This is a genomic window from Streptosporangium sp. G12, from assembly GCF_052983175.1.
The window spans coordinates 173,014-228,628 of the sequence record NZ_JBRIQO010000001.1 but is presented as its reverse complement, the minus strand read 5'-3'; the positions used below and the strand labels follow the sequence as shown (position 1 = coordinate 228,628).

At 70.0% G+C, this 55,615-nt stretch carries 56 protein-coding genes and 1 tRNA gene (2 of these 57 running past the window's edge); 30 read left to right on the top strand and 27 right to left on the bottom strand.

The features are described 5' to 3' along the window. Together ACVCAG_RS00980 and ACVCAG_RS00975 are read left to right on the top strand one after the other, a co-directional pair. Positions 1-475, top strand: the 3' portion of a protein-coding gene (locus ACVCAG_RS00980) for a SigB/SigF/SigG family RNA polymerase sigma factor (RefSeq protein WP_362675953.1). 302 nt of this gene lie to the left of the window's left edge; the window shows 475 of its 777 coding nt (coding positions 303-777); the start codon falls outside the window, past its left edge; it ends in the stop codon at positions 473-475. 74 nt (positions 476-549) lie between these two features. Further along, positions 550-1,050: an ATP-binding protein gene (locus tag ACVCAG_RS00975; protein ID WP_362675950.1), complete on the top strand. Its 501-nt coding sequence runs from the start codon at positions 550-552 to the stop codon at positions 1,048-1,050. Positions 1,051-1,498: 448 nt separating this feature from the next. Here ACVCAG_RS00975 and ACVCAG_RS00970 read toward each other — a convergent pair whose 3' ends face one another. The 4 genes from ACVCAG_RS00970 to ACVCAG_RS00955 all read right to left on the bottom strand — a co-directional run bounded on the left by ACVCAG_RS00970 (position 1,499) and on the right by ACVCAG_RS00955 (position 3,895). After that, positions 1,499-1,696, bottom strand: a complete 198-nt coding sequence (locus tag ACVCAG_RS00970; RefSeq protein ID WP_350967358.1) for a hypothetical protein — start codon at positions 1,694-1,696, stop codon at positions 1,499-1,501. 2 nt (positions 1,697-1,698) lie between these two features. Further along, positions 1,699-2,541 carry a hypothetical protein gene (locus ACVCAG_RS00965; protein ID WP_440082162.1) on the bottom strand — a complete coding sequence of 281 codons (843 nt, stop codon included), beginning with the start codon at positions 2,539-2,541 and terminating at the stop codon, positions 1,699-1,701. A 6-nt stretch (positions 2,542-2,547) separates the two neighbouring features. Beyond that, positions 2,548-3,255 (bottom strand): hypothetical protein, encoded by a 708-nt coding sequence (locus tag ACVCAG_RS00960; RefSeq protein WP_440082163.1) that lies wholly within the window; start codon positions 3,253-3,255, stop codon positions 2,548-2,550. A 178-nt stretch (positions 3,256-3,433) separates the two neighbouring features. Beyond that, positions 3,434-3,895 (bottom strand): hypothetical protein, encoded by a 462-nt coding sequence (locus tag ACVCAG_RS00955; RefSeq protein WP_440082164.1) that lies wholly within the window; start codon positions 3,893-3,895, stop codon positions 3,434-3,436. 110 nt (positions 3,896-4,005) lie between these two features. Here ACVCAG_RS00955 and ACVCAG_RS00950 point away from each other — a divergent pair. Beyond that, positions 4,006-4,082: transfer RNA gene (locus tag ACVCAG_RS00950), tRNA-Pro, on the top strand. 83 nt (positions 4,083-4,165) lie between these two features. Here the strand turns inward: ACVCAG_RS00950 and ACVCAG_RS00945 are convergent. Continuing rightward, positions 4,166-4,708, bottom strand: coding sequence for a tyrosine-type recombinase/integrase (locus tag ACVCAG_RS00945; protein ID WP_447189315.1), 543 nt, complete (start codon positions 4,706-4,708; stop codon positions 4,166-4,168). A gap of 319 nt (positions 4,709-5,027) precedes the next feature. Further along, a complete protein-coding gene (locus tag ACVCAG_RS00940; RefSeq protein WP_447189314.1) occupies positions 5,028-5,834 on the bottom strand; it encodes an endonuclease/exonuclease/phosphatase family protein in 807 nt (268 codons plus the stop codon). A gap of 463 nt (positions 5,835-6,297) precedes the next feature. On the opposite strand from ACVCAG_RS00940, the gene ACVCAG_RS00935 reads away from it, so the two are divergent. From ACVCAG_RS00935 to ACVCAG_RS00925, 3 genes are all read left to right on the top strand, one after another. After that, positions 6,298-6,777 carry a hypothetical protein gene (locus tag ACVCAG_RS00935; RefSeq protein WP_440086289.1) on the top strand — a complete coding sequence of 160 codons (480 nt, stop codon included), beginning with the start codon at positions 6,298-6,300 and terminating at the stop codon, positions 6,775-6,777. Positions 6,778-7,261: 484 nt separating this feature from the next. Beyond that, on the top strand, positions 7,262-7,708 hold the full coding sequence (locus ACVCAG_RS00930; protein ID WP_440086291.1) for a hypothetical protein: 447 nt from the start codon (positions 7,262-7,264) through the stop codon (positions 7,706-7,708). 2 nt (positions 7,709-7,710) lie between these two features. Further along, positions 7,711-8,580: a hypothetical protein gene (locus ACVCAG_RS00925; protein ID WP_440086292.1), complete on the top strand. Its 870-nt coding sequence runs from the start codon at positions 7,711-7,713 to the stop codon at positions 8,578-8,580. 191 nt (positions 8,581-8,771) lie between these two features. Here ACVCAG_RS00925 and ACVCAG_RS00920 read toward each other — a convergent pair whose 3' ends face one another. From ACVCAG_RS00920 to ACVCAG_RS00900, 5 genes are read right to left on the bottom strand one after another with little or no spacing between them, the layout of a single operon-like run. Further along, positions 8,772-9,227 carry a hypothetical protein gene (locus ACVCAG_RS00920; protein WP_440086293.1) on the bottom strand — a complete coding sequence of 152 codons (456 nt, stop codon included), beginning with the start codon at positions 9,225-9,227 and terminating at the stop codon, positions 8,772-8,774. Next, positions 9,224-10,270 (bottom strand): hypothetical protein, encoded by a 1,047-nt coding sequence (locus ACVCAG_RS00915; RefSeq protein WP_447189313.1) that lies wholly within the window; start codon positions 10,268-10,270, stop codon positions 9,224-9,226. Before ACVCAG_RS00915 ends, ACVCAG_RS00920 begins: the two co-directional genes overlap by 4 nt. Then, positions 10,260-11,936, bottom strand: a complete 1,677-nt coding sequence (locus ACVCAG_RS00910) for a hypothetical protein (protein ID WP_440086295.1) — start codon at positions 11,934-11,936, stop codon at positions 10,260-10,262. The genes ACVCAG_RS00915 and ACVCAG_RS00910 overlap by 11 nt, the downstream gene beginning before the upstream one ends. Beyond that, positions 11,933-13,009, bottom strand: coding sequence for a hypothetical protein (locus ACVCAG_RS00905; RefSeq protein WP_440086296.1), 1,077 nt, complete (start codon positions 13,007-13,009; stop codon positions 11,933-11,935). Before ACVCAG_RS00905 ends, ACVCAG_RS00910 begins: the two co-directional genes overlap by 4 nt. Further along, complete coding sequence (locus tag ACVCAG_RS00900) at positions 13,006-14,052, bottom strand: hypothetical protein (protein ID WP_440086297.1); 1,047 nt, start codon at positions 14,050-14,052, stop codon at positions 13,006-13,008. The genes ACVCAG_RS00905 and ACVCAG_RS00900 overlap by 4 nt, the downstream gene beginning before the upstream one ends. Before the next feature lie 100 nt (positions 14,053-14,152). Between ACVCAG_RS00900 and ACVCAG_RS00895 the strand changes: the two genes are divergently transcribed. From ACVCAG_RS00895 to ACVCAG_RS00835, 13 genes are read left to right on the top strand one after another with little or no spacing between them, the layout of a single operon-like run. Beyond that, a complete protein-coding gene (locus ACVCAG_RS00895; RefSeq protein ID WP_447189312.1) occupies positions 14,153-14,986 on the top strand; it encodes a CHAT domain-containing protein in 834 nt (277 codons plus the stop codon). Beyond that, positions 14,983-15,561: a hypothetical protein gene (locus ACVCAG_RS00890; protein ID WP_447189311.1), complete on the top strand. Its 579-nt coding sequence runs from the start codon at positions 14,983-14,985 to the stop codon at positions 15,559-15,561. The genes ACVCAG_RS00895 and ACVCAG_RS00890 overlap by 4 nt, the downstream gene beginning before the upstream one ends. Then, a complete protein-coding gene (locus ACVCAG_RS00885) occupies positions 15,554-16,546 on the top strand; it encodes a HesA/MoeB/ThiF family protein (protein WP_447189310.1) in 993 nt (330 codons plus the stop codon). The genes ACVCAG_RS00890 and ACVCAG_RS00885 overlap by 8 nt, the downstream gene beginning before the upstream one ends. Then, positions 16,546-18,045, top strand: coding sequence for a hypothetical protein (locus tag ACVCAG_RS00880; RefSeq protein WP_440086301.1), 1,500 nt, complete (start codon positions 16,546-16,548; stop codon positions 18,043-18,045). The genes ACVCAG_RS00885 and ACVCAG_RS00880 overlap by 1 nt, the downstream gene beginning before the upstream one ends. Before the next feature lie 41 nt (positions 18,046-18,086). Further along, a complete protein-coding gene (locus ACVCAG_RS00875; protein WP_440086302.1) occupies positions 18,087-19,145 on the top strand; it encodes a JAB N-terminal domain-containing protein in 1,059 nt (352 codons plus the stop codon). Beyond that, on the top strand, positions 19,096-19,923 hold the full coding sequence (locus tag ACVCAG_RS00870; RefSeq protein WP_440086303.1) for a hypothetical protein: 828 nt from the start codon (positions 19,096-19,098) through the stop codon (positions 19,921-19,923). Before ACVCAG_RS00875 ends, ACVCAG_RS00870 begins: the two co-directional genes overlap by 50 nt. Then, positions 19,920-21,773, top strand: coding sequence for an AAA family ATPase (locus ACVCAG_RS00865; protein ID WP_440086304.1), 1,854 nt, complete (start codon positions 19,920-19,922; stop codon positions 21,771-21,773). The genes ACVCAG_RS00870 and ACVCAG_RS00865 overlap by 4 nt, the downstream gene beginning before the upstream one ends. Continuing rightward, positions 21,770-22,921, top strand: coding sequence for an AAA family ATPase (locus ACVCAG_RS00860; protein WP_447189309.1), 1,152 nt, complete (start codon positions 21,770-21,772; stop codon positions 22,919-22,921). The genes ACVCAG_RS00865 and ACVCAG_RS00860 overlap by 4 nt, the downstream gene beginning before the upstream one ends. A gap of 36 nt (positions 22,922-22,957) precedes the next feature. Next, the gene (locus ACVCAG_RS00855) at positions 22,958-23,749 is read left to right on the top strand and encodes a hypothetical protein (RefSeq protein WP_440086306.1); all 792 of its coding nucleotides are present in this window, start codon (positions 22,958-22,960) and stop codon (positions 23,747-23,749) included. Between the two features lie 2 nt (positions 23,750-23,751). Beyond that, positions 23,752-24,015 carry a hypothetical protein gene (locus ACVCAG_RS00850; RefSeq protein ID WP_447189308.1) on the top strand — a complete coding sequence of 88 codons (264 nt, stop codon included), beginning with the start codon at positions 23,752-23,754 and terminating at the stop codon, positions 24,013-24,015. Then, positions 24,012-24,665, top strand: a complete 654-nt coding sequence (locus ACVCAG_RS00845) for a hypothetical protein (protein ID WP_447189307.1) — start codon at positions 24,012-24,014, stop codon at positions 24,663-24,665. The genes ACVCAG_RS00850 and ACVCAG_RS00845 overlap by 4 nt, the downstream gene beginning before the upstream one ends. Next, complete coding sequence (locus ACVCAG_RS00840) at positions 24,665-26,188, top strand: hypothetical protein (RefSeq protein ID WP_447189306.1); 1,524 nt, start codon at positions 24,665-24,667, stop codon at positions 26,186-26,188. The genes ACVCAG_RS00845 and ACVCAG_RS00840 overlap by 1 nt, the downstream gene beginning before the upstream one ends. Then, complete coding sequence (locus ACVCAG_RS00835; RefSeq protein ID WP_440086310.1) at positions 26,185-29,232, top strand: WD40 repeat domain-containing protein; 3,048 nt, start codon at positions 26,185-26,187, stop codon at positions 29,230-29,232. The genes ACVCAG_RS00840 and ACVCAG_RS00835 overlap by 4 nt, the downstream gene beginning before the upstream one ends. Before the next feature lie 11 nt (positions 29,233-29,243). On the opposite strand, the gene ACVCAG_RS00830 is transcribed toward ACVCAG_RS00835, so the two are convergent. The 5 genes from ACVCAG_RS00830 to ACVCAG_RS00810 form a co-directional block, all read right to left on the bottom strand. Then, the gene (locus ACVCAG_RS00830; protein WP_440086311.1) at positions 29,244-29,453 is read right to left on the bottom strand and encodes a radical SAM-modified peptide, FtsH ternary system-associated; all 210 of its coding nucleotides are present in this window, start codon (positions 29,451-29,453) and stop codon (positions 29,244-29,246) included. A gap of 3 nt (positions 29,454-29,456) precedes the next feature. Next, positions 29,457-30,500 (bottom strand): radical SAM protein, encoded by a 1,044-nt coding sequence (locus ACVCAG_RS00825; RefSeq protein ID WP_447189305.1) that lies wholly within the window; start codon positions 30,498-30,500, stop codon positions 29,457-29,459. Next, positions 30,497-30,706, bottom strand: a complete 210-nt coding sequence (locus ACVCAG_RS00820; RefSeq protein ID WP_440086313.1) for a hypothetical protein — start codon at positions 30,704-30,706, stop codon at positions 30,497-30,499. The genes ACVCAG_RS00825 and ACVCAG_RS00820 overlap by 4 nt, the downstream gene beginning before the upstream one ends. Positions 30,707-31,443: 737 nt before the next feature. Then, entirely contained in the window at positions 31,444-31,788 is a 345-nt protein-coding gene (locus ACVCAG_RS00815) for an IS3 family transposase (protein ID WP_447189304.1), read from the bottom strand. Continuing rightward, positions 31,716-32,117, bottom strand: coding sequence for a transposase (locus ACVCAG_RS00810; RefSeq protein ID WP_440086315.1), 402 nt, complete (start codon positions 32,115-32,117; stop codon positions 31,716-31,718). Before ACVCAG_RS00810 ends, ACVCAG_RS00815 begins: the two co-directional genes overlap by 73 nt. Before the next feature lie 162 nt (positions 32,118-32,279). Here ACVCAG_RS00810 and ACVCAG_RS00805 point away from each other — a divergent pair, with 162 nt between their 5' ends. From ACVCAG_RS00805 to ACVCAG_RS00795, 3 genes are all read left to right on the top strand, one after another. Then, on the top strand, positions 32,280-32,951 hold the full coding sequence (locus ACVCAG_RS00805) for a hypothetical protein (protein WP_447189303.1): 672 nt from the start codon (positions 32,280-32,282) through the stop codon (positions 32,949-32,951). Between the two features lie 131 nt (positions 32,952-33,082). After that, complete coding sequence (locus tag ACVCAG_RS00800) at positions 33,083-33,262, top strand: hypothetical protein (protein WP_440086318.1); 180 nt, start codon at positions 33,083-33,085, stop codon at positions 33,260-33,262. 59 nt (positions 33,263-33,321) lie between these two features. After that, a complete protein-coding gene (locus ACVCAG_RS00795; protein ID WP_447189302.1) occupies positions 33,322-33,945 on the top strand; it encodes a DUF305 domain-containing protein in 624 nt (207 codons plus the stop codon). 9 nt (positions 33,946-33,954) lie between these two features. Here the strand turns inward: ACVCAG_RS00795 and ACVCAG_RS00790 are convergent, their stop codons facing one another. The 7 genes from ACVCAG_RS00790 to ACVCAG_RS00760 form a co-directional block, all read right to left on the bottom strand. Then, positions 33,955-34,995 (bottom strand): thiopeptide maturation pyridine synthase, encoded by a 1,041-nt coding sequence (locus ACVCAG_RS00790; RefSeq protein WP_447189301.1) that lies wholly within the window; start codon positions 34,993-34,995, stop codon positions 33,955-33,957. A 5-nt stretch (positions 34,996-35,000) separates the two neighbouring features. Beyond that, positions 35,001-35,831, bottom strand: a complete 831-nt coding sequence (locus tag ACVCAG_RS00785) for a lantibiotic dehydratase C-terminal domain-containing protein (protein ID WP_447189300.1) — start codon at positions 35,829-35,831, stop codon at positions 35,001-35,003. Beyond that, on the bottom strand, positions 35,828-38,014 hold the full coding sequence (locus tag ACVCAG_RS00780) for a hypothetical protein (protein ID WP_440086322.1): 2,187 nt from the start codon (positions 38,012-38,014) through the stop codon (positions 35,828-35,830). Before ACVCAG_RS00780 ends, ACVCAG_RS00785 begins: the two co-directional genes overlap by 4 nt. Before the next feature lie 69 nt (positions 38,015-38,083). Continuing rightward, complete coding sequence (locus ACVCAG_RS00775; RefSeq protein WP_156046007.1) at positions 38,084-38,257, bottom strand: hypothetical protein; 174 nt, start codon at positions 38,255-38,257, stop codon at positions 38,084-38,086. A gap of 18 nt (positions 38,258-38,275) precedes the next feature. Continuing rightward, on the bottom strand, positions 38,276-39,613 hold the full coding sequence (locus ACVCAG_RS00770) for a hypothetical protein (protein WP_447189299.1): 1,338 nt from the start codon (positions 39,611-39,613) through the stop codon (positions 38,276-38,278). Between the two features lie 7 nt (positions 39,614-39,620). Continuing rightward, positions 39,621-41,432 carry a TOMM precursor leader peptide-binding protein gene (locus tag ACVCAG_RS00765; protein ID WP_447189298.1) on the bottom strand — a complete coding sequence of 604 codons (1,812 nt, stop codon included), beginning with the start codon at positions 41,430-41,432 and terminating at the stop codon, positions 39,621-39,623. Next, a complete protein-coding gene (locus ACVCAG_RS00760; protein WP_447189297.1) occupies positions 41,429-42,958 on the bottom strand; it encodes a hypothetical protein in 1,530 nt (509 codons plus the stop codon). The genes ACVCAG_RS00765 and ACVCAG_RS00760 overlap by 4 nt, the downstream gene beginning before the upstream one ends. An 850-nt stretch (positions 42,959-43,808) precedes the next feature. Between ACVCAG_RS00760 and ACVCAG_RS00755 the strand changes: the two genes are divergently transcribed. Continuing rightward, complete coding sequence (locus ACVCAG_RS00755; protein WP_440086327.1) at positions 43,809-44,249, top strand: PASTA domain-containing protein; 441 nt, start codon at positions 43,809-43,811, stop codon at positions 44,247-44,249. Between the two features lie 205 nt (positions 44,250-44,454). On the opposite strand, the gene ACVCAG_RS00750 is transcribed toward ACVCAG_RS00755, so the two are convergent. After that, positions 44,455-45,414, bottom strand: coding sequence for a hypothetical protein (locus ACVCAG_RS00750; protein ID WP_447189296.1), 960 nt, complete (start codon positions 45,412-45,414; stop codon positions 44,455-44,457). A 616-nt stretch (positions 45,415-46,030) separates the two neighbouring features. Between ACVCAG_RS00750 and ACVCAG_RS00745 the strand changes: the two genes are divergently transcribed. Further along, positions 46,031-46,582, top strand: coding sequence for a hypothetical protein (locus ACVCAG_RS00745; RefSeq protein ID WP_447189295.1), 552 nt, complete (start codon positions 46,031-46,033; stop codon positions 46,580-46,582). Between the two features lie 1,192 nt (positions 46,583-47,774). Further along, the gene (locus ACVCAG_RS00740; RefSeq protein ID WP_440086330.1) at positions 47,775-48,212 is read left to right on the top strand and encodes a hypothetical protein; all 438 of its coding nucleotides are present in this window, start codon (positions 47,775-47,777) and stop codon (positions 48,210-48,212) included. Here the strand turns inward: ACVCAG_RS00740 and ACVCAG_RS00735 are convergent. Both ACVCAG_RS00735 and ACVCAG_RS00730 read right to left on the bottom strand, forming a co-directional pair. Continuing rightward, complete coding sequence (locus ACVCAG_RS00735; protein WP_440086331.1) at positions 48,200-48,337, bottom strand: hypothetical protein; 138 nt, start codon at positions 48,335-48,337, stop codon at positions 48,200-48,202. The genes ACVCAG_RS00740 and ACVCAG_RS00735 overlap by 13 nt on opposite strands. A 185-nt stretch (positions 48,338-48,522) precedes the next feature. Next, positions 48,523-49,266 (bottom strand): MBL fold metallo-hydrolase, encoded by a 744-nt coding sequence (locus tag ACVCAG_RS00730; protein ID WP_447189294.1) that lies wholly within the window; start codon positions 49,264-49,266, stop codon positions 48,523-48,525. Positions 49,267-49,727: 461 nt separating this feature from the next. Here ACVCAG_RS00730 and ACVCAG_RS00725 point away from each other — a divergent pair, with 461 nt between their 5' ends. From ACVCAG_RS00725 to ACVCAG_RS00705, 5 genes are all read left to right on the top strand, one after another. Then, positions 49,728-50,021 carry a metalloregulator ArsR/SmtB family transcription factor gene (locus tag ACVCAG_RS00725; RefSeq protein WP_440086333.1) on the top strand — a complete coding sequence of 98 codons (294 nt, stop codon included), beginning with the start codon at positions 49,728-49,730 and terminating at the stop codon, positions 50,019-50,021. Continuing rightward, positions 50,018-50,404 carry a VOC family protein gene (locus ACVCAG_RS00720; protein ID WP_440086334.1) on the top strand — a complete coding sequence of 129 codons (387 nt, stop codon included), beginning with the start codon at positions 50,018-50,020 and terminating at the stop codon, positions 50,402-50,404. Before ACVCAG_RS00725 ends, ACVCAG_RS00720 begins: the two co-directional genes overlap by 4 nt. A 179-nt stretch (positions 50,405-50,583) precedes the next feature. Then, positions 50,584-51,927, top strand: coding sequence for an alpha/beta hydrolase (locus ACVCAG_RS00715; RefSeq protein WP_447189293.1), 1,344 nt, complete (start codon positions 50,584-50,586; stop codon positions 51,925-51,927). A gap of 54 nt (positions 51,928-51,981) precedes the next feature. Then, positions 51,982-53,235, top strand: coding sequence for a sensor histidine kinase (locus ACVCAG_RS00710; RefSeq protein ID WP_447189292.1), 1,254 nt, complete (start codon positions 51,982-51,984; stop codon positions 53,233-53,235). A 61-nt stretch (positions 53,236-53,296) separates the two neighbouring features. Beyond that, positions 53,297-53,914 (top strand): response regulator, encoded by a 618-nt coding sequence (locus ACVCAG_RS00705; protein WP_440086337.1) that lies wholly within the window; start codon positions 53,297-53,299, stop codon positions 53,912-53,914. Between the two features lie 91 nt (positions 53,915-54,005). Here ACVCAG_RS00705 and ACVCAG_RS00700 read toward each other — a convergent pair whose 3' ends face one another. After that, positions 54,006-55,615 carry the 3' portion of a PQQ-dependent sugar dehydrogenase gene (locus tag ACVCAG_RS00700; RefSeq protein ID WP_447189291.1) on the bottom strand. 76 nt of this gene lie beyond the right edge of the window, so the window shows 1,610 of its 1,686 coding nt (coding positions 77-1,686); the start codon falls outside the window, past its right edge; it ends in the stop codon at positions 54,006-54,008.

Genomic DNA, 55,615 nt, shown 5'->3' with positions numbered 1-55,615 from the left:
CCGCGACCGCACCTGGGCCATCCGCGTCCCCCGCGTCTACCAGGAGCGCAGGGCCGAGCTGAACCGCCTGGTCTCCGACCTCAGCCAGGACCTCGGCCGAGCCCCCACGGTCGCCGAGCTGGCCAAGAAGATGCACATCTCCGAAGAGGACGTCCTGCTCACCCTCGACGCCTCCGCCGCCTACAGCGCCCTCTCGCTGGACGCCCCGCTCGGCGCCGACGACGACGCCGCCGCGCTGGGCGACGTCATCCCCGACGAGGACGACGCGCTGGGCACGCTCGTGGATCGAGAGGCGGTCAAGCCGCTGATCGACAAGCTGCCGGATCGGGAGAAGAACATCCTCCTGCTGCGTTTCTTCGGCAACATGACCCAGGCCGAGATAGCGGCGGAATTCGGGATCTCCCAGATGCACGTCTCCCGTATCCTGCGGAAGGTGCTTGACCAGCTCCGCGAGGAACTTGTCGCCGAATGCTGAATACACCGCTCGTTACAGGGCACCCAAGTCGGCGACAACGGACGTGGCGTAAGGTGCGTTTGAATGGATCCCGGATGCTGAGGACAACGGCGGACTGGGACAGGGGAGGCGGATCTCGGGTGAACGAGGACGGTGTTCGTCCCGCTCGCTTCACGGCGAGCGGCGGCCGTTCCCCGATGATCCCGGCCGGAGCCGCTGTCGCCGAGCTCGCCTTCTGCCTTCCTGACCTTCCCGACGTGCGCGACTTCGCCTCCGCCCAGGCCGTGCGGAGCGGCATGTCCCAGGAGGGCCTCGCCGACTTCCTGGTGGCGCTGAACGAGGTGGCCACCAACGCGGTCACCCACGGTCACACCACCGCCAAGGCCGTGCTGCGGATGTGGACGGTCGGCCGGACCCTCGTCGTGGAGATCCACGACGAGGGTCAGTGGGACCCCGGACCCAACCCGGGGGAGACACCCCCCGGGCCGCACGCGACCAGCGGCATGGGCCTGTGGGTGGCCCGGATGGTCAGCTCCGACATCAAGTTCGAGACCGGGGCCTCGGGAACGTTCATCACCATGTCGTTCAAGGTCTGAATGTCGTTCGAGGTCTGAACCCGCCGCTCCGGGACACGCCCGGACCCGTGCGGGGATCGTGGGCGGCGCCACGTGGCCACGTGGCGCCGCCCACGATCTTCGCCTTCCTTCCTCCCCTTCGCCGGCGCGAGGCGCGCACATCGCCATCGACGCCGGTTTTCTCATGCCCTGCGCGGGTCCCCGCCGGAAACGCCGGACGGCACCGCCGGGGCTCCGTGCGCCCTCACGTGTCCTTCGCCCGCACCGCCCGCACCGCTCGGCCTGCCCGGCTCCCGGCCTCCCAAGGAACGGGAGGCCGGGCGGACGGACGAACGGGGCGCAGGCGGACGGGCGAATGGGAGGCGGGCGGACGAACGGGAAGGGCCCCGTCCGCGTGGACGAGGCCCTTCCCGTTTCGACAGCCATCCTTGAGGCGGACCTCCCCGGTGCGGGGCCGCCTCCGGAAGGCCTAGCGCCTACGGCGCCAGCCGCCCCCGCCACCGGTGGTGGTCCGCGGGCCGGCCGAGCCGATCCCGGCCTGGTGCAGTGCGAGCAGCAGAAGTCCGAGAAGCAGGAAGCCGGTCCCGGTGAGCGGGCCGAGCCTGGTGTTGATCAGGTCAAGCAGGAATCCAAGGCCGAACACGACGGCGGCGGCGATTGCGAGCATGGTTACCTCGTTCCAGCGGAGACGTTCAGGAGCTGTTCCAGAGTCGCCCGGTAGTCGCGCAGAGCGGTCCGGAGGTCTTCGGTGTCGTTCTTCTCGGTGTTCTTCCAGCGCCCCTGGAGCTCGGTGGCCCGGGTCTCCAGCGCGTTCCGCAGGGAACTCGTGACCTCGTCGAGCAGGGAGTCGGCCCGTTCCACCGCGTCACGCGGGTCGTCCACGAAACCGGCCTGAACCTCCTGCCAGCGCCGCCGTACGTCGTCGGCGTCCTGATCGAACAGGGCCCCGGCAGTGGCGGGCGCGGTGGCGGCGGGCGTCTGCTCGGTCTCCGTGGGGGTGAAGCCCGTACCCTCGTCGAGCACGTCGTCCGGCCGGTCCGCGGTGTTCTCGGGGAAACCGGGGGTCACCGGGGAGCCCGTGCCGGGCACCGTGGCGTCGTGCGCGGCGGTGCCGGCCACCGGCGTGCCCGGGGTCGCGGCGGAGGACTGGGCGTGGGCGAACGGGCTGTCGTTCCTGCCGTCGTCGTTGAGATCACCCGGCACGCCGCGCCGGTCGTCGTCGAGCGGGGCGTCCGAACCGGTGGTGACGCGCCGGTCGTCGCTCGATTCGACGACGAGGACGTCGTCGCGGTCACCGATCAGGGGGTCGCGCGTACCGGTGTCCGGGTCGACGGGCGCGGTGTCCGTGCGGCCGGCGTCGCCGTGGCGCGGCTCCTGGAACTCGGGGGTCACGTCCTGCCCGTGCCGCGGCGCGTTCAGATCGTCCTCGTCGAACTTGCGGACCGCCCGGTCGTCGTTCTCGTCCGCCTTGTGGACCAGCTGGTCCTTATCGGGATTGAATCGGTCGTTCATCTCGGTTCACCGTCCTTGGGTGTCGCGTCGGGAGGCTCGCCCGGCGTCGTCGGTGGTCTCGGGCTCGGGGGAATTCGCCCCTGGGACGTCCCGATCGGTGGGAACCGTGGAACCCGTCCGCCCTGAGTCCCCGCCGACGGCCTCGGCCCGCCGGGAACCCCGGTCGCCGTCGGCCGAACTGCCGGGGGCATCGAGCAGTTCCTCGAACAGGGCGCGGTAGTGAACCATGGCCTGCCGGAGTTCCTCGGTGGAGGCCTCCTTGTGCGCGGCCCGGGTGCTGATCTCGTGAGCCTGCCGGTAGTGGTCGAGAGTGCGGCCGTGCGCGACCGACAGGTCGGAGAGCCGCTGCTCGAAGTCCTCGGTCGGGTAGCCGCGCTCCGCCATCACGGAGGTGACCAGGTGGTCGGCCTCCGTCACCGCGAAGCCGGGAGCGTCCACGAACCGCTCCTGGACCTCCATCCACTTCTTCGCGTAGATCTCGCGCGTCCCGGCGTCCAGGGCGCGGATGTCGAGGGAGCTGAAGCGCTGCTCGCGAGCGATGAGTTCCTGCTCGGCGTCGCGCCTGTTCTCGCGCTCCTGAACGGTACGTTCGTATTCGGGGCCGAAGCGGTCGCGAAGCCGGTGTCGGCGCTGCTGCTGCAGCACGAAATAGCCGACTGCGACGATCGCCACCACCGCGACCACGACGACGGCCACCCAGATCACGGTGGACATGTCTGCCTCCGGTTGTGTAGGCGCTTGTACCCGTGCGCTGCCCTAGGGTCAAGGCTCGAAACCGGTTACCGACATCTGCGGCGTGCCACTACTCGGTCTGGATTTAATGTTTTACCGAGATTTTTCGGGTAGTTACTGATCTTTTGTTGAGCCTTCGATCACGGCCCCGCACTCGTGCTCACTCCTTCGCGTGATCCTCGACGCCGCCGGAGGCTCCGGCGGCGTCGATCGCCTTCCGGGCCTCGTTCACCATCCTTTCGACCAGCCAATCCCCGGGAGAGGCGGGAACCTCGAGGAACCCCCTGCCGGACTCGTACGAGATGTCCATGCCGGAGGCGACCAGCCGTCCGGCCCAGCGCAGCGCCGTGTTCAGCTTCTCGGCGGGAATCGCCCGCCCCTGCGCCACGGACGAGAGATTGCGCAGGTTCGTCGCGGGCCCGGACTGGTTGTGCGCCCGGTCCAGCTTCCACGGGATGGCCCGCGAGTGATCGAGCATCGGCTTCGAGAGCCCGGCCGCCCGCTTCGCCTGCAAGATCCCGGACTCGCTCACCCCGAACCGCGCGGCCAGCTCCGCGTTCGACAACCCCTGCCCGGCCAGTCGCCGCAGCTCCTCCTGGTCGATCAACGCCTTACGCCCCACGTGCCCTCGCCCTTCGCGCGATCGCCTGCCCTCGCGGGCGTCGCCGTGTGCGAAGCCCCCTCGATCTGCGCTAAGGTTATGACGTCCCGCCCGAGAGGGCGCCGGACAACCGGGACGTAGCGCAGCTTGGTAGCGCACTTGACTGGGGGTCAAGGGGTCGCAGGTTCAAATCCTGTCGTCCCGACCAGGTTTTAGCTGGTCGGCAGGGGTTTCGGAGTCTCTCCGGAGCCCCTTTTCCGATCTTCGGGAGCCAGACGGGGAGCCGCTGGGTCACGCGGACCGGCTCTGCCTTTTCAGGATCTTGTCCATGGCCTGGGCGCCCTTGGTGAGCGCGGGCCTGATCTCGTGACGGTAGGCCGTCTCGGTCACGTGCGTGCTGACGTGGCCCACGAGATCGCTGATGTCCTCCACCGGCACGTCGTGCGCGCTCAGGATGGACACGAAACTGTGGCGGAGTTCGCGAGGCGTCCAGTCCTCGCCGAGTCCCGCCAACATGGTGATCTTCTGGAACTCCCGGCGCACCTGCCACCGGTCGAGCGCCGTGCCGTCCTCACGGCAGAAGACGAGATCGTGATCCTGCCACTTCTCGCCCGCCTGAAGCCGCTCAACAGCTTGGCGCCGATGATGCGCCCTGAGCGCTTCGGCTGCCTTCTTGGGCAGCTTCAGGGCCCGCCTGGATCGCTTGGTCTTCGTGTCACCCTTGGCCCGCACGGCGCGGTACACGGCGACCGTGAACCGCGCCGGGTTGTGCGGAGACCAGCGACTCCACCGGACCCGGGGCAGACCATCTCCAGCAATCCCGGCGCGGTTCACCTGATGGTGAGCTGACAGAGGTGGAGAGGCACATCCTGGCCCCGCGGGTGAAGGAGCTTGAGCAGCGCCTGCAATCGTGGGATCTCCTGCGAGTCGTTCGGCACATCGAGGTTGTGGCCGGCCTGAGGTGAGATAGGCCGAGTTCGGCGCGGAAGATGTCTCCACCACCTCCGGTGGGTTCAGTGCACGAGCTTTCCGGTTGAGGAGCCCATGACGTTCCGGACACGAGGTTCCCGGGTGACGAACTGAGCGACAACGACGTTCCGGGTGGGGGGGTTGGTAGATCCGGGAACGTCGGGTGGGGAGGCCGGCGTCGGCGTCAGTAGCGCAGGTCCGCCAGGACGCCGTAGTGGTCGGAGGGCACCACGTCGCCGACGGGCTCCTCGCCGATCACCTCGCAGTGCACCGGATGGCCCGCGCCGCCCCGGCGCGGCCAGGCCGACAGCACGTGGTCGATCCTGCGGTCCGGCCACAGCGCCGGCGCCGCCCACGGGTTGTTTCTGGCCCAGGTGTACCCGCCGGCCGGGCCGTTTCCCGCGGTCTCCCAGGCGTCGTGGAACACCAGGCCGGGTGCGGCCGGAACGGACTTGCCGGTCAGCATGCGCAGCTCGTCACTGTCGGGGTCGGCGTTGAAGTCGCCGCACAACACCGTCGGGTGCCGGCGCTGCCGCGTCTCGGCGACGAAGGCGGCCACCTCGCGCACCTGCCGCTGGCGCTCGCCGCTGTGCTCGGGCCGCCAGGTCAGTGCCACCACGTAGACGTGCACGACGCCGCGCGGGCCTTCGATCCCGGCGTACAGCACCTGGCCTCCGGCGTCCGGGCCACCGGTCAGCTCGCGCGACTCGTGCGCGCCGATCGGCCAGCGCGACAGGACGGCCAGGCCGGAGCGCACGCCCTCGGTCTCGTAGGCGCCCTCGAACACGTGGTACGGCATCCCGAGCCGTGCGTCCTGGCCGTCCCACGCCTCCACCAGCCCCACCACGTCGGGGGCGTGCCGCTCCAGGGTGGCGCGGATCGCGGTCTCGCGACGCTTCCACGGGCCGTACCTGCCCCACACGTTCCAGGTGACGAGCCGGAACGTCGTCGTGATGAGCGGCCCGTAGGGCTCGGCGATGTCGTAGGCCATCCGTATCCTCCCGCACCGTTTCGGTCTGACGGCGAAGATCCCATCCTCGGGGAGCGGTCCCTCGGCCTACAACCGGTCGCGAGTTCGTCCGTGGACGCGCGTACCGCGCTTATGTGCGGACGTGCGCGTGACATGGACGATTACCCGCTGTCGGGAATCAGGCGGGGCACGTCGGCTTCTCTGTCGCCGGTCCGCTGCCGCTCTGCGGTGGTTCAATGGCAGATGGGATGGATAAGCAGGATGTTGTGTGACATTCCTGATATCTGATGTCGGATTTGGTTCGTATACCTGCCCGGATGAACCCATTCCTCGAAAGGCTGGAACGGGCAAGCGCCTGGAGTGGAGATTGTGGTTGTCGATGCCGGCCGATCAGGGCCCGTGTGCCCGTTCGCGGATGAACTGAGTAGTTCGACGAGGCTCACGTACTCTGTCGGCCGGCCCGTTCGAGACGGATGCTGCTGCCATGACACGCGAACTGATGGGGATGGCTCTCGGCGCCATCACCGCGGGACCTGTCGTGGTCTCGCTGCTCGAGCCGACGAACGCCCTCGGAAACTCCATCAGAGGTTCCTGGTGCGCCGTGGGGTGGGACGGGTTCCACTGCTCACTCGCCGTCACCGTACTGACGATGGCTGGTCTCGGCGCGATCGGCGCGGTTCTGGACGGCGCCGTTCCGTGGGCGCTCAAGGTGCCGGGATGGTGCGGCATCGCGCTGTGGTCGATTCCCTTCACCGGTTGCGGAGCCGTGTTCCTCGGGCCGCTGCTCGACTGGATTCCGCGGTGGCTGTTCGCCGTCGTCCTGTACCTGCTCGGCAACAGCGTGTTCTTCCTGACCGTCGAGGTGTGGCGAGCCCACTGGAGTCTGCGGGCGGCGGCATTCCTCGCCGTACTCGTGTTGGTGCTGCCGGCGGGCCGATGGGCGCTCCAGCTCGTCCAGGCGTAGTTCCGGTGGTTCACCGGCGGTGTCGTGCGCGGCGTCGGCCCTTCCCGTGTCTCGGGGACCACGAGGATACGAGGTATGCGGGTTTCACCCGGATGGCGGCTTGGAGTCCTTGGGCCGCGAGGTTCGGTCCTTGTGCGCGAGGTCGGCGTCGCGCATGGATTCGGGCAGGGAGCCGAACCATTCGAGCACGGCGCGTTCGTATCCCAGGCCGAATCGCAGGGTCGCCCGCAGGTAGGGGGCGGGGATGTCGAACGAAGCTCGTCATGAACGAGCCGCACGGCCGGCTCGGCCGGCGTCAGCTCCACATGATCTCGACGCCGTACGAAATGATCCTTTTCTCGCCATTGGTGTGGGCATGTTAGGAAAGGAGGTTGTTCCGCCACCGCTTCGGCATGTCAGGCGTTCACATGTGCGCGGCGTTCGAAAACTGTATGGTCGGCGTGTTTGGCGAGTGTCGTAAATCTTAGCTAATCGGAGAAATGGGATGAAAAATCCCGAACGGGACTGGCCGCAGCCTGTCTATTCGAGTATCTATGTCGCAAAACTGATTGAAATGCTTGAAATGCGTATGATATCCCTTCCGGAAGACGTGGGCGCCGCGCTGCGCACGATACTGACCGACCGGACACTCGACGACCGGCAGGCCGAGGACAAGATCGCAGATCTGGCCGATGAAACCGCTCGTACAGACGAGACACTTCTCTACCTGTGGGCCGAAGCGCGAGCCGGTGAGCCCGACCGGAGGCGGGGATGGGGAACTCACACCCCGTCCCGCCGCAGCCAGGACGGGCCCACCCGTCGCTGGCGATGTCCCGAATCGGGCTGCTCCACCGATGAACCCGGGCTGGAGTGGGCGCCGTCGACCATGACGCACTGTCCGAGTCACCCTGACCGTGAACTGGTCCCACACCCGCTGTCTCCCGGGACCTGAAGGTGGTCGAGAGTCTCGGGAAGATCATCCTGGAGCCGCTGGCAGGCCGATGGCGAGGCGTCGCCATCGGTGGCAGCGTCATGACATGGCTCGTTCTCGCTCTGATCGTTCTCTTGACGGTGCACCCGAAACCGGGCAGCACCTGGCCGGTCGATTGCGGCCCGGCCGCGACGTCGCCTCGCCCGCTCGTCTGCGCCGTGGCCGCGAATGTGAACGGCCCGGTCCTGGTCCTCGCGTTGACCGTCGCCCTCATTGTCGGTACGGCGTTCGTCTCCATGGCGTTGGCTCCCCTGTTGTTGCGGACGGCTCAGGCCGAGAGGTGGGGTGACTGGCCCGGCGCCCGGCGGCTGTCGAAGCTGCTCCACTCCCGCAGCCGGAGAAAACGCCCGCGGGCATACCCGAGTGTCGTCCATCCCGCGGGTCTTCGGCCGACTCGGCTGGCCAACCGGTTCGCCGCCCTCGGTGAGCGGGTCGACAAGACACTGGGCCTCGATCTCACTGTGATCTGGAATTTGCTGATCTGTGTGGTTCCCCAGGAGACAAGAACCCAGTTCACCGACAAGACGCAGGGTCTGCATGTCACCTGCCAGCACCTGCTGCTGTGCCTGGGCGGTACGGCTGGAGCGGTCGCCCTGCTCCCGGGGTTCGGATATCGGGCGATGGCTCTGGTGCTCGGCTGTCTTCTCGTCACCGCGGTGTGGAGGCGCCTGGCGGACATGGTCGACGAGTACTGTGAGATGGCGCTGACAACCCTGGTCCTCCACAAGGACGCCCTTTACGAGGCGATCGGCGAGACGTCTCCAGGGGCCCAGGAGGACCTGAGGCAGCGAGGCCTGGAGCTCACGGAAAAGATTCGGAAGATCACGGGCTGAGAAAGCCGATCGTGTGAAGAAGATCCTCGAAGTGTGGGTTCGCACGGGTTCGTCCGACAGGCCGGGCGGAGGGTCATGAATGATCATCGTGCCGCGACTCGTCTCCTTCGAGAGTCCGGGCGAACGCTCGTCAGGAGCGGTCGAGAAAGCCGGATGACCTGCGTGGACGGCATTGTCGGCAGGCGTGGTGCTCACTTCAAGAAGAAGATCTTGAATTCGAAGTGGTCCCCGTCGGCGGTCCAGTAGCCACTGCCGGCGGCCTTGGTGAAGAGGCGTTCCCGGCGGAGGAGTGCGTAGGCGTCGTTGGCGATCGCCTGGCCGGCGCCGGGTGTCGCGCCTGACGCGAAGATCAGTACGAATCCCGCATGGCGGCCGGCGTGGGGCGAGTTTTGAATGCGGCGGTTCACCTCTTTGACCAGGGCGCGCCCCCCGCCCGCACCGAATCCCGAGGGAGAGATCTCCACGTCGAAAACGAATGGCCGGGTGTCCAGACCCCGCTCGTGGACCGGAGTGCTGGGCCGCGGGGAAGGGGTGGGTGCGGGCTTCCTCACGGGCAACTCCGCCAAGCCGACCAGGAGCAGCACCAGGAACAGGTCAGCGAAGAGCCACCCCGCGAGCATGGTCAGACCCAGCCGGTTCCGGATCATCTGCCGGCTCCCGAGTACGGCGGGTGGTAACCATCCCCGTCAAGGCGATCCACAAGAAACTGCAGCCGGATGACCATCTCATTGAACTGCTCCGCGCGCTGGCTCAATCCCTCCAGCGCTTTCCCGAGCACCTGGGTCGACTGGCTGACCTCACTGGCCAACTCATGGTGCGCGTGCGCCTCGTGACGAGACGTCTCGCGCTCATCCCGAATGGTCTTGAGCAGTTTCTGCGCCTCCTCCCCGATTTCCTGGGAGACCTTGGAAACCGCGGCCTGCGTGGCCTGGAGCTGGCTGACGATCTCCTGGGTTCCCTGCAGCCGCGTTCCCAGCTCTTTCAACTCCGTCGCCGCGGCCGTCCACTGCTGGAACATCTCGTGCAGCTTGCTTCCCGGACTGGTGTTGACCGCGGTCACGATGTCGGTGCCGGTCTTCGACAGGGCCTCGGAGAGCACGGCCGCCGCGTCGGAGATCCTGGCACCGACCCGCATCAGTTCGATCTTGCTGACTCCCGGTGCCTCCGCGACCAGTGTCCCGGTGACCAGCAACGTGGCCTCTGCCAGGAGCGCCGCCAGCCGCCGTCTCCGGTCGGCCAGAATCCGCTCGTACGCGCCACGCAGCATGTGCGTCAGCACCACCAGCACGAGTACGACGCCCACCACTCCGGCGATCACCTGCGCCGACTGCGACAGCGGCGTCACCTTTCCGCCGAACCCCTGCTGCCAGGCGAGCAGGAACGGCTCGTCGCCCCTGTAGTCCTCGAAAGCCGCCAGAGCATCAGCGATCTTCAACCATGTGTACGCCACCGGCACGAAGACCAGAACATCGCGAAGCAGCTCCAGAGCGGACAGGAGCCACCGGAACGTTCCCAGTCGATCGGGCAGGATCAAATGCGGTTGGTAGGCTCCGGCGAGGTCCACGCCCGCGAGGTCGGCGTGCCGGGTCTCCAGCTTCTCCGCGAGGGCGCGCACCGCTACCTCGCCGGGGGATTTACCTTTTGCGAGTTTCTTCAGGTCGCTCGCGACCTGCGGCAGGCTATGGCTCAAGGGGGAGTCCAGGATCCGAGGGCGGGCGGCGGCGTCGGAGTATTCGCCACCAGGGGTCCATGCGGGATGTGAGGTCGTCGGCCAGTGCGGGCCGGGGATCCGGCAGGTGGTTGTCCCGGTAGTAGGCCAGGCGGAGCGTCTCACGTACCCGGGCCAGAGCCGTCTCGCCGAGAGGAAGCGTCTCCAGCGCGTGCAGCAACGCGGGATCGGGTTCGTGCAACAGCCGTTCCAGCACCTCGGGACGGCCGATGAATCGTCGAGGCAGGGTTCCGAGGAGTGAGACAAGGCGGGTGGAAACCTGCGGTTCCGACTCGACCATCAGGCGGATCTGATCCACGAGCACCCGCCTGGTGAGAAGTTCGTCCACGTCGTCGCGCGTTGCTCGTTTTGCCCGCCCGCACAGCGCCGAGAAGACCGCCCGGGCGCCGTCCGGGTCCACGTTGGCGTGCCGGGTGATCCAGCGGATCAGCTCGCCGAAGGTGTGATTCTGCGCTGTGTGTTCCAGCAACATCCGGCGATCGGCCCGGGTGGTGAGCATGCGGGAGACTCGAGCCAGGTCGTCCAGCCCGACCAGGGGGTTCTCGGCGAGCATCCGGGCGGGCAGTGGCCCGAACTTCGCCAGGCCGGCCAGCAGGTCCCGCTCGCTCGGGTTCGCGAGCACCCGATCCAGTGCCTCGCGACGAAGGGCGGTCTCGACGACATGCGGCAGGTCGCATCCCATGGCCGGTAGCAACAGGGCGGTCGGCGCCGTCCGGGCCGCGTTTTTGATCCGTTCCAGCGCGTGAGGTTCGGCCAGCCGGTCGAGTTTGCCGGGGGACAGCGTCGGCAGCCGGGCCAGATCGGCGAGCACGCCGGGCGCGAACTGCGTGTTCGCCGCCCACATCCGTGCCTCGTCGAGGTCGGCGGGGGGCGGCCCATGAGTGGCGAGCGCGATTCCGTCGAGCCCGTCGGCCGCGTACGCGTCCGCCATCGCCTCCGCGAAGGGCAGCAGGATCGGGTCGTGGACCGGCGCGCCGACGTCGAGCCGCCGGCGGGTGGCGACCACGGGTGAATAGGACGCGGTGTCCTTCAGGAAGACGGCGGTCGGCAGGTTCTGCCGGACGTCGTCCGGCTCGTGGCTCGCGAACGACGGGACCTGGCCGATCAGGTCGCCGAGGAGACAGGTCAACGCCAGCGGGTCCGCCTCGCCGACGATCGTGTACTTCTCCCCGGGAGCGGTCAGCAGTCGCGCGAACAGGTCCGCCACGTGTGCGGGGGAAAGCGTTCGGGCTCGCCTCCGCAGCACCTCGAGCCCTCCGTCCGACGCCGGTCCGAGGTCCGACCAATCGAGGACGTCGAGGTCAGGGGCGTGCCAGCCGTCCCAGACGGTGAGGCCGAGTGCCGTACGCGCGGTCAGCCCAGGTCCCAGGATTGCGCGCGCCGCGGATCCTTCGCGCCCGTCCGCCGAGGTTGTCGGCTCTTTCCGGATGAGGACGCCGATCCCTTCGTGAGTCAGGTGAACGAAGCCGACACCCGACCGTGCGGCCCACACGTGCTCGCGCAGGAGACGGTCCCATCGGGCGAGCAGGTCGGCGGGGAGCGTGGTGCCGACCGGCCCCATGCCGCGGGTGCCCAGCAGGGAGGTCTCCGACCAGGAGTAAAGGACCTGGTGCAGCGCGTCACTCATGTCGTCAGATCCTCGTTCGGCCGTAGTAGCGTCTCGTCGAGAATGCCGATCATCGCGAACACCGACAGCAGCGGTTTCAACACTCGGCACTGCCGGAACGCGCCGGGGAAGGTGTCGTCCTTGGCGGGGCCGTTGGTGGCGGAGGCGAAGTGCAGCGTGCTCTGGTAGCACTGCTGGGCGGGCCGCAGCCAGGGGGCCGCGCCGCGCCGGACGAGGTATGCGTAAACGTCCGCGCTTTCCTGCTCGACCGTACCGAGGTCGATCTCCTCCTCCGCGCTGCCCTGGGCGAGCCAGTCACTGACGACACCGTCCTGGAACCTGATCAGATCGGCTTTGGCCACCACGACGGCCGCGGCCACGGGCAGGAAGTCCGGCAGGCTCGGCGAGCGGGGCCGCTCCCTCGCGCCGAGCCTTCGCAGTGCCACGTCGAAGCTACGATCGCCCTGCGCGGCGAGCCCCGGCCGGGCGGGGAAGGTGTCCGGGTCGACGACGAACATGAGCGCGTTCGCGGATGCGAAGAACCGGATGTCGGGGTCGTCGGGCCGCTCCAGGCGTTCGCCGGCGATGTCGAAGAAGGAGACGGAGAAAGACCGGTTCCTGGCGTTGGTGACTTTCAGCGCGTCGCAGAAGGCGACCGGGACGTTGGCCGGGGTGCCCTGAAGCCGTTGCCGGTGGCGGATCAGCGGGTCGACGTTGGTTCGCATGTACTCCTGGTGGCTGTGCAGGTCGAGCGGGCCGATTTGCAGGCCGAGCGGGGCGAGGGCGGGATCGTTCGAGCAGAGCCTGGAGATCATCGCGGCCAGCAGGTGGGTCTTGCCCGCTTGGGACTGGCCGACCATGCCGATCGTGATCGGTGAGTAGTCGGCGTAGTCGTAGGGGAGCAGATGGGTGCCAGGCTGGTCGAGGTTCGCACACGGCCGGTAGCTCGTGGTCAGCCGGTGCCGCCACGACCCCTCGCTCTCACGCGGATCGCGGAGGACGATCTCCGGTCGTCCGGTCTGGCCCCTCTGTACCGGTGGGCTGTTCTCCCAGTCGATCCATCGCTGGCAGATCGGGCAGAAAACGTCTCTCATAGCAGCAGACCGATCAGGAGGATCAGCAGGAGGAACATGCCGGCGACGGCCACCGGCGCTGCCCAGGCGGGTGTGCCGGCGGCCGGGTGGATCGTGATGAACGCCGGCCGCGGCGACACGATCCGCCGCCTCGGCCTGAGGGCGGGACGACTCGCGGCCCACGGCCGGTACGCGGCGCGGAACATCCGCTGGCGGGCCCGCAACTGAGTGAAAGCGGCGAGAAGCTCCTGGTCTCTGGCGGCGAGGGCGTCCTCACGGACGTTTCTGGGGGTCCGCTTCAGGCGGTCGAGCAGGACCCGGGACGAGGGGCGGGCGTCCGGATCCTCGGCGAAGACATCGTCGAGAACGGCGCGGGTCACCGGGTCGCGGCGCAGGAGCAGATCGCGCACCATGCTGTCCTGGACCTCCAGGATCTGGTGCCGCAGGTCCGTCGGGTCCTTGGGCGGCTTCGTCCCGGTGAGGATCTGGTAGATGACGAATCCGGCTTCGCGGATGTCGTCCTCGTGCCGGGCGGGCCTTCCATCAGGGGTCGTCCCCGCCAATGCGGCTTGGCCGAAATCAACGATCTGCAGGGTGGTGCCGTCCCAGCGCAGGGTGTCGAGCCCGATGCCGCCGTGGACCACGCGCGACACGCGGAGCAGCTCCAGGCCCTGCAGCAGGTCGATGACGATGCGCATGCCCGTGTCATGGCCGAGCGGCCAGTTCGCCTTGTCGCGCACCACCTCGGCGAGTGGGCGTCCACGGTGGGTGACGACGACGAACGGCGGTTGCTCGTCGAAGTTGTAACCGAGGCATTTTCCGATCAGCTCGCCGCCGCGTCGGCCGAGGTACTTGGCCACCTGGCGTTCGCGTTCGAGCCGAGGCACGGCATCGGCTCCGCTCAAAGCGAGCTTCTGTGCCACCGGTTCACCAAATCTGTTTCGGCCCAGCCTATATTTGATGCCCGATTCGTTACGTTGCTGCCCGTTGAAGTCAATGACATAGGGGATCGGTGTTCCGTCAACTGTGTCGCTCGGCACAAGGCGGAGATCCTCCTCGGCCATCACACCCCCGGACTCGCTAAATGAACATGTAATCTTTTACCATACTCACCTCCGCTTATGGTTACTCTTACCTCTGAACGATCAGGAGAGCGGGAGTAGCGTGAGAAACGACGTCATAGCCCTAATACAGGGCCTCTACTACGACGGGGATCTCGCTCGCCTCCTTCTGGTGCGGATAGGTATGCGGCCTGCCCAGATTCCTACTTTCCGTACAGCCGAGACATTTTGGCCGGAAGTGGTTCTGCGCTTGGAGAACGGGCTGATCAAGAACGGGATTCTGCTCCTGCTTGAGGCGGCGGAGAAGGATCATCCCGGTAATGCGGAAATCAGCTATCTGATCATTCGAATAAAGGCCCTGAGCAGCGGTGACGCGACCGGTCCCGTGCGCGTGCTCTGCCTGTTCGCCGACCCGCTCGACCGGTCGAAAATCCGTCTGGCCGAAGAGGCGCGACTGCTCCAGGAGATCGCCGACAGAGGGGGGATCGATCTACGAATTCGGTATGCCGTCCGAGTCGCGGACATCATCCGCATGATAATTAGCGAAAAACCACAAATACTTCACTTTGCCGGACATGGTGGGCAAAGCGGACTTCTTGTGTTCGGGGATGATCGGGGAGGGGTGGCGCCCGTCAGATCCGAGGACTTCGCGGGCGCCGTGGCCGCGACCGTGGGAGTGCTCGACTGCGTCGTTCTGAATTCTTGTTTCACAACGGGTAATGCTCATGTGTTCCGTGGCGCGACCCGGGCGGTGGCCGGATCCGCTACGTCGATCGACGACCGATGCGCGCTCGCATTCGCCCGTGGTTTCTACACCGGAGTCGCCGCCGGAATGAAGATCCATAGGGCGTACGAAACCGGAGTGGCGGAAATGAAACTGGGTCGCTGTGACGTCGCCGGCATGCATTTTTTCCCCTTCGGGGAGGGGGATCGGTGAACGAGGAGGAGCTGCGGCGCAAATTCGAGAACGGTCGTCGCCGGGGACGCGACCCGGTCAACAGCGGCACCGACGGCGACGCGATGACCACGGCCGACTCGTTCTGGCTGGCCGACTACTGCTCCGAGTGCGGCCACACGTTCCGGCAGGGGGACAAGGTCCTGGTCCGGTACGGCCCGCCCCTGCAGGTCCGGCACCACAGCCCCGCGCTGCCCTGCTCTCACCAGATCAAGGGCGAGGTCGTGGCCGAGGACGACCCGCGGACCCGCCGGTTCCATCAGGCCCTCGACGACGCCAATCCACCTCCGGGGGGCATCCACACGGAGAGACTGATGCCGGGCGATCCGCTGCTCGTCCCGGTCAAGCCCCGGTTGCACTGCGCGTTCTGCAGCAAGACGTTCCGGCCGTACGAACTGGCCGTTCGCTGCCCGTGCAGCCCGGAGGAGCCCAAGTGCGGTCTCGGTGTGCACCGCGATCCGGGCAACGGGAACGACTGTTACGACGCCTGGATCACGTATGGACCGCTCAGCCGCTGCCCGACCAGCTTCCAGAAGGTGGAGTCGTCCGGTGCGTGACGAGCGTTTCGCGAGGCACGCGCTCATCCCGGGCTGGGACCAGTCGGCACTGTCCGGTGCCACCGCGGTGGTCGTGGGCGTGGGGGCGGTTGGCACCGAGGTGGCCCGCCTGCTGGCCCAGGCGGGAGTCGGCCACTTGATCCTCTGCGACCGCGACTCCGTCGAGCTCTCGAATCTCAGCCGGGGCGCCTTGTTCGGCCGGCGTGATCTCGGTACGTCCAAGGCGGAGGCGGCGGCCGTCGCGCTGCGCGAGTCGAACCCGGGCCTGCGGGTGCGGGTCCGCGCCGGCGACTTTCGGCACGGGATCGGCCTGGCCGAACTGCGGGACACCGACCTCGTCCTGAGCTGTCTCGACAGCGTCGCGGACCGGATCGCGCTGGCGGCACGCTGCGCACTGGTCGGCGCCGGCCTTCTCGACGCCGGCACCTCCGCGTGGGGTGGCGAGGTCCGCTACTACCCGCCGGGCGGAGCCTGTTTCGCCTGCGGCTGCACCCCGGCGGAGCGCGCACTGGACGCCTGGCATGTCGCGTGCGCGGACCCGCCCGGCCATATGGGCGCGTCCGCGCCCGTATCGGCGCTGATCGCGTCCTGGCAGGCCGTGCAGGCGGTCCGGTTGCTGTTCGGGCTGCCCGTTCCCGCGGGCGTGATCCGGCTGGACCCGATCAGCGGTGAGAGCACGCCGATCGCGACGAGACCGGATCCCGGCTGCCCCTGCCACCGGTCCCTCGACCCCGACCGCATCTCCCCGGCGGGTCTCACCGCGGCCGCGACCGTGGCGGAGTACCTGACCCTGGTGAAGCCGGGCGAGCAGGCGCTGACCTGGCAGCCGATCGTGCCTGGCGACCCGCTCGCGCCGGCGGCGCTCGGCGCGGCCGCACCCGGCGCCCGGCTGGCCGACCTGGGCATTCCCCCGGGCGAGATCCTTCCAGTGGTCCAGCCTCCCGGCGGTGTCAGATATCTGGAACTCGGAACGGAGACCACCTGATGAAGCACCCCGAAGTGGCCAAGCTTCTGAGCCGGCTCTACTTCGACGAGAGCGCGGCCCAAGCGTTCCTGATACATGTTGGAATGCCCGTTTACCTGATCCCCAAGTTCTTCAACCCGCTGGACTTCTGGACGGTGACGGTGGCGCACCTGGAAAACGGCCTCGGGATCGTGGACGGGGTCGGGTCGGTCATCGCCGCCGCCGCCGGGATGTTCCCCGGAAACCCTGAAATCCAGCAGATGCACGCCAAGTGGTCCGGCGTGGCACAGCAGCCCGAGGTCGTCGTCCCGGGCAGGCCGATCAGCCCCGAAGGCCCGTGTCCGACGCTGACCCTGGTCGGCGTCGACCTTCCCAACGAGTTCCTGGACGTCATCAGGCAGCAACTGGGTCCCAATGCCGGCGACCTGCTCTATGTCTCCAAGGAGCAGTGCGCGGTGGCGATCCCGGACCCCGGCGACGGCGCGCCGCGGCTCCGGGAGCAGATCCAGGAGCTGATGCAGACGTACGCGCCCAACGCCAAGATCCAGGTGGTGTACGAGAAGTACAAGTTCCGGCCGTACCTCTACAGCGACCTCACGGTGTTCGGCCCCGACACCACGCCGTACAGGTTGCAGGGGGTGCCGGCGACGATGACCCCCGCCGACATCGCGGCCGCGATCGTGGAGGAGACCCGTTCCGCCATGACCGACAAGAGAGGCGGGACCGTGAGCACGGTCATCGACCACGAGACCGAGAACGGTCCCGAACGGCTCGATCCCGAGAAGACGCTGCACGAGAACAAGGTGAAGGACAAGGGCAAGCTCCGGGTGGGCACCAAGGCGATCGCCGGGAACATCTCACCGGAGCTCCGCCTGGAGTCCCAGCTGCGGATGCGGGCCCAGATCCGCAGGTACGCCCTCGGCCACCCGGCCTTCGAGATCGTCGACTACGACAACGAGGACCTGCCGAACCGCCTCGCCATCGAGCTCAACGGCCCCGGGCTGGCTCCGCCCGAGAACCTCGGCGAGTTCCTCGCCGGCACCGACAACCTCAACCTCGACGACTTCCGCGATCTCCCCTGGGACGAGCTGCGGCCGACCCGGATCGACTTCCACCGGTTCACCATCCATCTGACGCCGATGTTCCCGGTCGTGGCGCCGTACGTGGTGTGGAACACGCCGGTGTTCCACCCGAACATCTGGCGCGAGCAGTCGCCCGGTGTACGGGCGGGAACGGTGTGCCTCGGCCCGCTCATGGGGGGTTACCGGCCCGACCTCGACTTCGGTTATCTGTCGCAGCTCCTCACGGACATCGGCACCTACCGCAACTACGACGTCGTCGACGCGACCACCTTCCCGGATCCGCCGGCTGCGTTCTGGGCGCGGACCCGCCCCGGCCAGGAGGTCATCCAGTCGCTCGGCGGTCCGCCCATGCGGGAGGCGACCGAGCGTGAATCCGAGAAACGGCTCATCCCATCGGTATGGCTCAGGCCACTGAGCGACGCGATCGACGAACTCTGACGGTGCACCGTGGTCAGCGGGGGAGCGGGGAAGGGGACCACATGGAACTCGAGCTGGAGCTCTATCGCGGAGAAGAGCTCACCTACTACACCAGCATGGAGTTCATCGGCCTTCTGCAGCGCGCGGCGCTCGTGCATTTCGGCGACGTGGCCAGGCAGGGAGAGATCCAGTTCCGGATAGAGGAGCCGGGCGATCCGGTCGCCTACCCGGGCCCGCCAAAGATCCGCAACCTCGCCACCAGCTGCGGGCACTGCACGCTCCGGGTGGTCCAGAACGACCACACGCTTCACGAACAGCGGTTCCCGGTCAGCGAGTTCCTCGGTCCCGTGCTGGCCGAGGACATGAGTAAGCTCGAAGCGGAGGAGACCCTCTGGAGCTTCCGGCTGCTGCGGCGGCGAGCACTCGCGCTTCTCCTCGTCACCACCGCCATCCGGACGCTCACCCGCCACGAACGTCCGGAACCGAAGGTGGAGGGCGCCGTCGAGGTGGATCCGCGAGAACGCCGCCACCGGCCGTTCACGCTGACCCAGGTGGCGGACGCGGACGCCCAGGTGGTCGAGCCGGGGAAACTCGGCATTCCCCCGGACGAGCTGGGCCGTTTGACCATACTCATGTCGCGGGACATCCACCGGCGTTTCGTGCGCACGATGCCGCTCTCCGACCGGATGGAAGAGGGCGGGTTCATGCTCGGGAGGGTGACCAAGGCGCGAGACGACGCGCACCTGGTCGAGGTCACCCACATCACCCCCGCACACCGGTCCGGAGCCGGGATGGTGCACTTCACCTTCACCGGCGAGTCCTTCTTCGCGGCAGCCCAGTTGATCGAGGAGCGTGGCCTCGGTGAGGAGTTGCTGGGCTGGTACCACACCCACCTGTTCGGCGTGGACCACGAGATGGGCCTGTCCTCGATCGACATCGACCTGCATCTCGCCACCTTCCAGAAGCAGTGGCAGGTCGCCGCCTTGCTCAACCTGTCGCGCGACGGGCGCACGCTGCGTTTCTACGGCCGGGGCGATGACGGACTGAAGGAGTACCCGCAGTGGATCAGCGATGACAGCGGCCGATACCGCCCTGCGCGTCACTCGATGGGCGGCGACTGACGTGCGCGCGCCGCTGCCCGAAGGCGGTCTGGGCGACGCGAGGGCGCTGGGCGCGCCCGGTGCCGACCTGCTGGCCGAGCTGGGCCGGCTGGCCTGCGTCACGGCGGCGCGACTGCGCCTCGCCCCGTCGCCCCTCGGGGACGAGCGCCCGCCCGGTGTCGGCGCCGCCCTGCTCGCCGCCGCCCTCGGCGGGAGCAGGCACGCCGAGAAGGCCCGCCTGTTGCTGCGCGCCGTTCCCCGGCCGCGCACCGCCCGCGACCTTCTCGCCTACCACGGGCTGGCCGGACCGGCCGCCGGGTTGCTGCCCGGCTACGCCGACAGGCTTCGCGACCTGTCCCCGCTGACCGGCCTCCTCGACCGGCCCGGCCCGCGGACCGCCGCCGACTGCGAGGACCTGCTCGACCGGCTCAGGGGTGAGCCGTACGGCCGGGCCCTGCTCGTGCGTCGCTTCGCGGCGCCCCCGGCCGAACCCGAGCAGGCGCTGTGGCGGGGGGAGTGCCTGGCCTACATCCGGCACGAGGACCCCGACTTCGTACTGGACGTGTACGAGACGGCCTTCCTGTACCACCGGACCGAGCACGAGATCCGGGCGCGCGCTGCCTGGGTCCACCTCGACGCGGGGTCCCCCCGGACGGCCGTCCCGACCGCCACCTGGTGGCGGGCCCTGGCGGAACTGGAAGCCGCCGACTCCGCCCGTGTCAGGCGGCGAACCCAGCTGGCCGATCGACGGTTCGGCACCAACCTGTTCCGGCGCGTACGTGATCTGGAGACCGCATGAATCCCCGTCTTGAGATCGTTTACCACGACGAAGCGCAGCTCACCCGGTTCTCCGGGCTCCGGGGCGACACCGTTCTCGGCGCGGCGCTCGCCGATGCCGATCTGCTCCTGACCACACCCCTGCCTCCGCACCTGGCCGGGCTCCCCATCAGCGCCCTGAACTACGACCCCCTGCGGGCCGCGCAGCTCGTGCCCGGCAGCGTCGTCTACTACCCCGGCGGCGAAGAGCTCGTGGTCGGTGACGCGCCCGATCGCGACCTGGCGGCCGACGGCCGGCCCGAACGGCCCGAGCTGGTCAGCGAGGCGGAGGCCACCCAACTGGCCTACCACGCCTCCATCCATGAGGCCGCCTCGTTCCTGCGGGCGGGTCTGTCGGTCCTGATCTCCTGCGACAAGATCGTGGTGCCGCATCTGGCGGAGCACATCGTGCACCTGAGCACGCAGGAGCCCCATGTGCTGAGCGTCCCGACCCCACCGTCGGACCAGGCCACCGCCGAGCCGGTCGACATGCGGCGGCTGAACGCCGCCGGCGGTCCCACCAGCCTGCGGCAGCGGCTGCTCGCCCAGCTGCGCGAGTTGCTGGAAGAACTGAGCGAGGGGCAGGTCCTCGTCATCTCCCACCTGGACCTGCTCGGCGGTGGCTCCGATTCCGCGCTGGCCAACGAGACGCGGGACCTGGTCGACCTGCTCTACAGCGCGGAGAAACAGGTCATGCTGGCCTTCAGCGACCCGTCCCTGACGCTGCCGGAAGTGCTCGCCTCCCGGTTCGCGGTGCGGATGGCGTTCGAGGGCAGCCCGCGCAACGTCCGTCACCCCAAGGACGGCAGCATCCAGCCGATCGAGCACGCCCTGCTGACCGTCAGCGAGGCGGAGCGGTTCGCCGGCATCGACACCGCCGACTTCTACAAGTACGTCGCCGGCCTCAACCCCGTACGGCTCCGGCAGGCCATCCGATACTCCTACCAGGAGACCGAGGGCCGGGAGAACGTCACGGTCAAGGACCTGCAGCAGAACATCCGGAAGTTCAAGGCGCAGGCGTCGAACAGCTTCGAGATCCCCGACGTCACCTTCTCCCAGATCGGCGGCTACCACGACGTCAAGGCTGAGATCCAGCGAGCGCTGGACGTCATGTCGGCCGCCTCGACGCTGCCGGAGGATGACCAGGGCCTGCGCGGCGAGCTGATCCCGCGCGGGTTCATCTTCCACGGCGAACCCGGCACGGGCAAGACACTGTTCGCCAAGGCCATCGCCAACGCCATGGACGCGACGATCCAGGTCGTCTCCGGTCCCGAGGTCACCGACAAATACGTCGGTGAGAGCGAGCGAAAGATCAGGGAACTGTTCGCCGAAGCTCGCAGGAACGCTCCCGCGGTCATCGTGTTCGACGAGTTCGACGCGATCGCCGCCAGCCGCAGCACCTCGGACGACGGAGGCAGCCGCGCGGGAAACGCGATGGTGGCGCAGATCCTGACCGAGATGGATGGGTTCCGGCCGGATGTGCAGATGCTCGTCGTCGGTACCACCAACCGCCTGGAGATCATCGATCGGGCGTTGCTGCGGCCGAGCCGGTTCCAGAGTTTCCACATCGGCCTGCCGGACCCCGAGGCACGCCGCGGCATCATCGAGGTGCACGCCAAACGGTTCAAGGTCGACGTCCACGGGCTCATCGATCCCCTGGTCGTGGCCACCGAGGGCTGGAACGGAGACGAGATCCGGGCTCTGTTCCGGGACGCCTACGTCGGCCGGTGGCAGGAGGAGAAGGAGGCCGACGCCGAACGGCTGGGCGAACTCGTCGGCCACTACCAGCGGGCCAGGCGCGAGCAGCAGCGGAGCAAGGCGGGACGCCAGTGAGACTCAGCGAGAACCACCTGCGGATCGTCCGGAGCCTGCAGGCCGTCATCCGTGACCTGGACAACAAGTTCGTGGGCCGCAGGGAGGCCGCGAACCTGCTCGTCCTGGCAGTGGTGGCCCGCGAGCACCTGCTCCTGATCGGGCCGCCGGGCACGGCCAAAACAGATCTCATCCAACGGTTCGCGGGGCTGATCCACGCCAGGCCGTTCACCTACCTGCTCACCCGGTTCACCGAACCTTCGGAGATCTTCGGGCCGCTCGACTTCGAGCTGTTCCAGAAGGGCGTCTACCGGATCAAGAGCGAGGACATGCTGCCGGACTCCGAGGTCGTCTTCCTCGACGAGGTGTTCCAGGGCAGCAGCGCCATCCTCAACACCCTGCTCACGCTCGTGAACGAGCGCCGGTTCCACAACGGCGCGAAAGCCGAGGCCACCCCGCTGATCAGCATGTTCGGTGCGTCGAGCGAGCTGCCGGACGATCCGGCGTTGCGGGCTTTCGGCGACCGGTTCCTGCTGCGCCTGGAGGTCGAGCCGGTGAGCCGCACCCGGCTGCCCGAGCTGCTCGAGCGGGGGTGGGAACAGGAGCGGCAGCGCATACTCGGCGACGGGGTGACGGCCGCGCCCTCGCTGCAGCAGATGGATCTGCAGGCGTTGTCGTCCGTGCTCAGGGACGTCGACCTGCGGCCGGTGCGCGGCGTCTTCGGCGATCTCGTCGGTGAGTTGCTGGCCCAGGGGGTAGCCCTGTCGGACCGCAGGATCGTCCGCGGGCAGAAGCTGATCGCGGCCGCCGCGCTGCTCCGCGAGGACGGCACCGCCCGCGCCCGCGACCTGTGGCCGCTCGCCCACTTCTGGACCGAGCAGAACGACGCGGGCCCGGTCAGGGACGCCGTGTACGAGCGGGTCACCGCCGACGGCGCGGATGCGCGGACGCCGCGTCGAAGCACCACCGAGCTGGAGACGCTGGCACGGCACCAGGTCTCGCTCGTCCACAACCGGCCGGGCCGGGTCGCTCGCGGCTCGGTCATCGCCGCGCTGCGTACCGTCAACGAACTGCTCACCGACGCCAGGAGCGAGCATCCCGCGGCGCATGCCACCCATGCCGCGATCCAGGGGCTGCGAGACCAGCTCACGCTCCTGCTCGACGAGTAGAACTGACCGACGTCACAACATCCAGGGAGGGACGGCATGTGCAACCCCCGGCGCATCCGCGTACAGGCAACACGCAGGATCGCTGAAGCGTGGAAGGCCGAGATCGAGCAGGCCGCGACGGTAACCGGCGATGTGACGTCCGAGGCCCGGCTCACCCAGTCGATCGCCGACCTGCTCCCGCCGGCCGCCCTCGCGGCCTTCGACCAGGCTGTGGCCGACAATTCCGAATGGGTGTGGCAGGACGGGAAATACCGCAGGTCGGTACCCGGCGGAGAGACCACCTACCAGCCCGGCACCGGAGAGATCGAGATCGTTGTTCAGCTCAGTGCGGCCATCGAGGCGGTCGGCACCGCCAGGCTCGAGGCGTCCGGCGAGATCGTGGACGAGATCGTGGCCGAAGCGAGCGACGGCTACTACCGCGACGGATTTCGCGGCCGGACCAAGGAGGCCGCGCGCGCCCGGGCCAAGGCCGCGGCCGAGGCCGAACTCGACGGCCTGGCCGCCGAGCGCAAGGAGGCGCTCGTCCAGCAGGCCAAGGAGGCCGCCAAACACGCGCTCAACCAGCATGTGGACGAGGCGAAGGAGGAGGCGCGGCACGACGCGCAGCGGCGGCTGACCCTGCGCGCCGACGAGATGCGACAGGAACTCGACCAGGCCGCGGCCCGGAGTCTCGAAGCCGTCCAGCACGAGTGTCTTGAAGCGATCATGCAGCTGGTCGCGATGGGCTACTCGAACGCGCTGCAGGCCTATGCCGCCCAGCACGGCGAGAACCTCCAGGTCATCGAGGAAGACGGCGTCATTCAGATCCAGTTCGAGGTGGAGAGGTAGTCATGCGGGTCCGGGTGCACTTCAGGATCGACAGCAGGACGGGCGAGGTCGAAAAGTTCATCGTCGAGGACATCAGCGTCGAGCCGGAGGCCGAGCACGAATCGGTCCACGACCGGATCGCGGTCGAGGTGGGCAGGGTCGTCGAACGGCGTCCCGCGCCGGAGCAGGTGATGCCGGACACGGTCGGCGGTGACGCGACCCCGCTCACGTATCAGTCCGCTGAGGAATTTCCGCCCACGCCCGCACGTGAGGAAGCGAAGGAATGACCGCGGGACGTGTCCACCTGCTCGGGCAGGCCGCGCTCTGCTTCGAGCAGGTCGGACGGTTCGCCGACGCCGCCCGGTGCCGCGAGGGCGCGGGTGAGCCGGTGGCGGCGGCGGAGCTCTACCGCAGGGCGGATGACGTCGCCGAGGCGGCACGCTGCTACCAGCGGGCCGGCCTCACCGGCGAAGCGGCACGCTGTCTCCTCGAACTCGGCCGTCCCGAGGACGCCGCTGAGTTGCTCGAACAGGCCGGTCAGCTGCTGGAGGCCGGATGGACCCTGGTCGCGGACGCGCGGCGATCCGCGCAGGCCAGGCGCCTCCTCACCCAGGTGCGCCCGACTCAGCCCGGCGCCCGGCTGCGGCACCGGATCGCCGAGGCGCTCTGCGCCGCGTTGGAAGGGCGGCCCCAGTCGCTCATCGACGCGCTCCTCGAGGTGGAGGAGAAGCTGGCCGAGGTGAACCCCGCCAGCGAGCGGGCCCGGGCGGAACGCTGGGCCGTCCAGGCCGCGGACCAGATCGGTCGGCCCGACCTGGCGGCCCAGGTCTTCGCGGCGGCGTACCGATGCGGACAGCGCGGCGTGGTGGCTCGCTGGCGCGCCTGGGGCGGGCAGGCTCTCGGCGGGATGGCCGGGATCCCAGAACGGGACCTGTGATGGCGAGGTGGCGCAAGAACAGCTGGGAACCCCGCCCGGGTGGTTTCCACATCACCCGGCTCGACCAGGAGTCGGCGCCGGCCGCCCCGCAACCCGAGGGAGCGCTCGCGCCGCAGGACGTGTTCGCGTCCAGGTTCACGGTGCCCGCCGACGCGCTGACCTTCCTGGCCGCGATACGGGACGATGATCGCCGACGCTACCCGCCCACCCGCCGGGGCCCGGATGGTGCTGTCTGGGTGATCGTCAGCCAATCACGTCCATCCGAAGCCGAACTTTCCTGGGCTCTGGGCGGTACGGTCCACCTGCCGGCGGGCCCGAACCTGGTGTCGCCGCGCGGACGGGTGCAGGCGTGGGCCGACGTCGACGCCTGGCCGCGGGTGTCGTGGCTCGAACTGGCGGCGGGGTTCGCGCCGGGCGACGGCGGCGGGGAGCAGCGCGAGCTGCTGGTCGTCACGACCGGCCCCATCGCCCGATGGCTGATCGACCGGTTCCACGCCGGGGACCTCGATGTCCGGGTCGCGCTCGCCCACCTGAACGGTCCGGAGCATTGGCCGGCCGTGCTGGTCCGGGTGACCGGCCGCGGCCGCACCGTGCCGAAGTCGGTGGCGTACGCGCTGGCCGGCCTGCCGCAGACGGTCGTCTGCCGGACCGGGACCGATCGGCTGCTCGTCGATCACCGGCTGAGCCTCCCGCTCCCCGACGAGGAACTGGCCCGGTGGGTGCCGGTCGGCGAACAGTGGCTGCTCACCGCGGAGCTGGGCCTGTGGCAGATCGTCGAGCGCGGCAACGAACAGACGCCGCCGTTGCGGGCGGCCGACGCCTTGCGCCCCCCGCCCGCCCCGCCCGCCGGACGTTTCCCGCCCGATCTGGGAGTGGAAGTCCGGCTCGTACCTGATGAGCAGGCACGCACCATCGACGCCCTGCTGCTCAGTGACGACGAGCTGCCGCCGGTACGCCGTTTCCTGACCGGCCACCCCACCGGGGAGCGCGCCTTCCTGGTGCTGGGAGCGGGCTGGCACCTGCTCGCCGAACCGGGCCGCGACCTGCCGGACGTGCCGTTCGGGATTCCGTTGCACAGGGTCGGGCCCGGAGCGCTCTACCTGCAATCCGGTTACCGCTTGCAGCCGGGGCTCCCCGCCGCGGCGCGCGCGGCACTGTTCGCGCTGAACTCCGAGAGCCTGGTGGTCGTCCGCGCGGGCGAGACCCACCGCCTGTCGACCGGACACACTGTCCCGATCTGGTCGTTGTGGCTGGGCAGGACCGTGGCGGCGGACGCTCAGGCGGGATCCCTCTCACCCACGGCTCAGGCGATCCTGGAACGCGTGGACGCCGCCGACGCTCGCGTCACCGAGGTCGCCGTCGAGGCCGACCCGGCCGATGCCGTCCGGACCGGTCTGAGATCGGAGGGCTTCCTGCTCGAACAACAGGGCAAACTGTCCGAGGCCGCCCGGAAGTACTGGGAGGCCGGTGAGCCCCTGCTGGCGGCCAGGCTCTACGAGCTCGCAGCGGGGACCGACCAGTGAGCGCCCCCCAGGCGGTGGCCACCATCCCCGCCCATGAATGCCGCTGTGTACGCCTGTCGCCTGACGGAACGGCCATCGTCATCGTCGGACCCGCGCTGGCGGAACTACGGGAGACCGCGGACGGGAGGGTGGTGTGGTCCCGGCCATGGGACACTCCCGCCCCCTTCGTCGCGGAGGCCGTATGGGGAACCGGCGGCGACACGGTGACCCTGCTCGCGGGCGGCGCCCTGAGCATGCTCGACGCCGCGACCGGTGATGCGCTGCGGGTCCCGCCCGATATGGCCGAACGGCGGGACGTCACGGCGCTGGCGCTGGCGCATGACGGGGTGACTCTCGCGGTCGGCACCCAGGACGGCGCGGTGCTGCTGTGGGAGCAGGCCACCGGGCAGGTCACCCGCCTACGTGGCGGCGGGGACCCGGTGAGCGCGCTCGCCTGGCGGCCTGGAGTCGAGGAGCTGTGCGTCACCCGGCCGCGCTCCACCCAGTTCTGGACCCTGGACCCGCAGACGATGATCTCGTCGATCAACATGGGGGACATCTATCCGCTCCGGCTCGCCTGGTCACCGGACGGTGCCCTGATCGCGGTGGCCGGACTTCGGGATGTACGAGCGATCGGCGTCTCCGGACGCGTCGAGACGGCGCCGCCGTTCGTGGTCGGCGACCGGCCGTTGGGGTTGGGTTTCAGCCGGACCGGGTCGACGCTGTTCGTCGGCATGCCCGACGGGTCGGTCCGGTTGCTCGACCGTCAGCTGCGTGAACGCCAGACCTCGCCGACCGTGCTCTCGGCGGCGGTGGCCGAGTTCTCACACCTGCACGTCAACGAGACCGGGCTGCTGGCCGTACGCGCCGACCCGGCGACCGTGGCGCTCTACCAGCTGGCCGACACACGACTCCCTTCGACCGAGCGGCGGACGACGGTCGCGTTGCGCCGGTGGGCGGCCGGCGTGGCGCGTTCGATCGGCCGGGCGGCCCACGACGTGACACCACCGCCGGTGCCGAGGCAGCTCGCGAAACAAGCCTCCTTCGCATGGGCCGCCGAAGGCTGGATCCTCGGTGATCGGGACAGGAGCCGGGTCACGCGGCACGCGGCGGACGGCGAGCGCCGGTGGAAGGTCAAGGTCCGGCCGGGACCGCTGGCCGCCTACGACCACTTCGTCGCGGTCACCGGTGACGACGGCGAACTCACCGTGCTCGACGCGGACGACGGCAGCCAGGCCGCCAAGGTGGCGGGAATGGGGCCGGCGGCGTGGGCGCCTCAGGCGCTCGCCGTGACCGCTCCCGCCAAGCGGGGCCGGGTCGCGACCGAGTTGCTCGTCTACGACCGGACCTGGGACAAGCCGCGCCTGGTCCCGGTGAGGGACGGGGTTTCGACCCCTGCATGGGCGCCGGACGGTTCGCTGCTGGCCGCGCCCTCCGCCGAGGCGGTCGTGATCTGGGAGGGCGAGACGCTGGTCCGCGCTCGACGGCTGGCACACGGCTCGGCTCGCCCCACTGCCGCCTCATGGTCTCCGGATGGGGCTTGGATCGCGGTTGACTATGTGAACGCCCCGGTCACACTCTGGTCCACCCGTACCTGGACCGCCGACCAGGCGCTCGGACGATCCACTCCTCCAAACGGTGTGCTGGCCCTGGCGTGGTCACCGGATTCACGCTTGCTCGCGATCGCGTCGCCGCACGTGATCGGGGCCGTCGACCTGTGGGACGTCCGGCGGGGCAGACCGGTCCTGACCGTCCCACCGGCGGCGGAGCGACGTCCGGTAACGGCGGTGGACTGGGCGGCGGACGGCCGGTTCGCCGTAGTCCACGACGACGGGCGGGTGATCCAGTGGCAATTGACGCTTCCGCTCCTGGTCGACGACTTCGCGGCGACGCTCCCGTATCCCGAGCCCATGCTGGCCGCGCTCGCCGCAGGCATGGCCGCCGGGGGCACGATGGTCTCTCTCGCACTGCTCGCCGACCTGGTGTCACTGCTGCTGGGCCGGGACGCCGGTCCGCTGGCCCCGCTCGACGGCCATCCCGGCTTGGCGATCCTGCGCGGGCTGCGCTGGCCGCCGGAGGCGGTGATCGGGTTGGCGGTGCTGGTCGCGTCCGGTCTTTCCGGCAAGGACGCCCAACCGCCACCTGCGGACGCGGTGCAGGACGACCTGCGGGCGGCCGTCGAGCTGGCGCTGGGCGGGCTGCCGGTGGCCACCCGGCCGTACGAACCGCCCATCCCGGAGCTGCTCGCCGAACTGGACCGGATCGACGATTCAGTCGAGATCCTCGCCATCCTGTTGGGGCCGGACGCGGTCGCCATGGAGCCCGACCTTCTGGCACGGCTGCGCGCCCACAGCTTCGGCGGCTGGTCCCTGACCCCAAGGCAGCGGCGGCTGCTGGGGCTGAGGTCGGCGTTGCGCTCCGACGGAACGTCGCAGGGGCAGGGGCTGGGAGACACGCGGGCCGGGATCGCCAGGAACGGGGAACTGCCCTCGCTGCTGCCTACCCAACTCGCGCTGCCGCGACTGGTGCTGACCGCCAAGATGTCGCGGGACGAGTTGCTGTACCGGACACGGCAGGGTGAGCTTCCCACCGACGCACAGCCCGTTGTGCTGATCCTCGACGACACGCCGGCGGCGCACGGTGCGATCGGAGTCACCCTGCGGCTGACCGCGAACCTGCTCGCCTCGATCGCCATCAGGCAGCACCGCAGGTGCGCGCTGGTGCTGCTGAGCTCAGGCCGGGCCCGGTTTTTGGACGGCATGGCCGACCTCGTCCACGTGTGGACGGCCGGCAGCGTCGAGCGGCCCTCACTGCCCCGGGCGCTGGCCGCAGCCGACGAGGCGGCCGGGCAGCTCAGCGACCCGCTGACCGGGCTGCCGCGCCTGGTGCTGCTGACCCATCCGTTCCTGGCCTGCTCACCCCGCTCAGGTCTGCACGTCGTCCGGGTACGTTACCCGGGAGTGGCGGCAGAAGACCAGACGCCGCGCACCCACCTTCTGGGGGCCGACGCCGACCCGGAGGAACTGCACGCGGTGATCGGTGCGATCGTCACCGACCGCTCCTAGCGGCCGAGAGCTCAGCCGCAGAGCATCTGCTCGATCTCCTCGGGGTCGAGCCCGGCGAGGATCTTCTCCAGGACCTCGGGGCGGAACGCGTCGCCCAGGATCTCGACCCCGTCGGCGGTGACGGAGATCCGCAGCCGGACCAACCGGCCTTCAGGGTGGTCGGGGTACTCCTCGGGCTGAATGAGATCGGGCAGATCTTCGACGAATCGGTACTCGCTCATGGTTCACCATCGTCCTTCGAGAGCAGTTCCGCAGTCGGGGCAGTGCCCCTCTTCCAACCGGTTCTCGGTCAGGGACCATATCTCGCGGCTCACCACCACGCTCTGGCAGCCAGGGCAGCGGGTGGCCCGGCCTTCGGCCCCGAGCGCCCGCTCGACGTATACATGCCGGAGCCCGGCCGCTTGGCCGGCCGCGACCGCGTCGGCCAATTCTCCCGGGCTTGTCGGACGCTCATCCGCCATCTGGTACGCGGGACTGAACCGCATCGGATGCCACGGAATGCCGGCATCGATTCCCGCGATGACCTCGGCGATCGGCTCCGGTGCCGAGACGCCGGGGATCAAAGGCGTGGAGACCTCGACCCACACGCCTAGATCGCGGAAGGCGCGAATCGTATCGATCACGGGCCGGACCGAGCCGCCGGTGAGCCGGTGATGGGATTCCTCGTCGACCCCCTTGAGGTCGATGTTCACGGCCGCGAGCGCGGGCGCCGCCAGTTCGACCGCCTCCGGCGTGAGGAAGCCGTTGCTCTTCCAGACCACCTCGACGCCCTGCTCCCGCCCGTGGCGCGCCAGCTCGAGGGTGAGCTCCAGAGCGAGGGACGGCTCGGTGTAGGAGAGCGCCACGCAGCCGCCCAGACCGGCTGCCCGTGTCACGATCTCCCGCGGGTCGACCTCTCGCGCTTCCCAGACAGCCCTGTCGTCGCGGCCGTACTGGGAGATCCGGAAGTTGACACAGTAGCCGCACCGGAACGAACAGCCCGGCGCGGCCAGAGTCACGCTGGGAATGCCGGGCCGGTAGTGGAAGAACGGCTTCCGTTCCACCGCATCGACGTGGACGACCGTGGTGGCGAACGTCGCGGTCTCCAGCCCGTCCGGGCCGCCGCGCCGTACCTTGCAGGCTCCTACTTGCCCCTGCTTGACAACGCAGTGGTGTGGGCAGAGCCGGCACCGGATTCCACGCGCGGTGGACTCACCGAGCACCGCCGGGATCCAGCGTGCGGGACGACCGGAGTCGGCTCCGATGTCGGTGGCGGGGTCGACGGTCATGCGCGAGGCCCTCCGGGCGCCCGCTGAACGCCCGCGCCGTTCGCGAACTCGACCGGGGACAGCTCCATGGCCCGGCCGGCGAGCTCCTGTTCCGGCGTCATCTCGGTGCCGCTCACTCCGGCCGCCGCGGCCCGGTCGGCGAACGAGTCGGCGAAGTCGGTGGGTGCTCCGTCGGCCGGCTCCGTCGCGCGACACCCGTCGATCACCACTGGCGGGTGCCGGTCGGGCCGGTGCGGAGGCGACGACGGAGGGACGTGGGTCCACCGGTCGGCGTCGCTTGGCGTGACCAGGCGGACGGACCGTCTCGTCAACCGTGTCCGTGCTCTCACCGGCACCCTCCTCCGCCGTTTCCAACGTAAGCCCTCATCGTGAAGTCCGCTGGCATATCCAGAGAATTCCACCTTCGGGAAACTCACTCATTGTGGATGGCGTGAGTTCCGTCGACTTCGTGTTCTGCGCGCTCTGTCGTGGATTCTCCGGATATTCGGTTCTCGGCGTCGTCCTTGATCAGCGCGTGACAAGAAATCCGGCAGTCATCGGCCCTGGTGGTGGACCTTTTCATCCTGTCGTGCGGGATGCCCGGATGCGGGCGGCACCTAGGTGGCCTTCAAGGGGTGAAGCCCTTCCGGTGGTTCCTTTACGCGGTGCTCCAGACTGTTCCAGCGTGAACCATCTGATCGATTTTCCTGTTCGGATGCACGTCATGCGGTTCGTGTTCTTGTTGTTCGCCGTGTTGCGGAGGATATCGGTGGGGACACGAGTCAGGACCTGAACCGCGCCGGGATTGCTGGAGACTTTGATGTACCCCGGCTTTCGTGGAGTCGGTGGTCTGCCCCGGGTCCGGTGGAGTCGCGTTTCTGGATTGTCATGCCACGATGGTCGTGTTTTCGAACTCTGTCGGGGTCAGCATGGCGAGGCTGCTGTGACGCCGTCTGCGGTTGTGTCAGATCTCCAGGTACTCGAAGATGGCGTTGGCGAGCTGATTCGGCGCGCTTTGGGAGAACTGGCGGTCGACCAGGTCGGTGGCGATCTGGTCGGGTGTGGACCGGCGCCACCTGGGCCGGCCGGTGACCCCGGCCGGTCCGGCCCGGCGCATCAGGAGTTTCACTGCGCCGTGGCTGACCGGCACGCCGTGGCCCAGCCGCGGCTCGGCGTGTACACGGCGGGCACCATGGGTGCTGCGGGAGCCGGTATGCACCTGAGTGATCAGGTCGGTCAGCCAGGCGTGCCGGATCGCGCGCGGGGAGGGGGGCCGGTTGCGCCAGGCGTAGTAGCCCGAGACCGACACCCGAAGGACGCGGCAGGCGACCTCGACCGCGATGGCTTCGAACCGCCTTTTGGGGGCACCACCTCTCGCACCGGCTCGATCGCGCGGCGGGTGGCCTGCAGTTCGGTCTCCAGCTCGGCGATGCGTTGCCTGGCCGCGAGCAGTTCGGCCTTCTCGCTGCTGGTCAGGCCGGGCTCCAGGCCGCGGTCGATGTGGTCTTGTCGACGCCAGGAATGGATCGTCTGGCTGCTGATGTCCAGGTCACGGGCCACGTCGGTGACCGTGCGGCCCGCCTCAACGAGATCTGGCACCTTGCGCCGGAACTCCGATGGGTAGCCACGCCGTCCCATGCCACTCTCCTCTCAACGAGTGGCACAGGAATCCAAGAACCCGCCTCCACAAGACCAGGGGCACACCAGGGATCAAACCCTCATCAAGGGAACAACGGGGGCCGCGCACGCGTACCTTCGTGCTGACCGTTCGACACAAGCACGCGCGAAGGAGCCCGTCAGGTGACCAGCACTCTGACCCTGCAAGCACTGCGGCGACTGAGGACCGCCCCTGGCGGGCAGCTCGACTGCCGGATCAGCTTCTCCGACGGACCGGGAACTTCGCGGCCGGTCGCTTATGTGGAACGCGAGGTGCTGCCCGACGGCATATCCGCCTACCTCGCGGCCCGGAAGAGCGGAGCCCGCTCCTTCGTCCTGTGGGCGGACGAGCATCGCCAGGCGCGGGTCGCCACCCTGGTCACCGTCTCCGCGGGCGGCGGGCGGGCACAGTTCAAGGTGCTCGGCCCGCACGGCGAACCGCTCGGTATGTTCACGCGCGACAAGGCGTTCAGCCAGGGACTGCGCACACGCTGGACGGTGAGCCGCGCCGGCAGCCCCGACGCGGTGGGGTACAAGGGCCGGCTGTTCTGGTGGTGCGTGTGGTGGCTCTGCTCGCCCCTGCTGCCGCTCATCCTCGTGGCCGCCCTGTTCGGCGGCGGCGGCGACTTCCCGCGCGGTCCACGCCGCATCAAGTGGCGCTCCGGCGGACAGGTCCCGCTTGAGTTCAAGTCGTCCGGGGACACGGTACATCTGTACGCGCCGGAGCTGGACTGGCGGCTCGGAGCCGCCCTCGTGGCCCTGATCCCCTCCTTCGACGGCTGGATCGGCGACCCCTGGGACAGCAGGAAGGACTGACGGGCAGGCGGCGCGCCCGTGATGCGGCGGGAGGCGCGGACGGTGGGTTCGGAGCGCGGAGGCCGCGTGAACAGGATCCCGGCGAAGGGCCGGCCCGGGAATCGTGCGCTGGCGGGCCGATCGCGCTCACGGTGGTCGGTGTCGTCCTCGGACTGGGGCTGTTCGCGGCCGCCGACGCCGACCCGGCGTACGGTTCGTCCGCGCTCGGCTATCTCGGCCTCGTCGTGTGGGGCGGCCTCGCGGTCCTGTCGCCGGTCCTGCTCGGGTCGTTCATTGCCGGGCTGGTCATGCTGATCCGCGCGCGCAGCTGAGATCGCGGCGGGACGCGGCCCGCCGGCACGAGGGTCGGGTGACACCAGGGGTGCGGGGGATGGCCGCGCAGATGGCCGCCCGAGGTCACGCGCTCGCCGGTGATGCCCGACCCGCCCGCACGCTGCTGGACGAGGCCGAGGCCCTGATCCGCCAGGCCGCCGAGCACGCCGACGACGAGCCGGTGTGGATGTACTTCTACGACGAGACGTGGTTCCGTCTCCAGCGCGGCATGACCGAGCTCCACCTCGCCGACTGGCCAAAGGCGATCGACTTGCTGACGGAAGGGCTGTCCGGTCTGCCGGAGAGCTACAAGCGGGATCGTGCTTGGTACGGCTCGTGTCTGGCCAAGGCCCATGCCGAGGCCGGAGACGCGGCGGCCCGAGATCGGGGTGCTGACCGGCTGGCTGACCCGGCTCGGCCGCGAGGCGCCCGCCGACCACGCCCACCTGACGGGCTACGGCATGCCTGCCTGGCGGAGATGAACCGGCTCCGGTCGGCTCGGCGCGCCGCCTTCGACCGGTTGTTCCCGACGCTGATGATCCGCCACCACGAGGGCGCGATCACGATGGCGGGCGAACGGCTCAAGGGCGGCCGCGGCCGGCTGATGCGCACCCTGGCCACCGACATCGTCACGGGGCGGCAGATCGAGGTCGGCCGCATGAAGGGCCTGCCGGCAAGGTGATCCGTCCCGCTAGCCGAGGGCGTAGCGGCGCATCGACTCCAGGCCGGAGACGCCGTAGACCTCCTCGACCGCGTTCGCGAGCAGGTGGCAGGTGCGGAAGCGGTCGAGCGGGGTCAGGCCGAGCCTCGTCAGGTGCAGGTAGGTGTAGTTGAGCACCACCCGGTAGCGCAGGAAGTCGGGGCGGGCGAACATGTCGCGGCGGTAGCCGGGGGTGCCGAACATCAGGGTGTGCAGTTCGCCCCTCGTCTCGGCCGGGGTGTCGTCCATGGTCGGCAGCAGGTGCACCACGCGGTCGGCCCTCGCGCGGTAGGTCTCCACGAGCGCCGCCCACTCCCGGACGAACGGGCTGTCCCCGTCTGCGTCGATGGTGTCCACGACCTGCCTGACCCGTTGGGTGAGCAGGGCGCGGCGGGAGCCGTACACCTCGTTGAAGGAGCGCCGGGCGGCCTCGGGGTCCTTGGACCACATGAGGTAGCCCTCGGCGTGCACCCGGAACGACAGGTAGCTGCGCTCGATCGGGTGGGAGGTGTGCGCGACCGTCAGGAGCAGGGCCATGGCCAGGTCCGACTTGGTGTCGCGGCCGTCGCGGCAGTGGTCGAGCATCGTGAACAGGAGCGGGGTGCTGTCGCTGTAGAACGCGGTCAGCAGGTCGACGGCCTCGTCGCCGCCCAGGACGTGGCGGCGGTCGTCGAACGGGAACTCGACGATCGAGTTGTCGGCGGGCCACGGGGTGAGCGGGCCGTGCTCCTGCTCGCGCGCGGCCATGAGGCGGTGCCGCGCCAGGCTCTCGGCCTGGTCCACCACGTACGTCGACGGGTGGTCGCGCAACCATCCGCCGACGACCGTGCCGACGCGGGGGCGCACCACCTCCTCCCACATCCGCCGGTCGGTCTTCACGTTGATGCGCAGGTGGGGGCCCTGCCGCCAGTGGCGCACCACGTACGCCGCCTCGACGTGGTCGCGGATGTCGGCCAGCAGGGGCCGGACGGCGTCGAGGAGCAGGGGGTCCTTGTCCGGCTCGTGGTAGAAGACGTGGACGCTGTGCCACATGGCGGTCACCTCCGCAGCGCGGCCAGCGCGCGGGCCGCGAGAGTCGAGATGTGCGATTCCGGGCCGGGGCGCAGGCCGATCCGGTTGTGGAACAGGTGGGCGCAGCGCAGCAGCACGCGGGCCCGTTGTGCGTCGTCGCCGATGACGGCCAGGTGGGCGTGGGCTGAGCCCGCGTCGCCGGTCGTCGTCGGGATGCTCGCGGCCAGGTCGTTGATCGAGGCGGCCCAGGTGCCGAGCAGACCGGAGCCGTCCTTCAGGTGCCAGAGGCGTTCGGTCTGGGTGACCAGCGCGGCCGGGAGGTCGCCGGGGTCGTGCGGGGGCAGGCGGCGGGCCGCTTCGGCGAGGTCGGGCTGGCAGGCGGCCATCGTCAGCGTGAGCACGGCGAGGCCGACGGCGGTCCTGCGTTCCATCGCGGGCGCGCCGTGGAGGACGTCGAGCGCGAGGGAACTGGAGACGCCGAAATGTCGTTCGACGGCGGGCATGTTTCCGTAGACGCGCTCTTCCGGCTCATACGGGATGAATACCACGCTGTCGGCCGGGTGGAGGGCGGGGTCGTAACTCTCGCGGCGTTCCCCTTCCGCGAGCACGGCCGCCAGCCGCCGGTAGGCCGGGGCGTCGACGGCGGGCGACGGGTGGTCGGCGAACCACCGGGCGGCTCGGGCCCTGATCTCGTCGCGGGGCACCCCTTTCAGGCGCAGCCGCACGTGGGGGCCCGACTCCCAGTAGCGCAGGTAGAAGCAGGCCGTCGCCGACCGGGCCAGCGGGGTGACGACGGCGCGGATCAGGTCGTCGAGGTCGCCGGTGTGGAACAGGTGGGCGCTCTGCCAGGGGGTCACGGGGCGCTCACCTGGATGACGTACTCGGTGACGCGCGGGCCGCCGGGGTAGACGGGGGCGTCCTCGGGGGTGGGCAGGGTCTCCTCGACGACCATCAGGGCGTCGGGGTTCCCGGCCGCGTGGCGCAGGCCGGCGAGCAGGAAGGGGTCGGTGACGTCGACGTACATGGGCTTGCGGTGTTTGCCGAGCAGGCCCGCGAGCAGGCCGTCGCGCAGGTCCAGGACCCGGGCGAAGAAGCGCCGCGGCATGCCGTGGTCGCGCAACCACGACGCCAGCGCGGGCGGGCCGCCCGAGGGGAAGTCGGCGGCGCGCAGCCGCCAGCACTCGCGGGCCAGCGTGACCACGCCCAGGTCGAGGCGGGGCAGGTGGTCGATCCGGCCGCGCGGCGGCACCGGGCCGGGGCGCAACACCCAGCCGGGCACCATCGCGACCGACGGTTCGCCGAAGACCCTGACCAGGAACTGCAACCACGGCGGCAACCAGTGCTGGGCGGTCATGCCCAGGTGCATCGGGCGCACCTTCCCGCCGTCGGCCCACAACGCCAGCCGGGAACCGTCGAGCCGCACCGTCAACGCCGAGGGGTGCAGGCCTCCACCCGTGGTGTACGGGTAGTCGATCGTCACATCGGCCGTGGTGGTGCGGAGGTTCAGGCCGCTGCCGAGGGCGCCCGTGACCTCGGCGATCCTGGTGTCGCGTTGCGGGGCCCGCAGCGCCGACGCGTCCGGGGCGTGGCCGATCCGGCGCAGCTGGTGGTGGAGACGGGACAGCCCCTTCCCGTAACCGGCGGTGACGGTGTTGACGACCAGGCGGCCCTCCGGGAGCGCCTGGGCGTAGACGCAGATCGAACCCGGGGCGCGGAACCGGTCGTCGTCGGGGGGCTCGCCGGTCCGCAGGAAACGTTCGCGCAGGTCCGCGTGGCCGGGAGCGGCCGCGAAGGGATCGCGGACCAGGTCGCGCAGCGGTCCCGGGGCACTGTGGACGGCGCGGTAGAAGCTCATGACGGGGACGGCGGCGCCGGGGCCGTACCGGCGCAGGAAGAAGTCGGCGGCGGCCAGTTTCACCGGGAGGTCGCCGTCGAACAGGGCCAGCCCCTTCCGCAGCCGGTTCAGGTCGTCGAGCGCCGGGCGCCACGCCTCCCGGCCGCACCGGCCCGCGTCGCCGGGGATGACGGCGTTGTGCCAGAACAGGTTCCGCTCCGGGATCTCCCTCGGGGCGAGCAGGTCGCGGATCGCCTTCACGTCCTCCTCGACGCCCAGCTTGGTCAGCGGGTCGTCGTCGTGTTCGCCGTACGGCGGCACGAGCTCCACCAGCCCGATGTCGGCCAGCGCCCTGGCCGGTTCCGCGAGCGCAGCCTTCACCGGCTCGGTCGCGGGCACGCTGAGCAGCGGTTCCGTCGCGGTCGGGCCGAGGAACCAGATGCGGCCGTCCTCCTCGAACGCGGTCGGGTTCACCCGCGTCTCCGCGGCCTCCGCGTGCCGCGACAACGTCACCCAGAGCGGGCGCAACACGGCACGGTCGAGGTCGACGACCTCCCGCCACGTCAGGTCGGCGGGCGGGGCGGCCATGGGGCCGTCGTCGGTCCAGGTGCCGAAACCGCTCCACGCGAACGTCGCGTAGGGGCTGGTCTTCATGGTGGCGCGGGCCAGGTAGCGGGCCAGTTTGACCGCCTCCTGGCGCGACGGGGACGTGCGCGCGGCCAGGATCGGGCTGCCGAGCTCGAGCCCCCGGCGGAAGGTCGCGTCCTCGGCCAGCACGCGCAGGAGCTCGGCCTTCTCCCGCCGTTCGGCCTCGTGGACGGCGGGCAGGTCGGCTGCCAGCGTGTCGTGGAGGTCCTTGAGGGCGGTCCAGGCGAGGACCCGTACCCGCAGCTCCTCGGGGAGGGCGGCGAGCACCTGCGGCGCGGTCGCCCGCCGGTCCGGGCGGCGGCCTCGGAAGAGGTCGCGGCGCAGCGCCACCAGGATCGGCTTGAACACGCCCGTGCCGATCACCTCGTGCAGGGGGCCGGACATCGCCCGGCCCTCGTCCGCCAGCGTGCGGGCGACCTCGAGCAGCTCGTCGACGAGCCTCCACGTGCGCTCGCACCGCAACTGCCGCAACCCGTCGGCGGGCAGCCCGGCCACCCGGATGGCGAAGATCGGCGCCACGACGTAATCTCGGTCGGCGGGCTGAGCTGTTCGCGACAAGGACACTCCTTCATCCCGTGACCGAGGGCGCCCGTGCCGTGGGCGCCCTCGGCGTTTGGCGGGGACCTGCTACGCCTCCGGCGCCCAGCAGCTGTTCGCCTGCATATACGACGAGCAGTAGCCCATCGCCGACGAGGCGCCCGTCTCGATGGCGCCGTGGCCCTCCATCACGATCGAGTCGGCCGACAGGACGTCGATCGCCTCGACCTCCAGACCGGACAGGTCAAGGGGAAGCTTGTCCATGACGTTTCTCCTTCTCTTTCACTGATCGGTGTGTTGCGGACGTGCCTTCGGACCTCCTTCCTGCGGATCGGGGAACCGGAGGACCAGGTCTGGCCCCCGGGACCTGGGGACGCCGACGAGCAGGGACGACAGGCTCCGCGCCGGACCCGTCAGGCCCAGGACGCGGTCCGTCGCCTCGCCGGCGCCGTCGGAGTGGATGCGGGAGGTGAGGCCCAGTGCGGCGGCGGCCAGCGTCGCCCGCTGCAGCGACGCGCCGGTCTCCACGAGCTGGTCACGGTGGTCGCGCGCGGTGCCCGCCAGGGGGTCGCCCACGGGGACGATCACTGCGGCGGCCGTCTTCAGGGCCTCCCTGGTGTTCGCCACGAGAGGGGCCGCGCCCAGCTCCTCCAGCGGTGCGGCGCGGACCCGTCGGAGGTCGCCGTCGTAGTGGTAGGTGGCCCTCGGGAGGCCGTCGACGCGCAGGGCCAGCAGGTAGAGGTCCAGGCCGGGGCAGACGGCCAGGCCGGCTATCGCGACGATCTCCGTCAGCGGGACGGACGCCGGGCGGAAACCGTCGAGGGGGGAGTGACGCGCGCGCAGACCGTCGCGGAGATCCACCACTTCGGCCGGAATCCGGATGCCCCGTGCCGGCGGGTTCGGACGCCTCGCCCGCGAGGTGGCGTCCGCGGCCCGGTGCAGGTCGCGGGCAGCGCCTGGAGGAAACGGCCGGGGGAGAGGCCGGGCCTCCCGCGGCAGGTCGCCGGAGTTCCGCGGGGCGCCGGCGGGCTCCGGCGGAAGGAGCCGTTCGTACGGCTCCACGTGCAGGACGGCCAGAGGGGACTCGCGGGATCCGTCCAGACCGAGGAGGGCGTCGTCGGCGTCGTCGGCGTCGCCGGGGGTGACGGTCAGGCCCAGGAGGGCGGCGACCACCTCCGCCTGGGTGCGCAGGACGCCGATCTCCTGGCAGATCAGGCGGTAGGCGTAGTCGCCGTACTTGAACATGGAACGCCAGAAGACCGCCGTCAGGCAGATCCGCGCCGGGCCATGGTCACCCGTGCGCAGCACCTCCAGGACCTCGTGGACCGGGTCGTAGTGGAACAGCCCGTCCGGGCAGGCGACATAGGCCTCGATCGGGTACAGGCCTCCCCCGGAGGGCGCCGGACGGCCCGGGATCGCCATCGGGCCCGCGTCCGTGTGCCGCCAGATCACGCGGGTGATGCCGAGCATGCCCCGGAGCAGCGCGCCCAGCGGGTGCCGCGGTTCGACCCATTCGGCCGACGGATAGCGTTTGTGCCGGAGCGGCGCCAGGTCCCACCGGATGTCGAACGGCCCGCGATCCGCCATCGCCGCCACGTAACGTGCTGCCGCGTCCGTCATCCGCGCCTCACGGGAACGGGTGCGGATGGGGGCTGAGATCGCCCACCGCGAGGTCGCGGTCGAGGTAGCCGATCGCGCGGCCCCGCGTCAGCAGCCGGGGGAGCCCGTGCACCCGCCGGTGGTGATGGCCGAACGTCATCGGCACCGCCCCCGGCACGATCACCTTCGCGCAGGCGAATCCGCCCGTCGCCGCCTCGGGCGAGGTGGTGTCGACGGCGATCACGTCCATGCCGCTGGCCAGGAACCTGGCCACCAGGTCGCGCAGGTCGTCGGCCAGGTCGTCGTGGGCCGGCCACTCCGGCAGCTCGCCGACCGTCAGCTCGGCGCCGTTTGATAGGAATTCCAGCCGCTCGTACGCCTTCGGGTGCCCGTACACCATCGGGTGGTGTTCCAGCAGGCGTACCTCGTCGGAGTCGGCCACCAGCCGGGCCGCCTCGCTCTCGTCATAACGGGCGACGTGATTGGCGAGCATCGGGCCCAGCTCGTCCAGGGCCCGGCGCAGGGCCCGTTCGGGGTCGAGGTGGGCGGCGCCGCCGCACATCGCCTTCGGCCGGTCCGACCGCCCCGACCGGTCGACGGCGGTGATCCAGAAGACCGGCAATCCCTGTTCGAGGGTGACCACGTGGGCGTGGACGTCGTAGCCGAGCCGGTCGCCGATCCGCTGGGCGGTCATCGGGACGCGCCGGTCGCGCGCCGAACGCAGGTCGACCCGGGGGAGCGGGAGGCGGGCGTACCAGGTGGTCAGGAAGGCGTCCCGTTCGGCGACCTCCAGCAGGCCGTAGAGGATCGCCTCCGCGAGCGACCCGCCGAGGGCGCAGCCGTTGGAACACTCGTAGGCGAAGCCCCGGTCGGGCCGGGGGCCGAAGTAGACGAACGTCTCCGGCACCAGCACCGGCCCGCCCCGCTGGAACGAGTGGCCCCAGACCCAGGCGGTCTCCCGCGCCGGGTCGAACCGGGTGAACCAGAAACCGGGCCGGTCGTACCAGTCGTCGGGATACAACCCCAGGAGGCGCGGGTCGAGCGCCTGGTCGGCGATGTCGTCGAACGCGGCCCTGACGGTGGTCCGGCGCCCGCGCGGCGAGAACCCGGCCAGCCGTTCGAGTGCCTCGGCGACGGCGGTCGCCTTCGCGGCGGGCACGTCCTCGCACCGCCCGAACCCGTGGTGGCTCTCGTGGGCGGCCCGCGCGGGGTTCAGCCGCGCCACGGCGACCGCGCCGTCCCGCGCGTCGGCGGCCACCGAGCGCACGACGCCCGTCTCCGGGTCGACGTAGCGGCGTTCCAGGGCGGCGAGGTCAAGGGCGGCGACCCGGAAACCCGACACCTTCGGCTGCGGCGTGAAGACGAACGGGCGCGGCCCGTCGGGGGGCCGGTCGCCGCAGACCTCGCAGAACGGGTCGGGCAGGAACGGGTGGCGTTCCAGCGCGCCGGTCCGGACCGGCATCCGGAGCATCGCGCCGCTCGTCAGCGCGGCCGACGGGTCGGCCAGCAGGTTCTCGACCTCTTCGGCCACCAGTTCGCCGACCGTCCCGGCCACGAGGGAGGTGAGGAGGGCGGGGCGGTCGCGCAGACGTACCTGGAAGTGCTCCCGGTTCCCGGCGCGCCGCCGCTCCACACAGGTGGGACAGCCCGGCCTTCCGGGGAAGGCGGTGGGACCGATCACGACATGTCCTGCTTCGGTGTGCACGGGCAACCACGGCAATCCGTAACGCCGCCGCCCGATGTCGTCGGCGTCGCTGGCGACCACGACGACCCCGCCCGACCGCACCCGCGCCCTGATCGCCTCGAAGAGCCGTCCCGACCCCACCACGTCGGCGATCACGACGTCACCCGCGCCACGAACGCCGGCCCGTCGGCGGGCAACGAGACGGCGGTCCCGCCGATCGGATGTCCCTCGCTCGCCCACCGCACGGGCGGTTCGAGGCCGGTCTGCGCCCGCAGCAACACCCGCTCCAGCCCGTCGCGCAACCCGAGCGACACGATCGGCGGGCGGTCCGGCACCTCGAACCGCAACACCGCCGACCCCGGGATCTCCCGGACGACCGGCACCTCACCGGACGCCACGACCTGCCGCCAGAGCGGCCCGTCCTGCGGCACGGGTACCTCGCCCCCCGCCCCCACCAGCGCCGCCCCGGCTTCGAGCCGCTGCCGGTGGGCCGCGGAGACGGCGTCCTCCCAGGTCAGCCCCGCACCGACGAAACCGTCGCCGGAGTCCGCCGCGAACACCGCCAGCAGACACCGCAACCGCGCCGTGTCGTGATCCGCGCCCCACCCGACGATCTCGCCGTCACCGACCAGCGCCCGCACGACGGAGAGCGGCCCCTGCGGATAGGCACCCTCGTCGAGAACCGCGATCATCCCCATCCGGGGGTCCACCAGATCACGACAGAGTGCGAAAAACCGGTCCCGAGCGCCCGCATCGCTCGAGGCATCGTGCCCGTCGAACCCCGCCGCACCCGGATGCTCCGGGCTCCCCTCGCCGGCGTTGCGGTCCCCGATGCCCGTCGACATCCGCGACGCGTGGGTGGCTCCGGACACCTCCGCCGGGTCCCGGCGCAGCCCCGCGAAACGGTGGATCGTGGCGTCCAAGCTGCGCAGATCAACGCGTGTGAACGCGCGCCGCGCCTCCGTGAGCCTCGTCACCGCCGAGAAGACCCCCAGGGCCACCTGGGACGCCAGCACGCGGGGGACCGCGCCGCGCAACCAGTCGCCCCGCGTCCCCTCGCGGAGGGACAACCGCCCCCACCCGGTGGCCGCGTCGGTCTCCCCGGGCGGTCCCGCGGAGGTCAGCCAGGCCTCGTCGTCGCAGATCAGCACCTGCGCGAGCACCACGTCGGCGGGGCAGGCGAGCGCCCCGGCCAGCAGTTCCTCCCGGGAGGTGCTGACCTGCACCAGAACGTCCCCACCCGAGGCCACCACCTCGCGCCAGCCCACCGACCGGAGACACTCGACCAGCGCCGGGACCAGCACCCCGGTCCCCGTCACGCGCAGCGCCGAGTTCCGCACCCGGGCGAACCGCCCCGGATGCCCGGCGAACGCGATCTCGGCCGCGTAGGTATTCAGCTCCTCGGCGGACAACCCGTGAGCCGGAGCCCCGGTGTCGTCGACGACGAAACGCAGGTCGGCCAGCCGTCCGACCAGGCCGGTGACCAGGTCGCGCTGGGCCTCGGGCAGGCCCGAGGTCAGCTCGCCCAGGGTCAGGGCCCCGTCGAGGCGTGGAGCCAGCCGCTCCAGCAGGGCCAGCGCGTGGGGTCCGCGCAGTGTCGCCGCCCCGTGATCCCCGTGAACGTGAACCCCTCCGGGGCACTCGACCCACCGCACGTCGGCGCGTAATCGGGGCCGAATCATCTCCACATTTTGTGGGAGCGCTCCCATGGGCTCAGAATACCGTCGACCGATTTACCTCGCAAGGCCTATGTTTCAGGCGTATGACATTTCGTCGACCCCGGATCATCAGCTTCAACTGCCGACGTGGCCTTTTCCGGTGAAATGAGGCCCGTTCATCCACCTGAGGAAATGGCATATCCGGAATCGGCGCGCCCGGCAATTGACAAAGCGACTTCAGTCTGTCCTCGCCCCTGCTGGTAGTCATCGGCGTCGAAGGCTTCCGATACCGCAGGGTCGCGGTCGGCGGCCGGCACCTCCGGCTGGGAGGGCGCTTGGGAGGTGAAGGCGCGCACGCCGGTCTAACGGTCGATCTTGTCCCGCCCTGGTCGTCACCGCCAGAGACGAGTCGGGCACACTGCTCGGCCTGGCGCGGACAGTGTCCGACGACGAGATCGTCTGCTATGTGCAGGAGTTACTGGTCAACGCCCACCATCACGGCGAGTGCGGTTCAGACCTTCCTCCGCCATGTGAGTGGCTGATCGCAGCGAGCATTGACAGTGGGAGCTTGGCCGCCGAGCGGCGAGGGAGTGCCGGACGGCGTCGATGAGGACGCCTGCTCGCACGGACCGTGAGATGGGCGCTCAGCGCCCGGCATCGGCGATCGAGCGCGCATCCGGGTGTGGGTGCGCTGAGTCGTCGTCAGTGGACCATGAACGGTGATCTTCCATAGGGCGTGCACGGGAACGCCGGCGTCAGCCGTCCAGGGAAGACCGGTGTGGGGAAAGAGCATGACGGCTGGGCTCCGTCGTGTCCTGGGGTGCCAACAGAACGACGTTCACCGGCCAACCGGCAGCCACCCTCGACCGTCCCCATGCATCCGTCCACCACGTCAGGAGCAGCCCGCATGAGGATCATCAGTTTCGCCGTTACCGTCGTGGCCATCGCCGTTCTCGCCGGGTGCGGTGCGGGCGCAGACACCGCGGCGCCTGCCGTGACCGTCACCGCACCGGCACCCGCGCAGAAGAGCCCTGAGCCGATCGAGCAGGACGACAAGGAGCCCCCTTCCACCAAGAAGGAAGAGGTGGCGGAGAAGAGGACACTGCCGGACGTCGTCGGGATGAACCTGCAGGAAGGACAGGACACCATGCAGGCCGCCGGGTTCTATGTCCTGAACGACAAGGACGCGACCGGGCAGAACCGCCTCCAGGTGTATGACCGCAACTGGGTGGTGACCAAGCAGTCGCCGGCCGCCGGGCGGAAGGTGACGGTCGACACGTTGATCACCTTGTACGCGAAGAAGATCGGCGAGTAAGACGAGCAAAGCGCCGGCAGAACACCATTCGCCGGCCGACCTGACCCGCAGGCCGGCCGTCTCCCCACCGCCCCCGGCTCTCAGCCGCTGGAGGACCCGCCGGCGTGCTTGCTCCCCCTCCACGTCCGGTCCCCATCCTGGCCGGTCCTGGATGGGGACCGGACTCCCGCGGAGCCCCGAGGCCGTGTCTCGTTCGTTGATCCGATCACGACGACGTTCGCGGGGGCGCGTTGGGCGGCTGATCCGGGAAAGGGCAGTTTCGCCTGGTCAAACCGTAGTAGGACACGGAGGCGGCGAGCAGGCCAAGGCCCCACGACGTGTAGCCGAACATTTCCATCGACACCTTCCACACCGGGGCTTGGGCCAGGTTGCCCTTGTCAAGGATCCATGCCGTCATCCCGGCCACGCCGAAGTAGCCGGCCAAGCCGGCGCCGACGAACAGGGCGGGCCCCAGCACGAGCCATCGCGGCACATCGCGTCCTGCCAGCGGGACCACCCAGCGCGGCCAGATCCTGCCGAACCGGTGGGCCAATGCCAGTGGCAGCAGGGTTCCGGCCAGGAACAGCAGGAAGAAGAAGATCCCGAAGGACGCGCCGAGCTCGAACGGCAACGGTTTGCGCGCCGTGAGGGAATCGAGGACCAGCGCGGTCACACGGGCCGCGCAACCGGCGAGCGCGACGTAGGCGGCGAGGTAGGCCCACCGTGGTGTGGGATCGGTGCGCCGCTCCGGCGAACGGCCGTGGACCCGGGCGCAGTGGGAGCAGGCCCGCCTTACCCTGCGCTGCTCGGCGACGGCACACGCCAGCGTCAGCGCGCCCGCCGTCGCTCCGGCCGCGCGGGTCAACAGGCTCCCCCAGTCGCCGGCCTGGCCGAACAGCATGGTGGCGAGGCTGATGGCGAGCATGTACGAGTAGACGATCAGGCCGGCCCCGATCACCCACGCCAGCGCCACCAGCGTCCACCGCACAGGTGCCGCCCGGTGGCGTCCGATCCCGGTGGCGATCACCGAGCACACCGCCGTGGCCATGAAGGCGAGCGTCACCGCCACCCACCGGCCAGGTGAGAAGACCTCCTCAGGAGGAGCCGTCGGCGACCCGGGGTCTATCAGCCACCACAGGTGGGCCATGCCGTAGACCGAGCTCCATGCCGCGGCAATGTATGGCAACCTGCGCGGTTCATCCAACGCTTCGGTTTTCATCCGGCCCCCTCGGCCCCGCAAGACGATGACTCGGCAAAGCCTCCTCCGCCGGACCTGTGACCTCGCTGAGGGACGCTGAGAATCCACTCAACCGTGGACCGCCCGCTGGTGTTGCCGTGGCACCTGCCGTGGCACCCCGTGGCAGCGAGGTCAAAAGCGTTCGGGCTTCTCCCCGTACGCAGCCGTACGCGAGATTCCGCGGCCGGCGCCGGTGGGGGCTGCTGTGCCGCCCGTTTGCCTGCTTCGCTGCTGCCATGATGAAGCTTCAGCGCTCCACCCGCTCCTCCGGGCGTGCTTTGGTCACGCGCTGATCGTGCCGGCGCTCCTGCTGGGTGTCGCGATCGCCGCGGGCGCGTGGTGGGTGCTGGCGATGGTGTGGGATGCGGTGTGGGGGGCGCCGAGGCTGCCCATCACCCGTTTCTGGTGCGGCAGTAGGAAACCTCCGCCCCGGTGAGGTGCCGGCAGGGACGCTCGCGCTTTCGCGGTGCAGGTGTTCGGTAGCGTGTCGGTGACCGCGTCACATCCGACCAGTGGTGGAGCCGGGATGGGAATCGGCCAGACGGGTCCTCGGACCGGGCAGCGTATGACCAGATGGCTCCTTGAAACTGGTCTTCTGGAACTGTTCAACGTCGGGTTGTTCTCCTGGCTGTATCTCCATCCGGTTCGGTGGTTGTGGGACGGGGACAACCGGCCGTACGCGTTGGTCGGGCTGCTCACGTTGAACGTCGTCCTGGTCGAGGGCGGCTGCTATTGGCTCGCCAAGTTCTGGCTGCTGAGCAGGCGCCGTACCTCGCGCGGTGACCCCAGGGCCCGGCTCTGTGGCCTCCAGGCCCTGTATGCCTTCAACGTCGCGCTTCTGCTGGTGTTTCCCGTCGTCGTGGTCGTCGGCATCGCCACGCGCGGGATCGGGACGAGCCCAACCGGTCTGTTGCTGGGTGCCGGGCTTTACGGGTTCGCGGTCGGCGAGTTCGTTCATTATTTCCTGTGGAAGATCAACATGCGATCGGGGGAGCGGGCGCGGGCGCGCCGCGGTTCCCGGCGGATCCCCGCCCGGTTTTTGCGGGAGCTTCGGCGGGCGCGAGCGGCCGTCTCCGCGTTGCGGCACGCGGAAGTCGGAAACGAACGCGCGTCCTGAAAAAGGCGAACGTTTCCTGCGCGGCACCGGGGTCTGCACGGAATTGAGATCAGGGGAACTCGCCGGCGCGTTGGTCCGTGGTCCTGGTAGGCCATCGTCGACAGTCCCGCGGTTTCGCGCCGTCCTGGGCGGCATGAAGGTCCATCCGCCCCCGGCGGCCCGCGCACCCCACCCGGGTACGGTTGCCGCCGACAAGGCCTGCTCCTCCCGTGTCGGCCTCATCGGCCATGTTCCGGCTCGGCCCCGATTTCGGCAGGTCCACCGGACACGCGCCCTGATCAACCACTGCCACCGACGAGGCGACCCGTTACCACATGGTCTACAGATGCAGTACTGGAAGCTTACAGGTTCCCATGATCTAAGCCGGGCAGCGATTATCTTCGTGAGCCTTCGTCCCCTCGGAAGAGCCTGACATGAGCGGGCGAAATGATGAAGGGAACAGTTGTCGCATGCGTCTGACGATCAGGGGCGCGGCAAACGGCGCGACCGTCGGGAAAGGATTTGCCGGCACTGGAAACAAGCGTCCAGCTCCAATATTCGGACTGTACGGCTTTGCAAGGAACACTTGCTTCGACACCTATGGCGGTATAGCAAACCGTTGACAGTCCGGCTTCGCTCAGCGGTCTCCGAGGCGTTCTCACCGGCAAACGGCGGGGTACGGAGCCCGTCCTGTCTCACCGGAGCCTGGAGGCAGGCCGGCCCGCCCTCCACTCTCCGCTCTTCACTCCCCAGTCTCCGCTCTCCACGCCGCCCGCCCGGGCATGTGTGGAGGCAGCGTGACAGCGGGTGGCGGGCCCGCCCCGTCCGCTGCCGCGACACCTCCGTGCGTACAGCACAAGAGCCCCGGGCCGATCGGTGCGCCACACCGGCATCGTCCAGCGGACCTGCTGTCGGCAGCGGCGGCGGGGGGCGTCACGCGAGGTTCTGTCCGAGCGTGACGACTTGACGTACGCCGGGCTCGGCGACGACGAGCCGGGGCCGTGATCTGGGACAACGAGCATTCCAGTTGGTGATGGGGGCTACGCGGGCGCGCGCAGATCCGGATATTTCGCTACTCAGCCGTACAGGGCGTGTCGTCAAGAAGGACGTACGGTCAAGTTTTTTCGAACTCCAGTCTGATAAATGTCGCCGATGATCCACGGGAAGGCATCCGGTCGAGCCCGGGACACGGAGAACAGGAAGAGGTGCAGTGATGCCCAAGCGTCTCAATGTGGCCAGAGCAGTGGTGGTGCTCGGCGTGGCCGCCATGACCGTCACATCGACCGGGGTGGCGCACGCGGCCACCACCAGCATGAACGTCTACCACGCGGCCGGCAATGTGGCGGGCACGGTCTGGTTCAACTCCGGCACGTCGAACATGGCGAAAGGCCGGAACTCCTTCACGGTGAGAGACGGCCTCTGCGACGACGGCTGGAGGGTATACGCCAAGTACAAGGAGAGCTCATGGAACAACCCCGTCGTGGGCTGGCGCTACACGGACGGGGTGTCGTGCAACGGAGGGACCAGAGAACTCAGCGTGTCCATCGCCGGTGACGTGAGCAGGCAGAAGTTCATCTGGCAAGGCTGCAAGCAGTCCGAGAACGACCTCACGAACGAGTGCGAGGACTACGTCGGCGACTACTTGGACTGACGCGGGCCGAGCTTCCTCGGGGCCCGCCAGTCGTCCCGCAGGCGCGCATGACCGAAGCCCTGCGCGTGGAGTGTGTTGATCGCCCTGTTGCCGAAGTGGCCTCGCCACTCGTACGCAATCGTCACGGAGCGACCGTAGGAAGAGCCCCGCGCCGCCGGCAACGAGTTTTCGGTCACTCCATCCCCACCTGGTGGCGCGGGTCATGGGGGCGCCGCGGGCCGCCGGAGTGGACAGGCCTCGCCATCGAAGTGCGCCGCGTGCCGGAAGCCGGACAAACACGCGAGGCGTTCGAGGCCCTGGGAGGACGTGCTCAGGAAAGATCGAGGACGAGACCGGAAGTGGCGATGCCGATCTCGCCGTCGTATTCGGCCCCGGCGGCGGCTCGCGCGGCTGTGGCGTCCGTACCCGGCTGCAGGTGAGTCAGCAACAGGTGCCGGACGCCGGCCTCCCTGGCCTGCCGGCCTGCCTGGCGGGCGCTCGACAGGTTGCGCCGCGAATCCTCCGGGACCCGGTCCGCATAGGTGGCCTCGGCCAGAAACAGGTCGGCGCCGCGCGCCAACTCCACCACCTCGGGGCTCGGGCCGGTGTCGCCGGTGTACGCGAGCACCCGATCGCCCGCCGTCAGCCGTACGCCGGCATTGGGCACCGAATGCGGCAGCAGGCGGGTCTGCGCGCGGAACGGGCCGATGTCGATCCGATCGCCGGCGGTGAACTCGCGCAGGACATGGGCGTCGGCCAGCATTCCCGGGCGGTCCAGCGCGAGTACCGCGTCCAGGGCACCGGGCAGTGAGTACACCGGCAAGGGAGCCGGCGGATCGTCACGGAACGCGCGCGCCCGCAACAGCGGGTTCAGATCGGCGCAGTGATCGGGATGTCCGTGACTGACGAACACCGCGTCGACCTGATCAGCGGTGACCCGTTCCAGCAGCCGCGGCACCGTCGCGTACCCGGGGTCGACGAGGAGCCTGAACCCGTCGTGCTCCACGAGATAACCACTGCAGGCCTGGCCCGCTCCCGGCCACGCACCACATCCGCCAAGGATCGTCAGCAGCATCCATGAACCCTAACGGCCGGAGCGCGTCACGGTCGGCACGATACGGGCGCGGGCGGCCGCTTCTTCGGGCGGCCCGAAGACGCCATCGGCGATCGTCGTCGCGGCGCCGGGAAAGTCCGGCGGCATAACCGCTTCAGCGGTGCTGGCGTTTGCGGGAGCGGACGACCAGACCGGCGGCGGCGGCGAGAAGCAGGAGGACCAGCAGAATGTCCAAGGGGTTCACCATGCGCGCCTCTCTGCCCCATGGTCGCGGGACTATCCGTCCCGGTCCGTAGATATTTGTTCCCGGCGGGGACGGCGTCCGGATCCGGTCGGCGGGGCTCGGGCCGTCGGGCTCGCCGCTCGGCTCCCGCCGGACAGGGCCCGCCTCTTCGATCGGGTGGCGCGAGGATGGTCGGTATGACAGGCAAGTTGCTGCTTGCCTCTTGATAGGCAAGCCGAGACTTGCCTATGCTTGGGGTGTGGCGGAGGATGTCTTCAAGGCACTGTCCGACCCCACCCGCCGGCGCATCCTCGATGAGCTGGTGGAACGGGACGGCCAGACCCTGTTCGAGATTTGCTCGCGGCTGGTGGCCAAGCATGGTCTGGGGCTGTCGCGCCAGGCGGTCAGCCAGCATCTGGCCGTCCTGGAATCCGCGGGCCTGGTCCATTCGCGGCGCCAGGGCCGCTACAAGTTCCACGATCTGAACACCGAACCGCTTGAGCACATCGTGACCCGGTGGCTCAGGCCAGAAAAACCAGAGGGCACCCCATGAAGATCCACCTGTCCAGCGTCTTCGTCGATGATCAGGACAAGGCCCTGCGCTTCTACACCGACGTGCTGGGATTCGTGAAGAAGACCGAGATCCCGCTGGGCGAACACCGGTGGCTGACCGTCGTCTCGCCGGACGACCTCGACGGGACCGAACTGCTGCTGGAGCCCGACGAGCATCCGGCGGTGAAGCCGTACAAGACGGCGCTGGTGGAGGACGGCATCCCGGCCACCGCCTTCGCCGTGGACGACGTGCACGCGGAGTTCGGCCGGCTGCGCGGGCTCGGGGTGCGCTTCACCCAGGAGCCGCTGGAGATGGGGCCGGTCACCACCGCGGTCCTGGACGACACCTGTGGCAACCTGATCCAGATCGTGCACCACAAGTAGGACCTGCCCCTGTGGCCGCCTTGCCGACGCCGGCGCCGTCCGGCGGGCGCCGCGGTCCAGGAGGGCGAGCCTCACCCGCGCCGCCCATGAGATTTGTCATCGGCCGCCGAGGAGGGACGCACCCGAGCCGGTGAGGACCGGCACTACTGCACGTCCGGGCGGCGCCGGAGGCTGGGATCATGACGATTCCCGATCGACCCTCCCCGACCCTCCGGCCCCGAACGGCCGATGCGGCTCCACGACAGGCCGGCTCGCCCCGGCGAGGAGTCGCGACGCTCTGCCGCGCCGCGCTGGCGTCGGCGCTGGGGGTGGCGCTCGTGGCCGGCCCCGCGTTCGCCGGCCCCGGGGCCACCCGCCCCGCACCCGCTGGAACGACGTCGGCCGAGGTCGGCTCCGGCCTCGGCGCCGGCCGGGTGGCGCCCGTCCGGCTCACGCTGCCGGAACCCACCGGCCCGCTGCAGGTCGGGACCGTGTCACTCCACCTGGTCGACCGTTCACGGCCCGACCCGTGGGTGCCCGCCACGCCGTCCCGGGAGCTCATGGTCCAGCTGTGGTACCCGGCCCGGAAGGCGGAGGCGTACCCCCGGGCGCCATGGCTCACGCCCAGGCTGGCGGAGGCCGTCCTGGCGGGTGTTCCGGCGGGAACCGTACGCCTGCCGGTCACGCATGGGCGAGTGGGGGCGCCGGTGCATCGAGGGCGGGGGCCGCTGCCGGTGGTGCTCTTCTCGCACGGCTTCGGCGCCGACCGTGCCTCCAGCACCGCCCTGGTGGAGGATCTCGCCGGCCACGGTTACGTGGTCGCCGCCATCGACCACACCTACGACGCCGGAGCGGTGGAATTCCCGGACGGGCGGGTGAAGACCCACGCGGCGAGCTCACCGCCACCGAACTTCGACGACCCCGATGATCCCGTCGCCACCAAGGCGGTGGCCGCTCGCCTCGCCGACACCCGTTTCGTCATGGACCGGTTGACCGCGCTCAATCGCGGACGTGTCGTCGACGCCGAGCGCCGGCCTGTGCCCAAGGGACTGCGCGGTGTGCTTGATCTGTCCCGTATCGGGATGTTCGGGCATTCGCTGGGTGGTGCCACCGCCGCCGCGACCATGCACGCGGACTCGCGGGTCAGGGCCGGCGTCAACCTGGACGGCGCGATGTTCGGGCCGGTTCTGCGGGAGGGGCTGGACCGGCCGTTCCTGCAGGTGGGCAGCTCGGAGCACGGCCGGGGCAACGATCCGAGCTGGGCGGCGCTGTGGTCCCGCCTGCGAGGCTGGCGGCTGGAGCTACGGCTGGAGGGCGCGGGCCACACCTCGTTCACCGACCTTCAGGTGCTGCTCCGGCAGCACTCGCTGGGACTGCCGCCGGATCAGGTCACCGGGATGATCGGCGAAATCGACGGCCCTCGTTCGGTGCTCGTCCAGCGCGTCCACATCCGCGCGTTCTTCGACCGCCATCTGCTGGGGCGGCCGGGCGCGTTGCTCGCCGGGCCGTCCGCGCGCTGGCCGGAGATGCGGTTCGTGCCGTAGCGGGCCGTAGGAGTGTCTCGCGAGAACGGGTGCGATCATGACGAGGTGGGTGGGATGGGAAGCGGGCTCACGGACCGGTTGCGGCGGTGGCGGCGGCGTGGTCAGGCGGAACGCTGGGACCTGTGGACCCGCGTCTCGCTCTCCGGGGCGTACGTCCTCGAACCGGTGTGGGCCGCCGTCATGATCGGTCCAGCGGTGGGGCCGGTCGCGCGGTGGGTGATGCCGGCCTGTATCGCCCTGCACGCCGTCACCTGCGCGCTGCTCGTCCACGCGGGCCTGGATCACTATCTGGGGCGTCGGTCCCGCCCGGTGCGGCTGATCGCCCTGGCCACCGGACTCACGGTCGTGGGCGTGGTGGCCGGGGTCGTGACCTACCCCGACGCGCAGCCCGGTCACCCCGACGGCCCGGCGTCGGGCCTGGTGGTCGTCCTCGCGACCGCGTTCGTCGTCGCCGTGTCATCGGCGGTGCCGTTCCCCGCCACCGCCGGCGTGCTGGCGGCGGCCGTGGCGACGAAGCTCGCGGTGTCCCGGATGGAGGGCGCTCCCCTGCCGGTCGCCGTCCCGGCCGCGATCGGCCTGGGCAGCCTCGTGCTCGCCTGGCTGCTCACCTACCGCGTCTCGATGTGGGGACTGAAGGGCGTCTGGGAACTGGATCACTCCAGGAAGGCGCACGCTCGGCTGGCGGTGGCCGAGGAGCGGCTGCGCTTCGCCCGCGATCTGCACGACGTGATCGGCCGCAACCTGTCGGTGGTGGCCCTCAAGAGTGAACTCGCGGCGCGGTTGGTCGAGCGTGGCCGGTCCGGGGCGGTGGACGAGATGCGCGAGGTGAGCAGGATCGCGCATGAATCGCTGGCCGAGATGCGTGCGGTGGTGCGCGGATACCGCACCGCCGACCTGGACACGGAACTGGCCGGTGCCAGGTCGGTGCTCGCCTCGGCCGGGGTGCGCTGCCAGGTGATCGGCGACGGGCGCGGCCTGTCCGCCGAGGTGCAGAGCACGCTCGGCTGGGTGGTGCGAGAAGGGACGACGAACGTGCTGCGGCACAGCGAGGCGCGGACGTGCACGGTTTCCCTGCACCGGTCGACGACCGGCGGCACCGATCGGCTTACGCTGAGCATGGAGAACGACGGAGTGACGGGTTCGGAGTCTCCCGATGGCCGGCGGCCGATCGGTAACGGTTTTCCCGGCGTGGCGGAACGTCTCGCGGCGCTCGGCGGGAGTGTCGTCACCACGCGGGAGCCGCCCGACCGGTTCCGTCTCACCGCCGAGTTGCCCTTGCCCGTGGCTACCCAGGAGGAGACCCGGTGACCGCTGTGGTGCCGCCGCACATGGACACCGGGCGGTTCCCGGGCCGGTGGAAGGACGTCCGGTGAGCGGCGCGCCGATCCGGATCCTGCTCGCGGAGGACGAGCACCTCATCCGGGGTGCCCTGGTGGCGCTGCTCGCCCTCGAAGAGGATCTGAGCGTGGTGGCCCAGGCGGCCACCGGCGCCGACACGCTCGCCATGGCCCGCGTCTTCCGGCCGGACGTGGCGATGCTCGACCTGCAACTGCCCGATCTGGACGGCGTGACCGTGGCCCGCATGATCCATGAGGAGGTTCCCGGGTGCCACACCATGATCGTTACAAGTCATGGCCGCCCCGGGCACCTGAAGCGGGCGCTTTCCGCCGGCGTACGGGGTTTCCTGCCGAAGACCGTCTCCGCCGCCGTGCTGGTCGACGTCGTGCGCACGATTCACGGCGGGGGCCGCTACGTCGATCCGCAGCTCGCCGCCGAGGCGATCGGCGCGGGCGACAGCCCGCTCACTCCACGCGAGGCCGACGTGCTGGAACTGGCCGCCGAGGGAGCGCCGGTGGACGAGATAGCCCGCAGGGCGGCGCTGTCGCCCGGCACCGTACGGAACTATCTTTCCTCCGCGGCAGGGAAGATCGGCGCCGCGAACCGTCACGAGGCCGCGCGCATCGCCCGCCAGTACGGCTGGATCTGAGCCGCGGCCTCGGACTCTCGGGGCGGCCGTCGGCGTGGTGGGGCTCCCCGCGACCAGGAGCCCGCGGCCGAACCGGGCGCGCGGCCGGGACTCAGGAGCTCGTGCACCGGTAGCCGGACGGCGCCTGGGCGTCGCCGTTCGGACGGCTCGCCTGGAAGCCGAAGGTGGTGTTCTGGCCGGGGCCGAGCGCGCCGTTGTGCCCGGAGCTCCTCGCCGTGACGGTCTGCCCGATGACGGACAGCGCGACGTTCCACGAGCCGGTGACGGCGTGGCCGGCGGGCAGCGTGAAGGTCACCGTCCAGCCGTTGATCGCGGACGTGCCGGTGTTGGTGACCGTGACCGGCTGGACCACGTACCCGTTCCCCCACTGCGTCTGGACGGTCGCCGTCACCGAGCATCCGCCAGGGCCCCCGCCGCCCGGGGTGGTGACCGTCACCGTGTTCGACACCGGCGAGAGGTTGCCCGCCGCGTCGCGGGCCCGGACCTGGTAGCGGTACGTGGTGTTCGCGGTGAGCCCGGTCTCGGCGAACGAGGTGGTGGCCGAGGTCCCCACCTGCGTGAAGGCGCCGCCGGACGCGCCCGGCGCGCGCAGGACGTCGTAGCCGCTCACGCCCACGTCGTCGGTGGAGGCGGTCCAGGCCAGGGTGGTGCCGGTGGAGGTCGTCCCCGACGCGGCGAGGCCGGCCGGCGCGGTCGGCGGGGAGGTGTCGTCCCCGGGGGTGGCCGGCGGGACACGGACGATGCGGTCGTCCTGCGCCACCGGGGTGCCGCGGCCGTCCCGGTTGCTGGTCGCCACCCAGAGCCAGCCGTCCGGCCCGACCGCGACCGTGCGGAGCCGCCCGTAGGCGGACTGGAACTCGGCCAGCGGCGTGCCGGGCGTCCCGGCGCCGGTCAGCGGCACCGTCCAGAGCCGCTGGCCGCGCAGCGCGGCGACGAAGAGCGTGTTGTTGGCCCAGGCCAGCCCGCTCGGCGACGCCTCGGCGGTGGTCCACGTGACGATCGGGTTGCGGAAGGAGGGGTTGGTGCACGTACCCTCGCACGTCGGCCAGCCGTAGTTGGCGCCCGCGACGATCTGGTTGATCTCGTCCCGGGTGTTCTGCCCCAGTTCGGCGGCGTACATCCTGCCCTGGGAGTCCCAGGTCAGGCCCTGGACGTTGCGGTGGCCGTAGGTCCAGACGCGGGAGCCCGCGATCGGATTGTCCGCGGGCACGCCGCCGGTGGGCGTCATGCGCAGGATCTTCCCGGCGAGGCTGTTGAGGTTCTGCGCGTTGGCGGTGTTGCCGGCGTCGCCGGTCGCCACGTAGAGCATGCCGTCCGGCCCGAAGGCGATGCGGCCGCCGTCGTGGAAGGTGTTGCCCGGCACCCCGGAGAAGATCACCGTCTGCGTCTGGGGCGCGGCCAGTTGCAGCCTGACCAGGCGGTTGTCCCCGGCGGTGCTGGTGAAGTACGCGTACACCCAGCCGTCCTGGGCGTAGGCGGGCGACACGGCGATGCCGAGCAGGCCGCTCTCGCCCGAGGCGCTCACCCCGCTGACGGTGGCGACCGCGGTGGGCGTCTGGCCCGGCCGCACCCGCAGGATGCGTCCGGTGTTGCGTTCGGACACCAGCGCGCTGCCGTCCGGCAGGAACGCCAGGCCCCAGGGCACCTGAAGGCCGGTGACGGAGACCTGCGCCCGGGAGAAGTCGAAGCCGCCCACCACCT

Bases quoted from the DNA above. Each gene is read 5' to 3' on its own strand.
- ACVCAG_RS00975 (WP_362675950.1), top strand. From the start codon at position 550: ATGCTGAGGACAACGGCGGACTGGGACAGGGGAGGCGGATCTCGGGTG.
- ACVCAG_RS00970 (WP_350967358.1), bottom strand. From the start codon at position 1,696: ATGCTCGCAATCGCCGCCGCCGTCGTGTTCGGCCTTGGATTCCTGCTT.
- ACVCAG_RS00965 (WP_440082162.1), bottom strand. From the start codon at position 2,541: ATGAACGACCGATTCAATCCCGATAAGGACCAGCTGGTCCACAAGGCG.
- ACVCAG_RS00960 (WP_440082163.1), bottom strand. From the start codon at position 3,255: ATGTCCACCGTGATCTGGGTGGCCGTCGTCGTGGTCGCGGTGGTGGCG.
- ACVCAG_RS00940 (WP_447189314.1), bottom strand. From the start codon at position 5,834: ATGGCCTACGACATCGCCGAGCCCTACGGGCCGCTCATCACGACGACG.
- ACVCAG_RS00935 (WP_440086289.1), top strand. From the start codon at position 6,298: ATGACACGCGAACTGATGGGGATGGCTCTCGGCGCCATCACCGCGGGA.
- ACVCAG_RS00930 (WP_440086291.1), top strand. From the start codon at position 7,262: ATGAAAAATCCCGAACGGGACTGGCCGCAGCCTGTCTATTCGAGTATC.
- ACVCAG_RS00920 (WP_440086293.1), bottom strand. From the start codon at position 9,227: ATGATCCGGAACCGGCTGGGTCTGACCATGCTCGCGGGGTGGCTCTTC.
- ACVCAG_RS00910 (WP_440086295.1), bottom strand. From the start codon at position 11,936: ATGAGTGACGCGCTGCACCAGGTCCTTTACTCCTGGTCGGAGACCTCC.
- ACVCAG_RS00905 (WP_440086296.1), bottom strand. From the start codon at position 13,009: ATGAGAGACGTTTTCTGCCCGATCTGCCAGCGATGGATCGACTGGGAG.
- ACVCAG_RS00900 (WP_440086297.1), bottom strand. From the start codon at position 14,052: ATGGCCGAGGAGGATCTCCGCCTTGTGCCGAGCGACACAGTTGACGGA.
- ACVCAG_RS00880 (WP_440086301.1), top strand. From the start codon at position 16,546: ATGAAGCACCCCGAAGTGGCCAAGCTTCTGAGCCGGCTCTACTTCGAC.
- ACVCAG_RS00875 (WP_440086302.1), top strand. From the start codon at position 18,087: ATGGAACTCGAGCTGGAGCTCTATCGCGGAGAAGAGCTCACCTACTAC.
- ACVCAG_RS00870 (WP_440086303.1), top strand. From the start codon at position 19,096: ATGACAGCGGCCGATACCGCCCTGCGCGTCACTCGATGGGCGGCGACT.
- ACVCAG_RS00865 (WP_440086304.1), top strand. From the start codon at position 19,920: ATGAATCCCCGTCTTGAGATCGTTTACCACGACGAAGCGCAGCTCACC.
- ACVCAG_RS00855 (WP_440086306.1), top strand. From the start codon at position 22,958: ATGTGCAACCCCCGGCGCATCCGCGTACAGGCAACACGCAGGATCGCT.
- ACVCAG_RS00850 (WP_447189308.1), top strand. From the start codon at position 23,752: ATGCGGGTCCGGGTGCACTTCAGGATCGACAGCAGGACGGGCGAGGTC.
- ACVCAG_RS00845 (WP_447189307.1), top strand. From the start codon at position 24,012: ATGACCGCGGGACGTGTCCACCTGCTCGGGCAGGCCGCGCTCTGCTTC.
- ACVCAG_RS00840 (WP_447189306.1), top strand. From the start codon at position 24,665: ATGGCGAGGTGGCGCAAGAACAGCTGGGAACCCCGCCCGGGTGGTTTC.
- ACVCAG_RS00830 (WP_440086311.1), bottom strand. From the start codon at position 29,453: ATGAGCGAGTACCGATTCGTCGAAGATCTGCCCGATCTCATTCAGCCC.
- ACVCAG_RS00825 (WP_447189305.1), bottom strand. From the start codon at position 30,500: ATGACCGTCGACCCCGCCACCGACATCGGAGCCGACTCCGGTCGTCCC.
- ACVCAG_RS00810 (WP_440086315.1), bottom strand. From the start codon at position 32,117: ATGGGACGGCGTGGCTACCCATCGGAGTTCCGGCGCAAGGTGCCAGAT.
- ACVCAG_RS00795 (WP_447189302.1), top strand. From the start codon at position 33,322: ATGGCCGCGCAGATGGCCGCCCGAGGTCACGCGCTCGCCGGTGATGCC.
- ACVCAG_RS00790 (WP_447189301.1), bottom strand. From the start codon at position 34,995: ATGTGGCACAGCGTCCACGTCTTCTACCACGAGCCGGACAAGGACCCC.
- ACVCAG_RS00775 (WP_156046007.1), bottom strand. From the start codon at position 38,257: ATGGACAAGCTTCCCCTTGACCTGTCCGGTCTGGAGGTCGAGGCGATC.
- ACVCAG_RS00770 (WP_447189299.1), bottom strand. From the start codon at position 39,613: ATGACGGACGCGGCAGCACGTTACGTGGCGGCGATGGCGGATCGCGGG.
- ACVCAG_RS00760 (WP_447189297.1), bottom strand. From the start codon at position 42,958: ATGATTCGGCCCCGATTACGCGCCGACGTGCGGTGGGTCGAGTGCCCC.
- ACVCAG_RS00755 (WP_440086327.1), top strand. From the start codon at position 43,809: ATGCATCCGTCCACCACGTCAGGAGCAGCCCGCATGAGGATCATCAGT.
- ACVCAG_RS00745 (WP_447189295.1), top strand. From the start codon at position 46,031: ATGACCAGATGGCTCCTTGAAACTGGTCTTCTGGAACTGTTCAACGTC.
- ACVCAG_RS00740 (WP_440086330.1), top strand. From the start codon at position 47,775: ATGCCCAAGCGTCTCAATGTGGCCAGAGCAGTGGTGGTGCTCGGCGTG.
- ACVCAG_RS00730 (WP_447189294.1), bottom strand. From the start codon at position 49,266: ATGCTGCTGACGATCCTTGGCGGATGTGGTGCGTGGCCGGGAGCGGGC.
- ACVCAG_RS00720 (WP_440086334.1), top strand. From the start codon at position 50,018: ATGAAGATCCACCTGTCCAGCGTCTTCGTCGATGATCAGGACAAGGCC.
- ACVCAG_RS00715 (WP_447189293.1), top strand. From the start codon at position 50,584: ATGACGATTCCCGATCGACCCTCCCCGACCCTCCGGCCCCGAACGGCC.
- ACVCAG_RS00710 (WP_447189292.1), top strand. From the start codon at position 51,982: ATGGGAAGCGGGCTCACGGACCGGTTGCGGCGGTGGCGGCGGCGTGGT.